Annotated in this window: 46 protein-coding genes, 1 tRNA gene and 1 other RNA gene (2 of these 48 cut by a window edge); 10 read left to right on the top strand and 38 right to left on the bottom strand. The window is 56.8% G+C overall.

From position 1 onward, the window contains the following. A protein-coding gene (locus WFM49_RS07830) for a nucleoside recognition domain-containing protein (protein ID WP_336972690.1) crosses the window boundary here: on the top strand, window positions 1-341 show its 3' end. It extends 889 nt beyond the left edge of the window; the window shows 341 of its 1,230 coding nt (coding positions 890-1,230); the start codon falls outside the window, past its left edge; its stop codon occupies window positions 339-341. Between the two features lie 162 nt (window positions 342-503). Here WFM49_RS07830 and rsmA read toward each other — a convergent pair whose 3' ends face one another. The 3 genes from rsmA to WFM49_RS07815 are packed head-to-tail and all read right to left on the bottom strand — an operon-like array spanning window position 504 to window position 5,135. Next, on the bottom strand, window positions 504-1,295 hold the full coding sequence (gene rsmA, locus WFM49_RS07825; RefSeq protein ID WP_336972688.1) for a 16S rRNA (adenine(1518)-N(6)/adenine(1519)-N(6))-dimethyltransferase RsmA: 792 nt from the start codon (window positions 1,293-1,295) through the stop codon (window positions 504-506). Window positions 1,296-1,303: 8 nt separating this feature from the next. Beyond that, window positions 1,304-2,755, bottom strand: a complete 1,452-nt coding sequence (locus WFM49_RS07820; RefSeq protein ID WP_336972923.1) for a peptidylprolyl isomerase — start codon at window positions 2,753-2,755, stop codon at window positions 1,304-1,306. Further along, window positions 2,748-5,135, bottom strand: coding sequence for an LPS-assembly protein LptD (locus WFM49_RS07815; protein ID WP_250756770.1), 2,388 nt, complete (start codon window positions 5,133-5,135; stop codon window positions 2,748-2,750). The genes WFM49_RS07820 and WFM49_RS07815 overlap by 8 nt, the downstream gene beginning before the upstream one ends. Before the next feature lie 123 nt (window positions 5,136-5,258). Here WFM49_RS07815 and WFM49_RS07810 point away from each other — a divergent pair, with 123 nt between their 5' ends. The 3 genes from WFM49_RS07810 (at window position 5,259) to WFM49_RS07800 (ending at window position 7,886) form a co-directional block, all read left to right on the top strand. Then, window positions 5,259-6,305, top strand: a complete 1,047-nt coding sequence (locus WFM49_RS07810) for an aminoglycoside phosphotransferase family protein (protein ID WP_250756769.1) — start codon at window positions 5,259-5,261, stop codon at window positions 6,303-6,305. After that, on the top strand, window positions 6,305-7,015 hold the full coding sequence (gene murU / locus WFM49_RS07805) for an N-acetylmuramate alpha-1-phosphate uridylyltransferase MurU (RefSeq protein WP_324577913.1): 711 nt from the start codon (window positions 6,305-6,307) through the stop codon (window positions 7,013-7,015). The genes WFM49_RS07810 and murU overlap by 1 nt, the downstream gene beginning before the upstream one ends. A 163-nt stretch (window positions 7,016-7,178) precedes the next feature. Beyond that, a complete protein-coding gene (locus WFM49_RS07800; protein WP_250756767.1) occupies window positions 7,179-7,886 on the top strand; it encodes a hypothetical protein in 708 nt (235 codons plus the stop codon). Window positions 7,887-7,997: 111 nt separating this feature from the next. Here the strand turns inward: WFM49_RS07800 and glnQ are convergent, their stop codons facing one another. The 9 genes from glnQ to mnmC form a co-directional block, all read right to left on the bottom strand. Beyond that, the gene (gene glnQ / locus WFM49_RS07795; RefSeq protein ID WP_009454997.1) at window positions 7,998-8,726 is read right to left on the bottom strand and encodes a glutamine ABC transporter ATP-binding protein GlnQ; all 729 of its coding nucleotides are present in this window, start codon (window positions 8,724-8,726) and stop codon (window positions 7,998-8,000) included. Continuing rightward, window positions 8,723-9,562: an ABC transporter permease subunit gene (locus WFM49_RS07790; RefSeq protein WP_226348914.1), complete on the bottom strand. Its 840-nt coding sequence runs from the start codon at window positions 9,560-9,562 to the stop codon at window positions 8,723-8,725. Before WFM49_RS07790 ends, glnQ begins: the two co-directional genes overlap by 4 nt. A gap of 113 nt (window positions 9,563-9,675) precedes the next feature. Then, window positions 9,676-10,407, bottom strand: a complete 732-nt coding sequence (glnH, locus tag WFM49_RS07785; RefSeq protein ID WP_373568170.1) for a glutamine ABC transporter substrate-binding protein GlnH — start codon at window positions 10,405-10,407, stop codon at window positions 9,676-9,678. A gap of 228 nt (window positions 10,408-10,635) precedes the next feature. Next, entirely contained in the window at window positions 10,636-11,427 is a 792-nt protein-coding gene (locus WFM49_RS07780) for a MetQ/NlpA family ABC transporter substrate-binding protein (protein ID WP_009455007.1), read from the bottom strand. Window positions 11,428-11,477: 50 nt separating this feature from the next. Then, window positions 11,478-12,137: a methionine ABC transporter permease gene (locus WFM49_RS07775; RefSeq protein ID WP_022983463.1), complete on the bottom strand. Its 660-nt coding sequence runs from the start codon at window positions 12,135-12,137 to the stop codon at window positions 11,478-11,480. Further along, a complete protein-coding gene (locus tag WFM49_RS07770; protein WP_254499693.1) occupies window positions 12,134-13,144 on the bottom strand; it encodes a methionine ABC transporter ATP-binding protein in 1,011 nt (336 codons plus the stop codon). Before WFM49_RS07770 ends, WFM49_RS07775 begins: the two co-directional genes overlap by 4 nt. Before the next feature lie 246 nt (window positions 13,145-13,390). Continuing rightward, window positions 13,391-13,466 (bottom strand) — tRNA-Lys (locus WFM49_RS07765). 265 nt (window positions 13,467-13,731) lie between these two features. Further along, entirely contained in the window at window positions 13,732-15,900 is a 2,169-nt protein-coding gene (locus tag WFM49_RS07760) for a glycoside hydrolase family 31 protein (RefSeq protein WP_336972678.1), read from the bottom strand. A 151-nt stretch (window positions 15,901-16,051) separates the two neighbouring features. Then, a complete protein-coding gene (mnmC, locus tag WFM49_RS07755; RefSeq protein WP_336972676.1) occupies window positions 16,052-17,917 on the bottom strand; it encodes an FAD-dependent 5-carboxymethylaminomethyl-2-thiouridine(34) oxidoreductase MnmC in 1,866 nt (621 codons plus the stop codon). A gap of 132 nt (window positions 17,918-18,049) precedes the next feature. Here mnmC and WFM49_RS07750 point away from each other — a divergent pair, with 132 nt between their 5' ends. Beyond that, window positions 18,050-18,913 (top strand): inositol monophosphatase family protein, encoded by an 864-nt coding sequence (locus WFM49_RS07750; protein WP_009455018.1) that lies wholly within the window; start codon window positions 18,050-18,052, stop codon window positions 18,911-18,913. Window positions 18,914-19,073: 160 nt separating this feature from the next. Here WFM49_RS07750 and WFM49_RS07745 read toward each other — a convergent pair whose 3' ends face one another. Beyond that, entirely contained in the window at window positions 19,074-20,771 is a 1,698-nt protein-coding gene (locus WFM49_RS07745) for a long-chain-fatty-acid--CoA ligase (protein ID WP_009455026.1), read from the bottom strand. A gap of 80 nt (window positions 20,772-20,851) precedes the next feature. On the opposite strand from WFM49_RS07745, the gene WFM49_RS07740 reads away from it, so the two are divergent. From WFM49_RS07740 to mgtE, 3 genes are all read left to right on the top strand, one after another. Then, window positions 20,852-22,051 (top strand): M20 aminoacylase family protein, encoded by a 1,200-nt coding sequence (locus tag WFM49_RS07740; protein ID WP_088451031.1) that lies wholly within the window; start codon window positions 20,852-20,854, stop codon window positions 22,049-22,051. Window positions 22,052-22,236: 185 nt separating this feature from the next. After that, window positions 22,237-22,581: an acyl-CoA thioesterase gene (locus WFM49_RS07735; protein WP_003803527.1), complete on the top strand. Its 345-nt coding sequence runs from the start codon at window positions 22,237-22,239 to the stop codon at window positions 22,579-22,581. A 21-nt stretch (window positions 22,582-22,602) separates the two neighbouring features. Next, entirely contained in the window at window positions 22,603-24,084 is a 1,482-nt protein-coding gene (mgtE, locus tag WFM49_RS07730) for a magnesium transporter (RefSeq protein WP_009455029.1), read from the top strand. Window positions 24,085-24,365: 281 nt separating this feature from the next. Here mgtE and WFM49_RS07725 read toward each other — a convergent pair whose 3' ends face one another. The 3 genes from WFM49_RS07725 to WFM49_RS07715 form a co-directional block, all read right to left on the bottom strand. Further along, complete coding sequence (locus WFM49_RS07725) at window positions 24,366-25,259, bottom strand: DUF1932 domain-containing protein (protein ID WP_022983459.1); 894 nt, start codon at window positions 25,257-25,259, stop codon at window positions 24,366-24,368. Between the two features lie 212 nt (window positions 25,260-25,471). After that, window positions 25,472-28,198, bottom strand: a complete 2,727-nt coding sequence (gene secA, locus WFM49_RS07720) for a preprotein translocase subunit SecA (protein WP_009455031.1) — start codon at window positions 28,196-28,198, stop codon at window positions 25,472-25,474. A 119-nt stretch (window positions 28,199-28,317) separates the two neighbouring features. Beyond that, window positions 28,318-29,250: a M23 family metallopeptidase gene (locus WFM49_RS07715; RefSeq protein ID WP_009455033.1), complete on the bottom strand. Its 933-nt coding sequence runs from the start codon at window positions 29,248-29,250 to the stop codon at window positions 28,318-28,320. Between the two features lie 18 nt (window positions 29,251-29,268). On the opposite strand from WFM49_RS07715, the gene WFM49_RS07710 reads away from it, so the two are divergent. Continuing rightward, window positions 29,269-29,751: a DciA family protein gene (locus WFM49_RS07710; RefSeq protein WP_115634326.1), complete on the top strand. Its 483-nt coding sequence runs from the start codon at window positions 29,269-29,271 to the stop codon at window positions 29,749-29,751. Window positions 29,752-29,784: 33 nt separating this feature from the next. Here the strand turns inward: WFM49_RS07710 and lpxC are convergent, their stop codons facing one another. From lpxC to rnpB, 16 genes are all read right to left on the bottom strand, one after another. Beyond that, complete coding sequence (lpxC, locus tag WFM49_RS07705; RefSeq protein WP_022983456.1) at window positions 29,785-30,708, bottom strand: UDP-3-O-acyl-N-acetylglucosamine deacetylase; 924 nt, start codon at window positions 30,706-30,708, stop codon at window positions 29,785-29,787. A 210-nt stretch (window positions 30,709-30,918) separates the two neighbouring features. Continuing rightward, window positions 30,919-32,085 carry a cell division protein FtsZ gene (gene ftsZ, locus WFM49_RS07700; RefSeq protein WP_022983455.1) on the bottom strand — a complete coding sequence of 389 codons (1,167 nt, stop codon included), beginning with the start codon at window positions 32,083-32,085 and terminating at the stop codon, window positions 30,919-30,921. 171 nt (window positions 32,086-32,256) lie between these two features. Further along, a complete protein-coding gene (ftsA, locus tag WFM49_RS07695; protein WP_009455039.1) occupies window positions 32,257-33,483 on the bottom strand; it encodes a cell division protein FtsA in 1,227 nt (408 codons plus the stop codon). A gap of 7 nt (window positions 33,484-33,490) precedes the next feature. Beyond that, window positions 33,491-34,282 carry a cell division protein FtsQ/DivIB gene (locus WFM49_RS07690; protein WP_009455041.1) on the bottom strand — a complete coding sequence of 264 codons (792 nt, stop codon included), beginning with the start codon at window positions 34,280-34,282 and terminating at the stop codon, window positions 33,491-33,493. A gap of 17 nt (window positions 34,283-34,299) precedes the next feature. Then, window positions 34,300-35,250 (bottom strand): D-alanine--D-alanine ligase, encoded by a 951-nt coding sequence (locus WFM49_RS07685; RefSeq protein WP_035271076.1) that lies wholly within the window; start codon window positions 35,248-35,250, stop codon window positions 34,300-34,302. Next, the gene (gene murC / locus WFM49_RS07680; protein WP_022983453.1) at window positions 35,247-36,653 is read right to left on the bottom strand and encodes a UDP-N-acetylmuramate--L-alanine ligase; all 1,407 of its coding nucleotides are present in this window, start codon (window positions 36,651-36,653) and stop codon (window positions 35,247-35,249) included. Before murC ends, WFM49_RS07685 begins: the two co-directional genes overlap by 4 nt. Beyond that, a complete protein-coding gene (murG, locus tag WFM49_RS07675) occupies window positions 36,650-37,723 on the bottom strand; it encodes an undecaprenyldiphospho-muramoylpentapeptide beta-N-acetylglucosaminyltransferase (RefSeq protein ID WP_009455043.1) in 1,074 nt (357 codons plus the stop codon). Before murG ends, murC begins: the two co-directional genes overlap by 4 nt. Then, the gene (gene ftsW / locus WFM49_RS07670) at window positions 37,720-38,913 is read right to left on the bottom strand and encodes a putative lipid II flippase FtsW (RefSeq protein ID WP_026485176.1); all 1,194 of its coding nucleotides are present in this window, start codon (window positions 38,911-38,913) and stop codon (window positions 37,720-37,722) included. The genes murG and ftsW overlap by 4 nt, the downstream gene beginning before the upstream one ends. After that, window positions 38,910-40,439: a UDP-N-acetylmuramoyl-L-alanine--D-glutamate ligase gene (gene murD / locus WFM49_RS07665; protein ID WP_336972664.1), complete on the bottom strand. Its 1,530-nt coding sequence runs from the start codon at window positions 40,437-40,439 to the stop codon at window positions 38,910-38,912. The genes ftsW and murD overlap by 4 nt, the downstream gene beginning before the upstream one ends. Continuing rightward, a complete protein-coding gene (mraY, locus tag WFM49_RS07660; protein WP_009455045.1) occupies window positions 40,436-41,608 on the bottom strand; it encodes a phospho-N-acetylmuramoyl-pentapeptide-transferase in 1,173 nt (390 codons plus the stop codon). The genes murD and mraY overlap by 4 nt, the downstream gene beginning before the upstream one ends. Next, a complete protein-coding gene (gene murF, locus WFM49_RS07655; protein ID WP_336972662.1) occupies window positions 41,598-44,375 on the bottom strand; it encodes a bifunctional UDP-N-acetylmuramoyl-L-alanyl-D-glutamate--2,6-diaminopimelate ligase MurE/UDP-N-acetylmuramoyl-tripeptide--D-alanyl-D-alanine ligase MurF in 2,778 nt (925 codons plus the stop codon). The genes mraY and murF overlap by 11 nt, the downstream gene beginning before the upstream one ends. Next, window positions 44,372-46,111, bottom strand: coding sequence for a peptidoglycan D,D-transpeptidase FtsI family protein (locus WFM49_RS07650; RefSeq protein ID WP_035271088.1), 1,740 nt, complete (start codon window positions 46,109-46,111; stop codon window positions 44,372-44,374). Before WFM49_RS07650 ends, murF begins: the two co-directional genes overlap by 4 nt. Then, the gene (ftsL, locus tag WFM49_RS07645; RefSeq protein WP_009455049.1) at window positions 46,108-46,410 is read right to left on the bottom strand and encodes a cell division protein FtsL; all 303 of its coding nucleotides are present in this window, start codon (window positions 46,408-46,410) and stop codon (window positions 46,108-46,110) included. The genes WFM49_RS07650 and ftsL overlap by 4 nt, the downstream gene beginning before the upstream one ends. Then, on the bottom strand, window positions 46,407-47,477 hold the full coding sequence (gene rsmH, locus WFM49_RS07640) for a 16S rRNA (cytosine(1402)-N(4))-methyltransferase RsmH (RefSeq protein ID WP_336972659.1): 1,071 nt from the start codon (window positions 47,475-47,477) through the stop codon (window positions 46,407-46,409). The genes ftsL and rsmH overlap by 4 nt, the downstream gene beginning before the upstream one ends. Before the next feature lie 7 nt (window positions 47,478-47,484). Further along, complete coding sequence (mraZ, locus tag WFM49_RS07635) at window positions 47,485-47,913, bottom strand: division/cell wall cluster transcriptional repressor MraZ (RefSeq protein WP_009455053.1); 429 nt, start codon at window positions 47,911-47,913, stop codon at window positions 47,485-47,487. 289 nt (window positions 47,914-48,202) lie between these two features. Next, window positions 48,203-48,609, bottom strand: an RNA gene (gene rnpB / locus WFM49_RS07630) — RNase P RNA component class A. 65 nt (window positions 48,610-48,674) lie between these two features. Between rnpB and abc-f the strand changes: the two genes are divergently transcribed. Further along, window positions 48,675-50,486, top strand: a complete 1,812-nt coding sequence (gene abc-f / locus WFM49_RS07625; protein WP_336972656.1) for a ribosomal protection-like ABC-F family protein — start codon at window positions 48,675-48,677, stop codon at window positions 50,484-50,486. Between the two features lie 15 nt (window positions 50,487-50,501). Here abc-f and yfaE read toward each other — a convergent pair whose 3' ends face one another. The 6 genes from yfaE to WFM49_RS07595 form a co-directional block, all read right to left on the bottom strand. Continuing rightward, the gene (gene yfaE, locus WFM49_RS07620; protein ID WP_009455057.1) at window positions 50,502-50,810 is read right to left on the bottom strand and encodes a class I ribonucleotide reductase maintenance protein YfaE; all 309 of its coding nucleotides are present in this window, start codon (window positions 50,808-50,810) and stop codon (window positions 50,502-50,504) included. Then, complete coding sequence (gene nrdB, locus WFM49_RS07615; RefSeq protein WP_009455059.1) at window positions 50,807-51,943, bottom strand: class Ia ribonucleoside-diphosphate reductase subunit beta; 1,137 nt, start codon at window positions 51,941-51,943, stop codon at window positions 50,807-50,809. The genes yfaE and nrdB overlap by 4 nt, the downstream gene beginning before the upstream one ends. Before the next feature lie 18 nt (window positions 51,944-51,961). Further along, the gene (gene nrdA, locus WFM49_RS07610; RefSeq protein WP_031232983.1) at window positions 51,962-54,241 is read right to left on the bottom strand and encodes a class 1a ribonucleoside-diphosphate reductase subunit alpha; all 2,280 of its coding nucleotides are present in this window, start codon (window positions 54,239-54,241) and stop codon (window positions 51,962-51,964) included. Between the two features lie 198 nt (window positions 54,242-54,439). Further along, on the bottom strand, window positions 54,440-56,266 hold the full coding sequence (gene recQ, locus WFM49_RS07605; protein WP_254499703.1) for a DNA helicase RecQ: 1,827 nt from the start codon (window positions 56,264-56,266) through the stop codon (window positions 54,440-54,442). 9 nt (window positions 56,267-56,275) lie between these two features. Then, a complete protein-coding gene (locus WFM49_RS07600; protein ID WP_009455065.1) occupies window positions 56,276-57,412 on the bottom strand; it encodes a hypothetical protein in 1,137 nt (378 codons plus the stop codon). A 21-nt stretch (window positions 57,413-57,433) separates the two neighbouring features. Continuing rightward, window positions 57,434-57,671 carry the final stretch of a ClcB-like voltage-gated chloride channel protein gene (locus WFM49_RS07595; RefSeq protein WP_022983447.1) on the bottom strand. Its footprint extends 1,535 nt past the window's final position, so only the last 238 of its 1,773 coding nucleotides appear in the window; the start codon falls outside the window, past its right edge; its stop codon occupies window positions 57,434-57,436.

The raw sequence follows: 57,671 nt of genomic DNA, 5'->3' as shown, positions 1-57,671 counted from the left end.
CTCTGGATATCGTGCTGGACGTGATCCGCTGGCTGGTGAACCTGACCGGACTGGATACGCGTTTTATTGATGCCTTGCCTACAGCTCTGGTCAAACCCTTTTCAGCCGGTGCCGCTCGTGCCCTGTTGATTGAAACCATGCAGCATCACGGCGTGGACAGCTTCCCGGCCCTGCTGGGTGCGACCGTGCAGGGCAGCACAGAGACAACTTTCTATGTGCTGGCGGTCTACTTTGGTGCGGTCGGCATCCAACGTGCCCGCCACGCGGTTTCCTGCGCCTTGATTGCTGATCTGGCAGGCGTGCTGGCCTCGATTGCGGTTTGTTATTGGTTCTTTGGCTAGAAGTCAGGGCTCTGCATGAGGGCAGGAAACTCTGCCACTGCAGACTCAACCAGAAATGGCCGATCATTCCGTATGGCCTCAACGGTGTCCCTCATAAAAAAACACCCCAAAACGGAATCTATATCCTGTTTTGGGGTGTCGTTCATTATGGAGTTTTGTCTATCAGGCGGCTTGGATAACGCCCTTATCCATCAGGTGATCGGCCAGGGCAATGTACTGTGCCAGGGACAAATCAGCCGGACGGCTGGTAGGTGCAATTTCCAGCGCCTCCCAGTCGATATGAGCCGTCCAGTCACCCAGGCCACCGCGCAACATCTTGCGTTTTTGCGAGAAGGCCCGCGCCACAACCTGACTGAATACACGCGCATCACGCGCCTGGGGACGATCTGCCGCCAAAGGCACCATACGCACGACTGCCGACACAACACGCGGTGGTGGGTTGAATGCCTCGGGCGGCACTTCAAACAACTTCACCATGCGATAGCGCGACTGCAACATCACCGACAGGCGGCTGTAGTCTGAAGAGCCGGGTTTGGCGACCATGCGATCAATCACTTCGCGTTGCAGCATGAAGTGCTGATCCACCACGGCATCGGCATAGTCCAGCAAATGAAAGAGCAAGGGGCTGGAGATGTTGTACGGCAGATTACCCACAATACGCAGATTCGGGCCTAAAGCACCGAAGTCCACACTCAAGGCATCAGCCTCAATGATTTCCAGCTTGCTGGGCGAATAGTGATTACGCAGACGGGCAGCCAGATCACGGTCAATCTCGACCACACGCAAACGCTCCAGCGCCTGCGTCAGCGGTCGGGTCAGGGCCGAGAGGCCCGGACCAATTTCCACCATATTATCGACAGGCCGAGGGCCAATCGCACGGATGATCTGGTCGATGATGGCCTCATCTTCCAGAAAGTTCTGTCCAAAGCGCTTGCGCGCCTGATGCTGGGCCATACTTATCCTTAGCGACGGCGGGTGCTGGACTCGGGGTCCAAACGGTTATCAATGTAAGCGCGGCCGCGCAGGCTGTTCAGCCAATCTTCAAAGGCAGGCTCGGCACGCTGCTGGAACAGAGCCTGACGGGCCTGCATGCGCTTGTACTCACCTTCCATATTGCGGGTACGGCGCTCGATCACCTGGATCAGGTGCCAGCCAAACTGGGACTCCACCACGGCGGTATCGTTGCCGGGTTGCAGCTTGTCCATGGCTTGCTCAAACGGAGGCACAGTCTCGCCAGGCGAGAGCCAACCCAAATCACCACCTTGTGGTGCGCTGCTGTCTTCCGAGTAACGCTTGGCCAGATCCTGGAAGGACTCGCCATTGCGCAAACGCACTTGCAGTTGCTCAATGCGCTGACGAGCCTGCTCGGAAGTCATAACCTTGGACAGCTTGACCAGAATATGGCGAGCATGAGTCTGGGTCACCATCATGGGACCGGACTGCGCCGATGCCGCACTGGGCACAGGCGAAGTATTGCCAGGCGCAGCACCGCCTCGCTCCAGCACCTTCAGAATATGGAAACCTTGACCACTGCGAATCAGGTCGGAAACCTGGCCGGGGGCCAGGTTATGGACAGCTTGTGCAAATAAGTCAGGCCAGTCGGACAAGGAACGAGTTCCCAACGCACCACCGCTCAGGGCCTCTTGACCATCCGAGTTGGAGGCAGCCAAACCGGCAAAGTCTGCGCCGGAACGAACCTGGGCCAGCAGGCCCTCTGCTTTGGTCCGCAAACGCGCTTCTTCGCCGGAGTTCGCGCCTTCAGGCACTCGCACCAGGATCTGCGCCAGACTGACAGGTGCATTTTGCGCCTGTGCCGCCGATTGCCCCAAATTGCCCAAACCTGCGCCACCTTGAGAGCGCAGGTAAATATCAATGTCGGCGTCCGTAATATTGATGCTGCTGTCGACCGCACGCATGCGCAACTGATCCAGCAGGATTTCCTGCTTCAGATTGGCACGGTACTGCTCCCAGCTAATGCCATTCTTTTCAATCTCGGCTCGCAACTGGGCTTCGGTCATATTGTTGCGCGAAGCAATCATGCGCACACCTTCATCCACTTGCTGTGGACCGACTGAAATCCCCATGGCGCGAGCTTCCTGCTGCTCCAGGCGCTCATTGATCAGCCGTTGCAAAACCTGTTTGCGCAAGATGTCATGATCAGGAGCAGGAATTTTCTGCTGCTTTAACTGTTCCAGCACCTGTGCGGCTTCCAGATCAACCTGACGCAGGGTAATCACCTCGTCATTGACCACGGCAGCAATGCCATCCACAAACTGGGAGGAAGCAGCGGGTGCCGCCTTGGCTGCAGCGGGCTTGGACTGCGCCTGAGCCATTTGAGCCGTGCCCAGCCCCATGACGGCCATCAAAGCCAATGACAGGGTACGGTTTTTCAAGCTGAAACGCATATTATTCATACCTCTCATGAATCATTTTTTCCTGTACGGGATTGGTGACGGGTTCATAGCCAATCACACGGTCACGCAGCATTTTGATAGGGTCGTTGCCAATTCCGCCCAAACCGGATAGCTCCAGCTGGAAGAACAGGGCCTTATTGGTTTCCCTGGCCGAAACCGCATAGCGTTGCATCACCACACGAGCCGCCCAACAACAGTCGCCTTTATACTCCAGCCCCAGCACCGTTTGCGTGCCACGGCTTTCCTGGATGGAATAATCGTAACGTCCCACAGCGTACACCTTGTTGCTCAACGGCCATTGGCCCGTCATGGAGACGTATTCCTTGCCACGATGATCTTCATCAGTCGGCGTGAAGTTGGGGTCAACGACTTGACGGGGGTCACGCTCATAACGATAGTTCACACCCAGTGTTGCCAGGCGTTTAGGACGCCAACGAATACCGGAGGCCAGACGGTTGCGGCGTTTTTCGTCTGGATTGAACTGCGCATCGAAGTTGACCGAGAACGTATTGGTCAAAGCCGCACTGGCACCGACCAGATAGTCTGAGCGGGTGCTGGTACGCGCTTTTTCAGCGCCCAGTGTTACGGTTTGCTTATCAAAATACAAGCGCTGAGCAGCCTGCAGAACCAGACGCTCATAGCCCGTGTCAGCATCCAGCCAGCGGGACGTCAGGCCGACGGTGACCTGGTTTGCATTGGAGATACGGTCCCAACCACCGGAGAAAATGTTTTCACTGAAAGCCTGGGCAAAGTTGAAACTGGCCAGACTGGTGTCGTACAAGGGCAGCGAGGATTGGTCGCGATAAGGCACGTACAGATAGTAAACACGCGGCTCCAGGGTTTGAATGGAGTCGTTGCCAAACAAGGTGGTGTCACGCTCGAAGGTCATGCCGGTATCCAGGGACAGGATAGGCAAAACACGACTTTGCGTACGGGCCCGGTCCGCGAAACGCGCCATATTAGGATCACCCACATACCAGTCTGTCTGGTACTGGCTCATGTGCAGGCCCGCTTTGGGCGTGATGTACCAGCCTGGGCGAACGATAGGATAAGCCACCGTTGTGTAGGACGAGAAACGCGTACCATCTGGAGCCAGACGGGTACTGCGCATGCTGTCAAATTCGCTTAGATTGCCACTGTAAAACGGCAAACGGAAACGGGTTGCGTAGTTATCGCTGACTACATCAAAGCCACCCCAGTTATAACGGGATGCACCCAAATACCACTCAGGCAATTTGTCGTACTGTGGCTGACGATATCCAGTAGAAGAATCCTGCAGGGTCTGATACCGCGTCGCACTGACGTGAGAGCGGAAATACTTGGAACCACCCCAACCCAGAGTCACCGTGCTGGCCAGATCCTGAATGGTGGAATCGTTCAATCCAAAACTGCTGAAGTCACGGAAATAATCATCATCCGAGACACGGCGGATATCCGCATTCAAATAGAAACTGGCAGGCAGGCTCTGGCGATATTGCCCCATGAACAACCAGCGTTTATAACCCAGCTCCTTGTCATCAGGCAGATAGTTACCGGTCAACTCCCCGGAGAAGCTGTCACCCAGATAACGGAATTCCCCCCCCAACATGGCGCCGCGTTTAGCCATGAAGCGGGGCGTCAGGGTGGCATCGTAATTAGGGGCCAGATTCAGGTAATACGGCACGCTCAGGTCTATGCCACCCCGCGTCGTCATGCCGTAAGTAGGCAAAAGGAAACCGGACTTGCGCTCTTTACGGAGCGGAAAGGTCAGGTAGGGAGAATACAACAGGGGCATACCCTTGAAGTACAAGACGCCATTACGCGCCACCCCTTCGTTTTCCTTGGAATACAGATCAACCTTGGGCGACTGGATATACCAGGCAGGCTCAGGACATGGACAACCCGAGTAATTCACATCGGATAGCCGCATATGGTTGGAACTGAGAATATCAGCCTGCGTCGCGGTACCGCTACCGCCGGTGGCCCCCAGCCAGAACTCCGGGGACGACATGCGCCCTGTATCCGCGTCCAGGTTGTAATCAAACTCCGGGCTGCGCACCAGGGCCCCATCACGCATGATCAGGCCGTTGCCACGTACTTCCACCTGGCCGGTTTTTTCCTGATAGTCGATCCGGTCGCCTTTGACGACAGAATCAATGCGCCGGACCTGGGCACCGCCTTCCAGACGCAAGGTACCATCTTCCAGTGTTTTCATCTGGTCGCCTATCAGATAGACGGCCATATCCTCTTCCTGGAGCTTGCGCACTTGCAAACCGGGGGACGTCTTTAAAGACGGACGCACGGACGACTGAGCCTGGGCGACCCCCATGCCTGTCATCATCAACACGATATACCACGCCGCAACTCGCACTAAGACTGCGCCTCCAGTTGTGTCCTGCATTTATGTCCTGCATTTGTTCCACCAGAGACGAAAAACCCTGGCGACCCGGTATTATAGTTAAGCCTGCCGTTTAGCGGCACTGCTAAACACTAATCCGTTACGATCTTCTGCTTCCCTTTATTTATGTCTGCTTCTATTTCTGCCGCTACCGACCCTCGTTTGCAGCAAGCAATTACCTGGCTGAACACCCTGAAGTCCCGGTTTGGACTGGATCTGGACAGCCTGCAAGCGGCCTCCAGCGACGCCAGCTTTCGTCGTTACTTTCGCCTGCAAGCCCTGGACCGAACCGTCGTTTTGATGGATGCGCCTCCGGCCACGGAAGACTGCAAGCCCTTTGTGCACGTTACCGAACTGCTGGCACCGACGGGCATCCACGTGCCCGAAATCCTGGCAGCAGACACTGAACAAGGCTTTTTGCTGCTCAGCGATCTGGGTCAGGACAATTTCCAGACCGCACTGAAAACCCCCATGCCGCAAAGCGAGCTGGACAAACTGTACCGCAGTACGCTGTTGACCTTGGTGAAATTGCAACAAGCCGACACCACGGGTTTGCCTCCCTACAACGAACAGCGTTTGCTGGAAGAACTACAGGTGTTCCCCGAGTGGTACATCCAAAAACATCGCCAGTTTGAACTAAGCGAAAAAGATCAGGAGATGTTGCGCAAAACCTTTGCCGAGCTGGTTCAGGCCAATGTGCAAAGCGCTACTGTACTCGTGCACCGGGATTTCCACAGCCCTAATTTGATGATGCCCCTGCCCGGCCAAAGCGAGCCCGGTGTTATCGACTACCAGGACGCCCTGGCTGGCCCCATCACCTATGACATTGCCTCCCTGGTGATGGACGCGCGTGTTACCTGGACGGAAGAGCAACAACTGGACTGGGCAATTCGCTACTGGCAAGCCGCCATGGAAGCCGGCCTGGATGTGCCTGCCGACTTTGCCGTGTTCCACCAGCAATACGAATGGATGGGCCTGCAACGCAATCTGCGCATTCTGGGTGTGTTTGCCCGCCTCTCTCTGCGTGACGGCAAACATCATTATCTGGACCATATGCCCCGCCTGCTGGGCTATGTACATCAGGTGGCCAGCCGCTACGAGTGCTTTAACGGTTTGCTGCGCCTGCTGAACCGCCTGGAAGGTCGCCAAACTGTTTTGGGCATGACGGTCTGATGCGCGCCATGATTCTGGCGGCCGGTCGAGGCGAGCGCATGCGCCCCTTGACCGACACCTGCCCCAAACCCCTGATTCCGGCAGGTGGTCGGCCTCTCATCGTCTGGCACTTGCGCGCGCTGGCTAAAGCCGGCTTTCGAGAAGTCATCATCAACCACGCCTGGCTGGGTGAGCAGATTGAATCCACTCTGGGTGATGGCAGCCAATGGGGCCTGCGCCTGGGCTACTCGCCTGAATCATCTGCCCTGGAAACGGCCGGTGGCATTGCCAAGGCACTGGATTTTTTCCAGGACCAGCCTTTCCTGTTAATGAATGGCGATATCTGGTCCGATTGGGATCCTGCCCAAGCCTTTGCCATGGCCGAACGTTTGCAAGCTGGCCCGGAGCAGGCCTGGTTGATCCTGACCCCCAACCCGCCCCACCACCCCGAAGGCGACTTTGGCATGCAAGAAGGACAATTGCACCTATGCGCCAAAACCCTTGCGGGTGCCCGCAGCGCCACCTTGAGCGGCATAGGGGTCTACAAACCCGAACTCTTTGCCCATCTGCCCAAAGATCAGCCTGCCAAAGCCGCCCCCCTGCTGCATGCCGCCATCGAGCGCCGGCAGGTGCTGGGCAGTCTGCATGAAGGTTTCTGGATGGATGTCGGTACCCCCGAACGATTAGCCCAGTTAAACCAACACTTGGAATCGTTAGCACCCTCACAGTAAACTGATATTTTCCAGGCTAGCTGGCAGACGTTTCCAAGCACAACAAAGGGCAACAAAGCCAGCCATCCCGCCTCCATAGCCCCAATGACGTCTATGCTAATGGGTTTTGTAATCGGGACTTGATTTGCTTTGAGTCCCTTGTCTGACAGGAACGTCTGTTCTCATGCTTGGTTCCTCCAAACGCACCGTATTCAAACCCACCGCCTACGGCTCCAGCCGTCGAAAACGCCGTATTCCACGCTGGTTTGTCCTGCTTTTGACAGGTATTACCCTAGGTGCTGGTGGCCTGCTGTTCTTGCAAAAAAGTTATGGCCCTACGCGCCTGACCGTGGAGCAGTCGGAACAACTGCACTATGACCTCAACAGCGCCAACGCTGACAAGCAACGCCTGCAGGCTCAGTTGAACCAGACCAGTCGCGAACTTGAAGATGTCAGCCAGAAGGAAGACAAGCTGGGCAAACAGACCAGCGATCTGCAAGCCATGGTCACCAAGCTGGAAAAGGATATCGCGCTATTTGCCGATGCCATGCCTCCTGACCCACGCGGCACCTCCCCGGGCATTCGCGCTGCCGAGTTCTCGGTTACGGACGGCCAACTGAACCACTTTGTGCTGCTGATGCAGGACAAGGGCAAAGACGCCGAATTCACCGGCACCATGGAGTTGGTTGCTGCTGGCCGCTACAGCAATGGTCGCAGCGGCAATGTGGACCTGCCCAGCCAGCCTGTCAGCGTCGGCCGTTATGCCTACATCAATGGCTCTGTAGAATTGCCAGCCGGCTTTACGCCCCGTCAGGTCACGATCCGCATCAAGCCGGATGGTGCGAACCGCGTCGTTGCCACGCGCACCATCTACGTGACGCCTTCCCGATAAGCACGAGCCTGTCACGCACAGGCTGGTAGTCACAAGAAAGCCCTTCAGGCCCTTGGCTTCATCGCCAAAATCCTGAAGGGCTTTTTTATAGCCGACGATCCAGCCAGACTCTTAAGCCACGTGCTGCAAAAAGTCTTTCAAACGTTGGCTAGGTGGATTACTCAGCAACTCCGCAGGTGGGCCATCGTGTGCCACCCTGCCCTGATCAATAAAGATCAGGCGGCTCCCCACGCGACGCGCAAAATCCATCTCATGTGTCACCACCACCATGGTCATGCCCTCTTCCGCCAGCAACTGCATGACCTTGAGCACTTCCTGACGCAGTTCCGGGTCCAGTGCGGAGGTAGGCTCATCAAACAGCATCAGCTTGGGTTTGATCGCCAAGGCACGAGCAATGGCGACCCGCTGCTGCTGGCCACCGGACAGCTCGTTAGGATAATGATTCATACGCTCGGCCAGGCCGACCTTGGCCAGCAACTCCGTCGCTTCCTCGCGTGCCTGAGAGCGGCTGGTGCCACGCGTATGGATGGGCCCGAACATGACGTTTTCCAACGCGCTCATCTGCGGAAACAGATTGAACTGCTGGAACACCATCCCTGCTTCCCGGCGCAAGTCGCGCACCTGAGCGGGCGTACCATTGACGCTCAAACCATTGACCACGATATCGCCAGCCTGAATGTCTTCCAGCTTGTTGATGCAGCGCAGGAAGGTGGATTTTCCCGACCCGGACGGGCCAACCACCACAACCACTTCGCCTTTATCAATATTCAGACTGATATCGTCGAGCACGATATTGTCGCCAAAGCGCTTGGTTACCTTCTTGAACTCGACAATACTCATACAATCCTCATGCGATGTTCAATAAACTTCAGAGTCAGGGCAATCAGGCTGGTCAGGATCAGGTAGATCACCGCCACCGCTCCCCAAATCTCCACCGAACGGAAGTTGTTCGCAATAATTTCCTGGCCCTGACGAGTCAGCTCAGCAACCCCAATCACAATAAATAGCGAAGAATCCTTCAAGCTGATGATGCACTGGTTACCCATGGCGGGAATCATGCGGCGAAACGCCACCGGTCCAATAATGTGGCGCAAGATCTTGTGAAATGGCAGGCCCATGGCCTCTCCGGCCTCTTTCAGGCCCTTGGGCACAGATTGCAAGGCACCACGCACAATCTCGGAAATATAGGCCCCGGAGTTGATCATCAAGGTAAAGATCGCCGCGGTCAGCCCGTCAATTCGGATACTGGCCAGCATGGGCAGTGCGAAGTAGATGAACATCACCTGCACCACGATAGGCGTGCCGCGTATGAACAGCACGTAAAGCTGGCACAGGAAAGAGAGCACATACAACAGATAGCGTCTGAAAAAGCCCAATAGCGACAGAGCGATCAGCGCCTGTATGGAGCTCCAGATCCAGGCTGGCACAAAGCTCAGCCAATTGCTCATCAGCCAGGACAGGCCCTTGAGCGCAAAGCCCAGTGCAAACACGCCCAACACGAACAAGGCGGCTCGGCGCCAGGTGACCGGTACCCGAATATAGGTGGTAATCACCCCGGTCAGAAAACCCAATATAGCGCCACCCACCAACCCCAAAAGGGTAATGAGCAGCGTCATTTTTGTACCTTCCAGCAGGCTGGGTAAAGCCCCCCAGATAGCGTCCCATTCAAAAGTCACAGTGCTACCTTTGTCTTTGAATAAACGCCCACAACAGAGCGTCAAAAAATAAAAGCGGTGATCCCGTTACGACACGCGATCACCGCTTGGCATGCGCTTGGCTTTACGCCTGTTTATTCAGGCTGTTTACCAAACCATTTCTGGTAGATTTTGTCGTAGGTGCCATCAGCACGAATATCTTTCAAAGCCTGATTCACGACCGGAACCAGTTCGCTGTCCTTGGGAAAGGCAATACCGTAGAAGTCACCACTTTTCACGGCACCAGTGACCTTCACACGATCCTTACCGCCAGTCTGGGCGTAGTACTGCACGTTAGGCGTATCGTGCACCACCGCGTCCACACGGCCAGTTGCCAGCTCCAGGAAGGCATTGTCGATATTGGGGAACAGCTTGAGCTTGGCAGTAGGAACCGAGCGCTGCATGAAGTCCACCGTGGCGGTGCCGATCTTCACCGCCACAGTCTTGCCTTCCAGATCGGAGGCAGTCTTGATGGCCGAGTTATCGGTGTTGACCAGAATGGCCAGACCGCTTTCGTAGTAAGGATCGGAGAAATCGATCACTTGCTTGCGGTCATCACGAATGGTGATCCCGGCCAGCGCAGCATCCAGATTGCGAGTTTGCAGGCCCGGAATAATGCCGTTGAAGTCCATGGGCTGGAAGCGGTAATTCAGATTGGCCTTCTTGGCGACCGCATCCCACAGGTCGATGTCAAAACCGGTGTATTTACCGTTTTGCTTGAACTCAAAAGGCACAAACGCCGTATCGGTTGCGACCACCAGCTCTTTGCCTTGTTGTGCCAGAGCCTGCCCAGCGGGCAAAGCCAAAGCCAAGGCCAAACCGGCCATCAGGGTTTTCATTTTCTTATTGAACATCCGTTACTCCTCTGTAGGGACTGACCAAAAACCAGCCAGTTCGATGTTTTACCCAAGTCAGCGCAGGCTCATGACCTGCCCCAGCGTTGATCTATCCTACCCGAAGCAGCACAACTGTTTGTATTTAATAGTTTTAAAAAAAGAAAAACCTCGGGAAATCCCGAGGTTTTTTCATACAGCGAGTCGTATCAACACTCAAATTCAGAACGCAGGAACAATAGAACCTTTGTACTTGTCAGCGATGAATTTCTTCACGTCTTCGCTATGCAGAGCCTGGATCAGCTTGGCCACGCGTGGGTCATCCTTGGACTTGGCAGCTACAGCGATCAAGTTGGCGTAAGGGGAGTCTGCACCTTCGATAGCCAAAGCATCCTTGGTGGGGTTCAGACCGGCTTCCAGCGCGTAGTTGGTGTTGATCAGGGCGATATCCACATCAGCCAGAACGCGAGGCAAGGTAGCGGCTTCCAGCTCCTTGAACTTCAGCTTCTTGGGGTTCTGGTCCACATCACGCGAGGTTGCCAGAATGTTGGAGGGATCTTTCAGAGTCAGAACACCGGCTTTTTGCAGCAGCAGCAAGGCACGGGCACCGTTGGAAGGATCGTTAGGGATCGCCACCAGCGCGCCTTCTTTCAGCTCATCCAGGCTCTTGATCTTGGTGGAGTAAGCACCGAAGGGCTCAACGTGAACCACAGCCACCGACACCAGATCGGTTTTGTGTTCTTTGTTGAACGTATCCAGGTAAGGTTTGTGCTGGAAGAAGTTGGCATCGATATGGCCGTCAGCCACTTGCTGGTTGGGCTGCACATAATCGGTGAACACCTTGATATCCAGGTTCACACCTTCCTTGGCCAAAGCAGGCTTCACAAACTCCAGCAGCTCGGCATGCGGCACGGGGGTAGCAGCAACCGACAGGGTCTCGGCAGCTTGGGCCACACTGGCCAGCAGAGCCGACACGGACAAGGCCAGAACGGGAACAAATTTCTTCAAAGACATGAGCGACTCCAGTTTCAGAAAGGCAAGACTATGACGATAGCTGCCAGGACTTATTTTCGGCTCAAGCGAGCCACCATGGCGTCTCCAAACACCTGCAGGAGTTGCACCAGCACCACCAGGATAGTCACGGTCACCACCATGACATCCGTTTGATATCGTTGATAACCAAAGCGCAAGGCCAGGTCACCCAGGCCACCGCCGCCGATCACACCGGACATGGCCGAATACCCCACCAGGGCAATGGCGGTCACAATCAGGGCCGCCACTATGCCAGTCGTCGCCTCAGGCAGCAAAGCCAGCAAGACGGTCTGACGGGAGTTCGCTCCCATGGCACGGCAGGCCTCATTCACACCGGGGTCCAGTTCACGCAGGACGTTTTCCACCAAACGGGCAAAAAACGGCGCGGCGCTCAGGACCAAGGGTGGAATAGCACCCTGCACGCCCAACGACGTACCGGCCAGAATGCGCGTCAAAGGAATAATGACGATCAGGAGAATCAGGAACGGCACGGACCGCAAGATATTCACGATCAGGGACAAGCTCTGGTAGATCCAGGCATTGTCCAGCATCTGCTTGCGGCTGGTCAGAAACAGCAGCACGCCTAATGGCAAACCAATAATTGCGGTAAAGCCCAGCGAAATACCCGTCATCAACAAGGTATCAATCGTGGCTTCACCAATCAGCGCCCAATCCAGGTTGCTAAAGTTCATGGTCGCAATACCTCAAATTGGACATTCAATTCAGTCAGCAAGGCATCCAGCCCTGCTTTAGCCTGCGCATCGCCTTCCACGGCCACGACCAGTTGTCCGTAAGGCTCGGTCTTGATGCGGCCAATGGCCCCCTGCAAGATGCTGACATTCAGCCCCAGCTGGCTGGTAATGCGGCTGATCAAAGGCTCCGTTGTCGCCACACCGCGCACGCTCAAGCGCAGGACACTACCGGGCACACCTTCTGCCAAGGCATGCCAGTCGTCAGCGTTCACGCCGCTTTCACTGAGCAAGGACTGCGTAGTGGGATGATGCGGGTGCAGAAACACATCCAGCACTTCACCACACTCCACGATCTTGCCGGCATCAATCACGGCAACCCGATCACAGACAGAGCGAATCACGTCCATGCCGTGCGTAATCAGGACAATCGTCAGCCCCAATTCCTGATTGATCTCACGCAGCAAACGCAAGATCGACTGGGTGGTTTCTGGATCCAGCGCCGAGGTCGCTTCGTCGCACAGCAAAAGCTGCGGCCGATTGGCCAGGGCACGGGCAATACCGACGCGCTGCTGTTGTCCACCCGATAACTGACGGGGATACTTATTGGCATGGTCCTTCAAGCCCACCAGCTCCAGCACTTCCAGAGCGCGAGCGTGACGTTGGGCGCGATCCACCCCTGCCAGGCGCAGAGGAAAACAGACATTATCCAGAACCGTGCGGGAATGGAGCAGATTGAAATGCTGGAACACCATACCCACGCCCTGTCGGAACGCGCGCAACTGCGCACCCGAAAAGCGTGTGATGTCCTGATCCTGTACCCAGACCTGACCTGAACTGGGTTGCTCAAGCAGATTGAGCATGCGGATCAGCGTACTTTTCCCAGCACCCGAGCGACCAATAATACCGAAGACCTCTCCTTGGTGAATCTGCAAGGAAACGTCGTTCAAAGCATGAACGGTCTTGCCTGCCAGGGAATAGGTTTTTGAGATGTGTTCAAGACGAATCAAGATGAACTCAGCCTAGTTAGTCAGTCGAGTTATAAAAGCCTGAGCTGTAAGCGAAATTTACCATAAAGCAAATTTGACTATGACCAGATAGATATAACCCAAGGAAATATTGAAACCATACTGAGGGCTGCACTGTATAGCAAGATTTCCGACCGGCCAATGCGCGGATGTGACCTTGGCTGTGCAAGGCAAGCGCCCAAAGAAAAAGGCCGCTAAGAGCGGCCTTGTTTCTACGTTTCAGTTTAGTGGTGGGTCGTGCGCGACTCGAACGCGCGACCAACGGATTAAAAGTCCGCTGCTCTACCGACTGAGCTAACGACCCCCTACTGAAAGATGAAATTATGGCCTGATTCGAAGGAGCCGTCAAGCACTAAATGCAAAATAATTGGGAAAAAGGCGTTTTTCTTTAAAAAACCTGAAAACAGCGTCTTGCTAAGGCCCCGCCCCTGACCTTTTCCCTGTTTCAGAAACAAAATCGGAACATCTATCCAGGAGCATTTACTGCTGAAAATAGAAAATGCCTCCCGAGACTGAGGTCAGACCCCAATGCCGGGAGGCATTCAAAGACGATCAGGCTCGTCTGGCGCTTAACGGGCACGAGAAATACGAACCTCGGCACCACGGCGTTTAACCTCCAGCCCTTCGGACGGCAGGATCTTCAATCCTTCCAGACCCTTGATGTAGCTCGAACCCTGCATCTGCATGACGCGAATCTTGTTGCGCATCACAACCGGGCTGTGCTCGGGCATGCCAAACATCCAGACCTCATCCAGCAAACGAGCCGAGTTGAACTCGGATGTATGCTTGACCACCGGTCCCAGGCACAGCATATGGCCTTCGCGGCCAAAGACCGGCAAGCGGTCCAGACCCACAGTCATTTTCAGGATGGTGCCGCCTTCATAGCGCCAGCCCGTGCTCAGATCCCACCAGGCATCGCCTTCAGGCAGGTAGACCTCGATATCCTGGCCGGGCTGCAAGACAGGAGCCACCAGCAAGGCAGGACCCAACAAATACTGGGTATCCCACAAGCGAGCCTGGGCATCTGCCGGGAAACTTTGAGCCATGGAGCGCTGTACCGGCAAGCCTGTACGCACGGCGTCTTCAATAATGCCCAATACATAAGGCACCAGACGGAAACGCCACTCCAGCCAATGAGCAACCTGAGCCTGGGTTTCTTCGTCAAACGCATCAGGACGCAAGGCAGGAATACCTTGCAGACTGAAGTTTGCCGAGAAAACCGACATGGCCAACCAACGCAGATACAGTTCTGGCGTCATTTCGCTAGTCGATGCTGATGCATTGCCCCAGCCATGAATCTGAATAGGCACGCCGCTATTACCCGTAGCCAGGGCCGACTTCAGGGATTGCGTCAGACCTGCCCAGGTGTTTTCCACCTGCGGGCCCAACTGCCAGGCAAAGCGCTGGGAAGATGGGCTCAAGTCACGGCTGGCAACCACGCCTTCTTGCGGTGTCTTGTGACCGGCAACAGCATCAAACAGGGCCTGACGTGCCAGCACAGGGTAAATCGCACGCAACAGGGCGCCCGACTCGCCACCACGGCTGGTGATGGCATCCGGAATATCAAAGCGGGCATTGCACAGCACGGCACCCAGACCATCGTCGACCATCTGACGCTGGCGCTCGGTCCACATGCGGAACACGTCTTTGTGGGTCAGGTCCAGCAAACCGTAGTCGCGTCCACCGCTTAGCTCATCGCCAGGGAAGACATAGGCGCAGCCGTCGTCATCATTGATAAGCAACCAACCGCGATCTTCCCACTCTTCGAACAAGCTGGTGCCCGCCAGTACGCAAGGACGAGTCCAGGCGGCCAGCTGCAACTGATCATTCTGCAAGGCAGAGAAAGCGTCGCGAGGGTCAGCCATGCGGGCGGCATCCCACTCCAGCGTAGGCTTGTCCTGCTGAAAATCGTAAGGCTCCGGTGGCGGCAAGACGGCCACATCCAGCGCAATACCCCGCTCGCGGCACTGATTGGCCAGCTCACGCAAGGACGTTACATCCTGCGCCTGAGCGCCATCCAGCCACAAGCCCATAGGCGTGACACCGGGCTGACCGGCACGACCCGTCAAGGCCGAGTACTGATTGATGATTTCGCTGGGATCACCCAGGAACAGGAAGAAATCCAGTTCGGCAGCGTGTACACGAGCGCGGTACGCATCCAGGTCTTGCTGACCCAGATCATGTTCAACCCGCTCGAAGGTATTGATGTATAAACCCCAGCCTTGGGTGCTCCAGAGCAAAGGCAGGCTGCGGTCGTCCGGACGATCGGTATCAACCGTTTCCTCGCGGCGGTCCAGTTCGCCCAGGGTTTCGCCCAAACCATACAGGGCGTCTTCCTCGGCCAGGGCCAGAACCAGCTGCCAGCAACTATTGGGCTCCTGCTCGAGCATCAATGGCTGACCGCCACTGCTCAAGAGCAGTTGCTCGCCACGCCGGACCTCAAAGCGCCACGGATTGGCCTGAATGTGCAGGGCAAGCTCGCCCTGCTCAATCCGCCAGCCCGAATCGGCTGCTTCCAGTTGAAATTCGCTGACCGCCTCATGGCGGGCCAGCAGCATATCGCCCAAAGCTTTGGCACGGGTACTGAGCTTTTCATTATCGAGCCGGGTAGCCGGCATACAGCGGAAACGAAAAACACCCGGCGCATGAGCTTCGATGCGCAGCGCAAAATCGGTTTCGACAAAAGCGAAATCGGCCTGGGCCGGTTTCGTCGTCAACAAACTCAGATGATTAAACAATTGTGTCACGTCGTCAGAGTGGAGCGAACGGCACGATGCTGATCGCAGGGTCACGCTCAAGATTACTTAACAAGGCCACTATTTTGACGTATTTGCGCTACAAAGGAAAATGTTGCTTCACATTTCGCCGAAATAATTCGAAAAAAGGGCCTTAGCGAGGTATTAAGGCTTGCTCCAAACGCCGCTCCAAAGGAATGGGTTCCTCCAGACAATAAGCGGCAAACAAACTGGCTGCCAGCAGGCTCCAACTCAAACCACGTGAGCCGTAAGCCGCAGCCATAAACAAACCGGGCAGGCCCGGCACAAAACCCATCACGGGCAAATGATCACTTAAAGCACAGCGCCAACCGGCCCATCCTTGTGCAGGTGTTGCCACCGTCATAGCGGGATTGGCCAGCATGACAGAAACTTTTTCTATATTTTGCTGATGGCCCTGGCGGCTGACCTGGGCAGATTCACCAAAACGTTCGTAGGTGCTGCCGATAACTTGCCCCTGCGGGTCTACAGGCAGGATATAGCCCTGACCACTTAAAGTCACTTCACCACGAGTCAAAGCCTGGTCGGCAGGCAAGTATGTCACCTGCCCGGCCAGACGTTGCATGGCCGCCAACCGTGGTAGAGGATGCTGGGCTAAGAACTCGTCGGGCAGCAAACTCAGGCTTTGGGCTGCCGCGGCTATCACTACACGATTGCTGCTTTCCAGGCGCTCCCCCTGCTGATTGCAGATATCCCACACCCCCGGCTCCTGGCCGGCTCGCAAGGACACCTGCTCTGGCAGACATTGAATCAAGGGGTGATCCAGCAGATGAGCCACCAGTGCACCGGGATTCACTACCATGCCTTGCGGAAAATACAGGCCACCGCCTTGCAGCGGCACCCCAGCCAAGGCCGAGCCCTGCTCACGATCCAGCCATTGCACCCAATCCTGGTCCAAGGCCAAACGCTCCAGCGCCTGCTGAATTTCGGCATCACTATTGCCCGCCTGCCCAAACACCAAGGTTCCGACTCGACGCGGGCGAGCCGCTTCCGGCAAGTCTTTCCAGCCCTGCCAGGCATGCAGAACAGCATTACGGCTCAAGCGGGCCAAGGGGGCATCATCCAGGGCGAACACGGGGGAGATGGCAGCCAGACGGTGACCTTGATGCGTCGCATCCAGGCCCTGGCTCAGTGCCGGATCACAAACCAGAACGGGCACACCTTTGCGGGCCAACTCCCAGGCACAGGTCGCCCCCGCCAAACCGGCACCAATCACTACCGCCCGCCCTTGCTGTAGTGGCAAATTGCTGCGTCGTCCCAGGTGGGGACGCAAGCGAGCGCGAATGGTGCACCACTTCCCCCCGGCACCGGGGACTTTTTCCACTTCAAAACCTACCGAGGCCAGATCACGTCGCACCTGCCCGGCACAGCACCAGGAAGCCGCTGTCGCCCCCGGCGCAGCCAGACGCACCAGTTGCCCCAGGACCGACCGCGACCACATGGAAGGATTGCCACGGGGCGCAAAGCCATCCAGGTAAAACGCGTCCGCATGGCAGTGCAACTCGCGCATCATGGTTTCGGCTTGCCCAAAGGCCAAGGTCAGTGTGACTTGTCCCCTATCCAGCTCCAGCCTGTGTATGCCCGGCACCAGTATGGGCCAGGCTGCCAGCAGTTCCTGGGCTTGGGTCTGCAACTCCTCGGGCAAGCGGGCGTACAGAATCGCCAAATCTGAATGGCGGAAAGGATGAGCCTCAACCGACACGAAATGCAGCCGCTGGCTGCGCTCCGGGTCCTGACGCCAGGCCTGCCAGGTAGCCAGAAAGCTGGCCCCCAGTCCAAAGCCGGTTTCACAAATCGTAAATTGGGATCGCCCCCGCCAACGCTCGGGCAGACCATTACCGTGCAGAAACACCCGTCGTGCCTGCCCCAAAGGGCCATCTGCCGGGTGATAGCTATCCTGATACACCGCGCTGACAGGCACGCCACGCTCATTGAATTCCAGAACAGCCGGGACCAGGGGCTCAAACGCAGAGGCAGCCATTAATTTTCTTGCCCATAACAACACTCACACACGCTCTAACCCCTTAAACTGGCCTTAATCAAACTGACACCAACAAACACGTACAATGAAAAGTCTCAGCTTCAGACTTTTCTTTTTTAAAACCGGATTGCCATGCCATTGTCACGTTTACCGCTCAGCGCCTGCCTGGACGCTGCTGTTACCGCAGCCCATGCCGCCGCCGCTATTTTACAAGCCTATGCGTCGGACCGTAGCTCTCTGGTGATCAGTAACAAAATGCACAACGATCTGGTGTCGCAAGCCGATCATGAAGCCGAGCAGGCCTGCATCAGTGTGCTGATGGAGCGCACCCCGGACATTGATATCGTGGCCGAGGAAAGCGGCGGCGTGAATACAGGCCGTCCCACCTGGTATATCGACCCGCTGGATGGCACGACCAACTTCCTGCACGGCATTCCTCACTATGCCGTCTCAGTTGCCCTGATTGCCCCGGCCGGCACGCAAATGGATAACGGCGTTCTGACCCAGGACACGCCGGTCATTGCCGTGGTCTACGACCCCAATCGCGAAGAGCTGTTTACCGCCATGTACGGTGTGGGCGCCTGGTTGAATGGCAGCCGTATTCAGACATCCTCATCGAAAAAACTGGCGGACTCGGTCCTGGCCACAGGCTTTCCTTTCCGCGACTTCTCTTTTTCCGACCAATACATGCCCAGCCTGAACGCCTCCATTACAGGCAGCCGTGGTGTGCGCCGCATGGGTGCCGCCGCACTGGACCTGGCCTGGGTGGCTTGTGGGCGTTACGACGGTTACTGGGAAATGGGCCTGGCCCCTTGGGACGTTGCCGCTGGCACCTTGCTGGTGCGTGAAGCCAAGGGTGTGTGTCAGGACCTGTATCAGGAAGAGCCCTGGCCCGTCAGCGGTCACGTCTACGCAGGCAATGCCCACATTGCCGATGAGTTGCTGGGCATGGTGCGTCCGTCGCTGACACAGCGTCCGACCAAACCCAAGCCTTAACGCCTTATTCGGGGCCAGTTGCCAAACCTCCTGCTCTGATCTTCATCGCCCGATAAAAAAGCGAGCCATTTAAAAACGGCTCGCTTTTTTCATACAGATCAGGTTGCAGGCCAGGTTTAGCAATTTGCTAAATAGTCGCCCCGTCCTCCAAACCTCCAAATCAAGCCTGCGCTTCAGGCTTGGCTTGCTCATCCCGCAGGACGCGGCGCAAGATCTTGCCCACATTGCTCTTGGGCAGTTCATCACGGAACTCAATAATGCGGGGACGCTTGTACGCCGTCAGACGCTCTTTGCACCATTGCTTGATATCGGCTTCAGTCAAGGACGGATTACGTTTGACCACGAACAGCTTGATGCTTTCACCACTGTGCTCGCTGGGCACCCCCACCGCCGCCACTTCCAGCACATCAGGATGCGCCGCCACCACGTCTTCAATTTCATTCGGATAGACGTTGAAGCCCGACACCAGAATCATGTCTTTCTTGCGATCCACTAGACGAATACGTCCCTGCTGATCCATGACACCGATATCACCTGTCTTCAAGAAACCATTAGGCGTAAAGACATTGGCGGTTTCCTCCGGCTGGTTCCAGTAAGCCGACATAACCTGCGGCCCTTTGACGGCCAGCTCGCCTTGTTCGCCCATGGCAACCGGTTGCCCCTGTTCGTCCAGCAAGAGCACATCGGTTGAAGGCAAGGGAAATCCAATCGTGCCACTGTAATCGCGTGAATCCGTCGAGTTCACCGCCACCACCGGGGAGGTTTCCGACAGACCATAGCCTTCAATCAAAGGGCAGCCCGTCACAGCCAGCCAACGCTCGGCCACGGCTTTTTGCAAGGCGGCACCACCGGCCAGACACAGTTTGAGCTGCGCAAACGGCAAGGTACGGAATTTTTCGTGATTCGCCAGCGCATTGAACAAGGTATTCACCGCTGGAACGACTTCAGGCGGATTGCGTTTCCAGGCCTTGTAAACCGAATTGAGATCGCGCGGATTCATCACCAGCACCATATGCATACCTGCATACATGGCAAACAGACCGCAAACCGTCAGCGCAAAGATGTGATACAGCGGCAAGGCCACCATCATGGTGTAAGCCGGACCTTTAAAGTCGCCCAAAGCGGGAAAGCCCACGGCCTCCACCTGCAAGACGTTTGCCATCAAATTGCGCTGGCTCAACATGGCGCCTTTAGGGCGGCCCGTTGTACCGCCCGTGTATTGCAACAGCGCCAAATCATCCGGTTTGGCGGGCTGACGGCTCAGGCTCAATTTGCTGCCCTGCTCCAGCACGGCCTTCAGACTGTGCGAACCCGGCAAAGAATAAGACGGCACCATGCGTTTCAAATAACGCACGGCGAAATTCACCACGCTGCCCTTGAGCCCCATCAGATCACCCACGGTACTCAACACCACGTGGGCAGGCTTCACATTGTCAGGAACTTGCTGCAGCACATGCGCAAAGGTTTCCAGAATCACAATGACCTGAGCCTGGCTATCGGCCAGTTGGAACTCCAGTTCGCGTTCGGTGTATTGCGGGTTGGTATTGACGCCCACCATGCCCGCCCGCATGGTGCCCAGCAAGCAAATCAGGAAGGGCAAACCATTGGGCAGCATCAACATCACACGGCTGCCACGCTCCAGCCCCTGTGCCTGTAACCAAGCCGCGAAGGCATCCGCGCTGCGGTCCAGATGTTCATAGGAAATGTCATGCCCCATAAAGGTCAGCGCAGTCCTGTCCTTATGCTTTTTCATGGCGGCATCCAGACAATCGATCAAGGTCTGCTCGGCGCCTAACTGAATCTCATGGGGCACGGAGGCCGGATAATGCTCGAGCCAAGGTTTTTGCTGAGTATCCAAGGGCTTGTCACCTAATACGTGTTTATTTATGGTTAACTCTACTCTACTTTATTGTTCAAACCCAAGGACAAGCCCGCATCATGAAGCTGTTTGAACCCATTTCCGCCTGGTCGCATGAAATTGCGGCTATCCGGCGCGATCTCCACACCTACCCCGAACTGGCTTTCGAGGAAACCCGGACGGCCGATCAAGTCGCGTCCTGGCTGGAGAAATGGGATATTCCGGTACATCGTGGCCTGGGCGTGACAGGCGTTGTCGGTATCCTGAAGGGTACGGGCGGCGAAGGTCCATCCGTGGGGCTGCGCGCCGATATGGACGCCCTGCCCATGCAGGAGCTGAACGAGTTCGAACACAAAAGCCGTCACGACGGCAAGATGCATGCCTGTGGACACGATGGACATACCGCCATGCTGCTGGGTGCAGCGCGCTACCTGTCCGAGCACCGTGATTTTGCGGGCACCATCTATCTGATTTTTCAGCCTGCCGAAGAAGGTTTTGGCGGCGCACGCGAAATGATCAAGGATGGCTTGTTCACGCTGTTCCCCATGCAAGCTGTTTTTGGCCTGCATAACTGGCCCGGCATGCCTGCTGGCACCTTCGGGGTTTTGCCAGGCGGCATGATGGCCTCCAGCAATACCTTTGAAATTCGCATTGAAGGCAAAGGCGCCCATGGAGGCATGCCCCATCTGGGCGTGGACCCCATCATGGCGGCCGTGCAACTGGCGCAAAGTCTGCAAACCATTGTCAGCCGCAATGTGGACCCCCTCGAACCCGTGGTGCTGAGCATTACCCAGATTCATGCCGGCTCTGCCGATAACGTTATTCCCAACGAAGCAGTCATGCGCGGCACGGTACGCACCTTCTCCACCGAAGCCCTGGACCTGGTCGAGACCCGCATGCGCGAACTGTGCGAGCAAAGCTGTGCCGCCCAGGGTTGCAAGGCCGAGTTCGACTTTGACCGCCGCTACCCTCCCACCATCAATAATCCCGAGCAAGCGGCCTTTTGCGCACAAGTCATCAAGGAGCTGGTTGGCCCCGACAAGCTGCGTCAGGACATCCGCCCTTCCATGGGCGCCGAAGATTTCTCCTTCATGTTGCAAGAAGTCCCCGGCTGCTATGTCTGGCTAGGCAATGGCGATGGCGACCACCGCAGCCAGGGCCACGGCATGGGTCCGTGCATGCTGCACAACGGCAGCTACGACTTCAACGACGCCCTGATTCCTATTGGTGCCAGCTATTGGGCCAAATTGGCTCTGGACTGGCTGGCACAACACCGTTGATGCTTTAACAAATGTTTCATAGCGGAGCCAAAGCTGGCCGTTACAATGGCAGGTTCTATTGTTGACGGCGTGCGCTCCGCGCGACGGGCATCTGTCCCACCACCCTTTCTTCCAATACGGGAGTATTTGTGACTACTTCAAGCAACATCTCTTCGCTCCCGGACGGAGCCCCCACCCTGCGCGTCATGCCCATGCCCACAGACGCCAATATTCACGGTGACGTGTTTGGTGGCTGGATCATGTCCCAGGTGGACATTGCCGGAGCGATTCCTGCAACACGACGCGCCCAAGGCCGGGTTGCCACCATTTCCGTGAATGCCTTCACCTTCAAGCAGCCCGTGTTTGTGGGTGATTTGCTCAGTTTCTACACAGAAATCATCAAAACAGGCCGCACCTCCATTACGGTTTCGGTGGAAGTGTATGCAGAACGCAAACGCCTGCAACTTGAAACGGTCAAGGTAACGGAAGCCACGCTTACCTATGTGGCTACCGATGACGAGCGCCGCAGCCGCCCGCTGCCCCCTCTCTAAGTATTCGTGACAGGCAGGCCTATGCAGGAAAACCTGGTACCCCCTACTTCGCCCAGTGACACTCCCAAGCCACGCCGCCTGGAGCCCGAGGATGCGCAGCAGGCACTTTATCGCCTGAAAAACATCCTCAAGCGCCAGGAAGTGGTGGAATCGCTGGCCCAGCGCCAGTTCGAGGACGACGACCGCTCCAACCTGCTTGAGGGCTTGATCCATCGCCAGCATGAAAGCGAGATCAAGGCCATCCTGAACGATCTGCACCCGGCCGACATTGCCTTCATTCTGGAGTCCTTGCCCGAGCTGGAGCGCCAGGCCATCTGGCAATTGGTGGATGCCGAGCACGACGCCGACGTGCTGCTGGAAGTAGCGGACTGGGCACGTGAATCGCTGATTCGTTCCATGGACGCCGCGGACCTGATCGCGGCCGCCGGCAATATGGATGCCGACGAAATTGCCGATCTGGTCCCTGACCTGCCGCCCGATGTGGTGGCAGCCGTGCAGCGCGGCCTGACGGACGAGGAGCGTGCACAGTTGATCGAAGCCATGGGCTACCCCGAAGACACCGTGGGCGCCATCATGGACTTTGACATGGTGCGCGTGCGCGAGGATGTCACCCTGGAAGTGGTCCTGCGTTACCTGCGTCGTTTGCAGGAACTGCCAGACCACACTGACCAGATTTTCGTGGTGGACCGGGCCGATAAACTGCAAGGCACACTGTCCCTGACCCGCATGTTAGTCAGCGAGCCTGAAACCCTGGTGTCCTCTGTCATGTCAACCGATTATCTGACTCTGAATCCACTGGATTCGGACTCGGATGCGGCCGGGGCCTTTGAGCGTTATGACCTGGTGTCTGCTCCTGTGGTGGACGATATTGGCCGCCTGATTGGCCGAGTCACCATTGACGAAGTAGTGGACGTGCTGCAAGAGGACTCGGAAGAACAGGCCCTGTCTCGTGCCGGTCTGCAAGAGGACGATATTTTCTCGCCCATCCGTACGGCTATCCGCAACCGGGCTCCCTGGCTGCTGATCAACCTCTGTACGGCGGCAACGGCTTCCTTCATTGCCTCGCGCTTTGAGGATACCGTCAGCCACATCGTGATCCTGGCTTTCCTGATGTCGATTGTGGCCGGTATTGGTGGCAACTCCGGCAACCAGACCATGACCATGATCATTCGTGCCATTGCCACCGGCCGAGTCACAGGTTCCAACGTCCTGCCATTGATCAAGCGCGAACTGCTGGTGACCTTTCTGGTTGGTGTCTGTGGCAGCGCGGTAACGGCATTCTTTGCCTGGTTTATCTCCGACTCGATCGCCATTGCTGCCGTGATGATGGCCGCCATGATCGGCAATATGTTGATTGGCGCGGCGCTGGGCGTGATGATCCCGATTCTGCGTGATCGCTTTGGCAATGACCCTGCTGTGGGCTCCTCGGTATTGCTGACCTTTGCGACGGACTCACTGGGTTTCTTGCTGTTTCTGGGGCTGGCAACAGTTTTCTTGCTGTAAATCACCTGCAGGCATGATTAAAAAAACCGGCTTCTGGCCGGTTTTTTATTTCTGCATCAAAGGGAATCAATCGACTCTTTTAATCTTTTGGCCCCAGAGGGCCTGAAAATCCGGCCACTGGAACATCTAAATATCGGACTGCTGAACGTTGAATTTCAGTATGTGTGCTTCATCTTATTAAGCACAAGCTCTTTACCCTTTCCCGAAGGGAAAAACTTGATAGCCCCCCAAAAAAGTTACCTCAGACTCAAACGCGAGCAACAAACTGTCCTTCCGAACAACTAAGAGCGTGAGGACGACTGTCGGGCCTCTTCCAAGAACACCTCCAGACTTTCCTGTGTCCCCACGGCCTGAGCTCTTTGCAAAGACTCGGTCTGCGCCGTGTGCTCAAAAAAATCCAGTACGCCATTGGTCACTCGCGGCGCAATGCCTGCCAACTCCAGCTGACGACGCACTTGCAGAACCTCGTCACGGCGGCGCACGCCGTGCACCAGATGGCTGCGCAGGCAGGACTCCATGAAGTCCTGCAAGCCCCGCTGATTCAAATCCTCCAGGACTTCATACAGCTCGGCCCGCAAACCCATGCGCTCGGCCAGCATCAAATTTTCAATTCCCAAGGCCTCCAGCCCCTTGGTCATCAAACTGCGCAGCAGCTTCAAGCGCATTGCATCCCCCGCCTGTCCCGGCAAGATACGCACAGAAGCGCCCTGAGCCTGCCAAAACGCCGCAGCCCTGCCTGCCCCTTGCCCTGCCGCCAACAAAGCCGTCTGAGCGCCTGTAGAGGGCACAGAGCCCATAATCGCCAGGTCAGCCAGCTCGATTCCATGCTGTCGCGCCAAAGCGTCCATGCTCTCCATGTCCTGGGGCTCGGCCGTACACAAATCCATGTACAGCGTTCCCACAGACAAATGCGGCATGACGGCCTTGGCCACTATGTCTGCCTGTGTTCCCGTCACTGCCGACAACACGCCGTCAAGACTCCGCCAATCCGTATCCGCCTGCAAACACAGTTTCGCTCCCAATTGCTGCGCCAGTTCGCCGGCTGCGGCACTTTCCCGGCGCACCAGGATAAACGGCACCTGCACACCAGCCGACTTCAAGGCAGCACCATAAAAATGCGCGACTTCGCCCGCCCCGATCAGGGCAACACGATGCAATAAGGGAGATGTTGTCATAGAAAAACACACAGAAGAAACGATCAGCTGCAGCCGGTAGCACCAAGCTGCGTCCTGTAGCTTACAGGGAAAAACGGCCCTGCATGAGCGGGATATAACCATTCACAGATCAGTTCGCAGCAACAAAACTGGCATCCAAGAAAAAACCCCATGCGCCAGGGGCTCATGGGGTTTGATCTCGCAGCCTGCAGGCTGGGCAGCTTGAGTCAGAATCAGTTCAAGCGCCCATGGCACTGCTTGTATTTCTTGCCGCTGCCGCATGGGCAAGGATCGTTACGGCCTACGCGTGGCACTTCGCCCTTGGCCGCTTCGTCCAGACCGGGATCTTCACCGCTCAAGGCAGCATCGTAATCCGAATGATGGAAACGGACATTGGAATTGGCAGGAACCTCAACCGCGGCTTCCTCGACCTGCTCCGGAGTCTGAATACGCACGGTCATCAGCACTTTGACCACTTCATCACGCACACGGTCCAGCATGTCGGAGAACAGCTCGAAAGCTTCACGCTTGTATTCCTGTTTGGGGTCTTTCTGGGCATAACCGCGCAGATGAATCCCCTGACGCAGGTGATCCAGGGCCTGCAAATGGCCACGCCATTGCGTATCAATGGACTGCAAGAGCACGGAGCGCTCGAAGTTGCCCCAGTTAGGCTGCCCCACCAGATCAATCTTGGCTTGCAGCAGACGCTGGGATTCTTCGATAACGCGATCATGCAAGTCATCGTCGGTCAGATTGGATTCTTTCTCCAGCATTTCAGCCAAAGGCAGCTCAATCTGGAAGGTGCTTTGCAAAGCGGTGGTCAAGCCGGGAATATCCCATTGCTCTTCCATGGTGTCTTGCGGCACGTATTCACGGAACAGACGGCTGACGGCGGCTTCGCGCAGGCTGCTGATGGTGTCGGAAATATCAGCCGACTCCAGCACTTCATTACGCTGGGCGTAGATCACCTTGCGCTGATCGTTGGCCACGTCGTCATACTGCAGCAACTGTTTACGAATATCGAAGTTGCGGGCCTCGACCTTGCGCTGAGCGGATTCGATGGAACGAGTCACCATGCGGGCTTCGATAGGCTCGCCTTCCGGCAAACGCAGACGCTCCATGATGGCGCGCACACGATCACCGGCGAAGATGCGCATCAGCGAATCTTCCAGCGACAGGTAGAAACGCGAGGAACCTGGGTCACCCTGACGACCGGCACGACCACGCAGCTGGTTGTCGATACGGCGGGATTCGTGACGCTCGGTACCAATAATGCGCAAACCACCAGCCTGTTTGACCTGCTGGTTCAGCGGTTCCCAAGCAGCACGAATAGCCTGGATCTTGGCTTCTTTCTGCTCGGCACTCAGGGACTCGTCTTCACGCACCTGAGAAATTGCACGTTCGATGCTGCCACCCAAGACAATGTCCGTACCACGACCGGCCATATTGGTGGCGATGGTCACGTGACCGGGCATACCAGCTTCAGCCACGATGTCGGCTTCACGGGCGTGTTGCTTGGCGTTCAGCACCTCGTGCTTGACGCCAGCGGCATTCAAGCGTGTGGAAATCAGCTCGGAGTTTTCAATGCTGGTGGTACCTACCAGTACAGGCTGACCACGCTCGTGGCAGTCCTGAATGTCTTTCAGAATGGCATTGAACTTCTCGTCATCGGTTTTGAAGACCTGGTCGTTCTGATCCTTGCGGGCCAGCGGACGATTCGGTGGAATGATGACGGTTTCAAGACTATAGATTTCCTGGAACTCATAGGCTTCGGTATCGGCCGTACCCGTCATGCCCGACAGCTTGTCGTACATACGGAAGTAGTTCTGGAAAGTAATCGAAGCCAGCGTCTGGTTTTCGTTCTGGATGCGAACGCCTTCCTTGGCTTCCACAGCCTGGTGCAAGCCATCCGACCAGCGGCGACCAGCCATCAAACGGCCGGTAAATTCGTCCACAATCACCACTTCGCCGTCCTGGACCACGTATTGCTGGTCGCGGAAGAACAGGTTGTGGGCGCGCAGAGCGACCATCAGGTGGTGCATCAGGGAAATGTGGCGCGGTTCGTACAGCGACTCGCCTTCGGGAAGCAAACCGATTTCGGTCAGGATCTGCTCGGCACGTTCGTGACCGGCTTCGGAAATATGAACCTGCTGGCCCTTTTCATCGACCCAGAAGTCGCCTTCGGGCTCGGGCTCGTGTGGACGAGGCTCTTGCGTCATGCGGGTCAGCATGGGCGGAACCACGTTCATGCGCACGTACAGCTCGGTATTGTCTTCGGCCTGGCCGGAGATGATCAGCGGTGTACGGGCTTCGTCGATCAGGATGGAGTCAACTTCGTCGACAATCGCGTAGGACAAACCGCGCTGGCGGCGATCCTCGGCGCGGTATTCCATATTGTCGCGCAGGTAGTCAAAACCAAATTCGTTGTTGGTACCGTAGGTAATGTCAGCCTGGTAGGCGGCAATCTTCTCGGCATTGTCTTGCTGGGGAACTACGACGCCCACGCTCAGACCCAGGAAGTTGTACAGACGCCCCATCCAGTTCGCATCGCGTCGAGCCAGGTAATCATTGACGGTCACCACGTGCACGCCTTTGCCGGACAGTGCATTCAGGTACACGGCCAAAGTCGCGGTCAGGGTTTTACCCTCACCCGTACGCATTTCGGAAATCTTGCCGTTGTGCAAGGCAATGGCACCGAGCATCTGCACGTCAAAGTGGCGCATGCCAAATACACGGACACCCGCCTCGCGTACTACAGCAAAAGCCTCGGGCAGGAGCGAGTTAAGCGAGGCGCCATCCTGAACACGTTGGCGCAGCTCCTGCGTCTTGGCTGCCAAGGCCTCGTCGCTCAGGCCCTGAATAGTAGGCTCAAGAGCATTAATCTGGGCGACCTGCTTACGGTACTGTTTGAGCAGTCGGTCGTTACGACTGCCAATAAGCTTTTTCAGCAATGAAACCATTCTTGTGTCGTCAATGTAGGCGAGGCCGCAAGGGCTTGAATCTGTGCCTCGAGCCTATCTCTGGTTAAAAGGGATGCGCAAGCAAACAATCAGTTTAACGCACATGCTGCAAGACGGAACTACTTGTCCGAATCCAATTGCGCGATCTGCTGTTCTACATACTCACGCGCCGGCAGAAAAAGCTTGGGATCCAGAGCATGTCCGGCCATGCGCACTTCAAAGTGCAGGTGCGAACCTGTGGACTGCCCGGTAGATCCGACACGGGCGATCAACTGCCCTTTTTCTACTACGTCGCCTAATTTAACAACGATTGATGACGCATGGGCGTATCGCGTGCTCATGCCATTGCCATGATTGATTTCCACCAGCTTGCCGTAGCCGGTCATATAGCGGGCTTCCGATACCACCCCACCGGATGCGGCATAGATAGGCGTCCCCTTGGGTGCTGGAAAGTCCAGGCCTTCGTGCAAGGCATGACGGCCCGAAATCGGGTGACGACGCCAGCCAAAGGAAGAAGCTACCTCGTCATAATCCACCGGACGGTAATTGGGCAGACGGGCTTCGTTGCCGGTACGCTCGGTCAGCACGGAATCCAGCATCTGAAACCAGTCCTGTTGCTCGGACATCTGTTTGGCCAGATTATCCAGCTGCTCGCCCAGACGGTCGGCGTTCCAGACCAGATCGGCTCCATCCATGCTGTCCATGACGGCCAGATCCTGCACGGGCATGGCACCGGCCAGCTCCGGATCGGTGTACTCAATGCCGGCCGCCTTGGCCACGCGCTTGCTGACACCGTCCATCTCGATCAGTTTGGCCTGCAAACCGCCGACTTTTTCGGCCAGGCGGGTCACGTTGTCCTGCATGGCAGCGGCCTGGCTCTGGGCCATATCCGCGTCCAGCGACACGCCACCGCGTTCACCCCAGTGCGACTGCACCAGAGCTCCCGCCGCTGCGGAAACGCCCAGCGATACCAGAGCCACCAGGGCGATCACCGTACGGCGCACCCCTTTGGCTTTGGCATCTAAGGACGTATAGTCTTTATGTTGATCCACTATCGTATAACCTCGAACATGACCTGGAAGCCTCCTTTTTCCTCATCCGCGCCAAAACGCAGTAGCGGGCAAAGCCACGCTTTGGGTTGGCTGGCCAGCGACCAGCAAGGTTCCCAGGTACTGGAAATGGCCCGGCAGCTGATGGCGGCGCAGACCCATGTAAGCAAAGCCTTGCCACCTGCTTTGGGCAAGGCTTGTAAAGTAGCCCGTATAGACAGACAGCAATTGACGCTGGCAGTTCCCAGCGCCGCACATGCGGCCAAGCTGCGTCAGCTGTTGCCCACTGTCACACGGCAGATGAATGCCGCTGGCTGGAACATTAGCGAGGCGCTGGTGCACGTGCAAGCCCATTTGTTTGCAGCTGTGACAGAAAAGCCCGCGCGCCAGGTACAAGTCCTGGACGAACGGGCCTTGGAATCATTTGAAAAGCTGCATGACTCATTGCCGCAAGGTCCCTTGGCGCAAGCCATCGAACGCTTGTTGCGTCATCATCGCGGCTAAGCAAAGCACCAGGAGCGGGACCCTAAACAAGTATCAAGCGAATTTCCACTCGCTGGAAAAAGCGTGGGGTGCACTGGCAGCCGACTCGAAAGTCACCAGTTCCCAGCTATCCTGGGCGGCCAGCAAGGCACGCGCCAGCTGGTTATTCAAACCATGGCCGGATTTGCACGCCACATAGCGTGCAATCAGGGGGTGGCCAATCAGGTACAAGTCACCAATAGCATCCAGAATCTTGTGCTTGACGAACTCGTCCTCGTAACGCAGACCGTCGCTGTTCAGGACACGGTACTCGTCCATGACGATGGCATTATCCAAACTGCCGCCACGGGCCAGACCGGCCGCACGCAAAGCTTCCACTTCGCTGGCGAACCCGAAGGTGCGCGCACGTGAAATAGTCTTCACGTACGAGTCATGCGCAAAATCCACCTCGGCAAAATTGGCCGTTGCATCAATGGCCGGGTGGTGAAAATCGATAGAAAACTGAAGGGCAAAGCCTTCGTAGGGCTCCAGACGGGCCCACTTGATGTCCTTCCCCTCGCCTTCAGAGACTTCGATGGGTTTGAGGACACGCAAAAACTTCTTGGCGGCTTCTTGCTCCTGCAAGCCCGCCGAACGCAACAAATACACAAATGTGCCGGCGCTGCCATCCATGATGGGCACTTCTTCAGCCGTCAGGTCCACGTGCAGATTATCAATGCCCAGGCCAGCGATGGCCGACATCAAATGCTCGACGGTTGAAACCCGAACATTATCCTTGATTAGCACCGAAGCCATACGCGTACCACCGACCTTGTCTGCCTGTGCGGGCAAATCCACGATTTCGGGCAGATCGATACGGTGAAACACAATACCCGTGTCAGGCGCAGCAGGGCGCAGTGTCAGTTCGACACGACGGCCAGAGTGCAAGCCGACTCCTTTGGTACTGATGACATTCTTGATGGTGCGCTGACGAAGCATGGCTGTTCTTGTATTTGTAAAGTGTTGTTCGCAAAGACTATTGTAACCGTAATACGGGTTATCCACTATACGCTTTCTAAAAACATAAGCAATTGTCAAGCGTCAAACACCCCGACACAACAAAGCACTTACGCCCCCTGAGCGCGAACGCCCAGGGGGAGTCGTGGGAGAAATCAAATTGGCGACTCGGGTAATCGCCGAACCTGATTTTTAATCAGCCTGCTTGCGCAAGAACGCCGGAATGTCGAAGTGATCCATGCCAGCAGTCTCCAGCGCACGCACCTGGGCCGAAGCCTGGCTGCGTGGATTGCGGATGACGGCAGGCACGTCGGCGTTGGCGTAATCCGCACCGATGACAGGCATGTTGTCCGTACCTGTACGTAACACTTCTTCGTTGTTTTGTACCAACTGTGGGCGCGCTTGCTTGCGACCCAGGCCAGTAGCAACAACAGTCACACGCAGGCTGTCGCCCATGGACTCATCGTAAGCCGTACCGAAGATAACGGTTGCGTCTTCTGCTGCGTAGCCACGGATGGTGTCCATGATTTCGCGCGTTTCGCGCATCTTCAGGGACGACGAAGAGGTGATGTTCACCAGCATGCCGCGGGCACCGTGCAGGTCCACACCTTCCAGCAATGGGCAAGCGATGGCGCGCTCAGCCGCTTCACGAGCGCGGTTCGAGCCGGAAGCCACAGCGGTACCCATCATGGCCTGGCCTTGCTCGCCCATGATGGTTTTCACGTCTTCGAAGTCGACGTTCACGTTACCTTCAACATTGATGATCTCGGCAATACCGGCGCAGGCATTGTGCAAGACATCGTCAGCTGCCTTGAAGCAATCGGACTGTGTTGCGTCCTCATCCATCAAGTCGTACAGGTTTTCATTCAATACAACGATCAGGGAGTGAACGTGCTTGCTCAGTTCCTCGATCCCTTCCTCGGCCATGCGCAGACGGCGATTGCCTTCAAAGGAGAAAGGTTTGGTGACGACACCCACGGTCAAAATGCCCAATTCCTTGGCCACTTCGGCCACAACGGGGCTGGCACCCGTACCGGTGCCACCGCCCATACCGGCTGTAATAAACACCATATGGGCGCCGTTCAATGCTGCGCGAATTTCTTCGCGAGCGGTTTCCGCTGCTGCACGACCTTGATCAGGCTTGGCACCGGCGCCCAAGCCGCTGCGGCCCAGACGAATCTGAATAGGTGCCTCGCTACTGGCCAGCGCCTGCGAGTCGGTATTGGCGCAAATGAAATCAACGCCCTGAACACCAGAGTTGATCATATGCGTCACAGCGTTACCGCCTGCGCCGCCCACGCCCACGACCTTGATGACCGTGCCGCTACCGCTGGTATCTAACATTTCAAAGTTCATCATGATTGACTCCCACTCAAACACTTAATTAGTCAAGTTTCTACGTACTTCCCCGATACAACTGAAATTTGGAATCAGCTCAAAACATCTGCCAACCAAAGGGTTCGCACCCGGTTTGAACTGCCTCCTGGACAGCCCTTTCAGGCTGCCCGACCTGAGCGTCTTGCAACGCCCTTAATTCATGAACCATTCCTTCATGCGTGCCATCAGCCCTTTCACACTGCCTTTTTGCTGGGCCACTTTGCGGCCACGAGCGCTTTGCAGGCGAGCTTCGGTCAACAGACCCATCACCGTCGAAAAACGGGGGTTGCGCATCACATCAGCCAGGCTACCTTCGTAGCTGGGCACCGCGATACGCACAGGTTTCAGGAACACGTCCTCGGCCAGCTCCACGATGCCCGGCAACATGGCCGTACCACCAGTCAGCACCACGCCCGAGGACAGCAAGTCTTCGTAGCCCGATTCGCGCAGGCTTTGCTGCACAAAGGTGAACAACTCCTCCACACGCGGCTCGATCACGGCACCCAGGGCCTGGCGCTTGACCTGGCGGTTGGGACGATCACCCAGACCGGGCACTTCAATCATTTCTTCCGGATGGGCCAGCGATTGCTTGGCCACACCAAAACGCAGCTTGATCTCTTCCGCATCCGGCGTAGGGGTGCGCAACATGGCGGCAATGTCGCTGGTGATCTGGTCGCCCGCGATCGGGATCACGTCGGTATGACGAATCGCACCGCCGGTGTAGATGGCGATATCGGTTGTACCGCCACCAATGTCTACCAGCACCACGCCCAGCTCTTTCTCGTCCGCCGTCAGGCAAGACAGGCTGGAGGCCAAAGGCTGCAAAATCAGGTCCTGTACTTCCAGACCACAACGACGCACACACTTGACGATGTTCTGCGCTGCGCTGACGGCACCGGTCACAATGTGTACCCGCACTTCCAGACGCAGACCGCTCATGCCTATGGGTTCGCGAATATCTTCTTGCGAATCCACGATGAACTCCTGCGTGAGCACGTGCAGCACTTGCTGGTCGGTGGGGATATTCACGGCCTTGGCCGTTTCAATCACGCGTGCCACATCGGTCGCCGTGACTTCCTTGTCTTTGACCGCCACCATGCCGCTGGAGTTAAAGCTGGTGATGTGGCTGCCTGCAATTCCGGTGTAGACCTCACGGATCTTGCAATCGGCCATCAACTCCGCCTCTTCCAAAGCGCGCTGGATAGAATTGACTGTCGTCTCGATATTGACGACCACCCCTTTGCGCATGCCCTGGGATTCATGCTGGCCCAGACCAAGCACTTCAAACCGGCCTTCCGGCAGCACTTCGGCCACCACCGCAACCACTTTGCTGGTGCCGATGTCCAATGCAACGATCAGGTCTTTGATGTCACGAGTCATATGTTCTTTACTTCACAGGGGTAGATGAAACCGGAGCCAGCGTTATCGCAAAGCCATTCGGGTAACGTAAGTCGGCACTTTGCAAAGCACGGTCGCCAAGCCGTTGCATCAAGGCAGGCCAAGCCTGCACAAATCGTTCAACACGTACCGCAAAGGGCAATGCACCTTTACGACCGTGCGGGTCGGCAATATCAGCAGCCGGGTCACGCCCCAGGCTTAGCTGCATGCCGTTGGACAACACTACATCCCAGGCGTAGCGCGGGCTCAGCGTCACTTCACTGACCTGTACATCCAGCGGCCCAAACCAGCGTGCCAACTCGGCATACCGTTGCACCACCAGACGCTCCGAATTCGGAGGACCGCTTAGCTGGGGTAAATCCACATCATCAGGCACCACGGCTTTATTGGCCGAAAATGATTCACCCCAGGTGTTGATCATTTCGTCTTCGTTCCAATAGGCCAGCGGCTGCTGCTCTTCAATCCGTACCGACAAGCTATTGGGCCAAACGCGGCGGATCTGCGCGCGACGTACCCAAGGAGCCGTTTCAATCAGAGCGCGGGACTTGTCCAGATCTACTGTGAAGAAGTTGCCTTGCAGGCGACCGGCAATCGTGGCTTTCACCCCTTCAGGAGTCACATAGGCCAGACGTTCGCCTTGCGAGGACTCGATCTGAATGCGTTCGATATTGAAGTACGGACGACGCACAGCCCAAACCACAACACTGATCACCAATGCCGATACCGCTAGCAAAGCCAGCGTATTGGCGATCAGGTTGGTCAGACGTGCATCGGAAAACATGAGTCAGGCTCCCCGTTCTATAGGCTGCGAGCAATGGCCTGCACCTTGCAGCGCGCCGTTGCCAAAATGTTCACGCACAACTGGGCGTAGCTGGTGCCCTCTGCTTTGGCTGCCATGGGCACCAAAGAGTGGCTGGTCATGCCCGGAGAGGTATTCATCTCCAGCAGCCAGGGGCGGTTTTGCTCGTCCAGCATGAAATCGGCACGGCCCCAGCCTTCGCAGCCCAGTGCATTGAACGCACGAACAGACAGATCCTGGATATGTGCCGTCAATTCAGGCGACAGATCTGCAGGACAGAAGTACTGGGTTTCGTCCGAGTAATACTTGTGTTCAAAGTCGTAATTGCCTTGTGGGGCCACAATATCGATCACGGGCAAGGCACGTGCCTGGGCACCCACGCCGATGATGGGTACAGTCAATTCGCGACCACGAATGAATTGCTCAGCCAGCACGACGGTGTCGTAATGCATGGCGGTTTCAAAGGCGGCAACAGCCTCCTCGGCGCGGTCCACACGCACCACCCCCACGGTGGAACCTTCATGGGGCGGCTTCATGATCAGGGGCACACCCAGACGTTCAACCGCAGCGGCAACCTGGCTGACATGATCCAGCTGCGCAAAACCGGGAGTGGGCAAACCCAGGTGCTGCCAGATGTGCTTGGTCATGATCTTGTCCATGGCCAGGCCGGAGGCCATCACACCGCTGCCGGTGTAAGGAATGCCCATCCACTCCAAAGCACCCTGCAAGGTGCCGTCTTCGCCGTAACGACCATGCAAAGCAATAAACACGCGGTCAAAACCGGCCTGAGCCAGTTCGGTCAGTCCTTTCTCGCCCATATCGAACAAATGCGCATCCACGCCCATGCTGCACAGCGCTTCATGCACGCCTGCGCCAGACATCAAGGACACTTCACGTTCGGCGGACTTGCCGCCGTACAACACGCCGACCCGACCAAAATCCGCTGTCATGCCATTTCTCCCAATTGAGCAGGAATCCGGCTGATGGACCCTGCACCCATTACCAACACCACATCGCCGTCACGGACAAAGTCCAGAACGGCTTGTGCCATATCGCTGATTTCGGCCACGAAAATGGGTTCGACCTTGCCGAGCACACGCACTGCGCGACTCAAGGCTCGGCCATCGGCGGCCACAAGGGGAGCCTCACCGGCGGGATAGACCTCTCCAAGGAGGACCGCATCGGCCTGGCTAAGTACCTGCACGAAATCTTCAAAGCAATCACGGGTGCGTGTGTAGCGGTGCGGCTGGAATGCCAGCACGATACGGCGATCAGGCCAAGCACCACGTGCGGCCGCCAAGGTAGCAGCCATTTCGACAGGATGGTGACCATAATCGTCAACAACAGTAAACGTGCCACCACCCTGCGCCTGGGAAACCGGGAAGTCACCCACCATGGAGAAGCGACGCCCCACGCCGGTGAACTCTTTCAGACCACGGGCAATGACCTCGTCACTGACACCCAGCTCAGTGGCAACCGCAATGGCAGCCAAGGCATTGAGTACATTGTGCTTTCCGGGCAGATTCAGGCACACGGACAGCAGGGGAAGATCGCCTGTGGCCCCTTTGCGCTGCACATCAAAACACATGGTGGTGCCACGGCTTTCGATGTTGATCGCGCGGACCTGGGCATCGGTATCAATGCCGTAAGTCGTGACAGGACGCGATACAAAAGGAATGATTTCGCGCACATTCGCATCGTCGTTGCACACGATGGCGCTGCCGTAGAACGGCAGGCGGTGCGTGAAGTCGATGAAGGCGCTTTTCAGTCGGGCAACGTCATGGCCATAGGTGTCCATATGGTCGACGTCGATATTGGTGATGATGGCCATCACCGGCAACAGGTTCAGGAAAGAAGCATCGGACTCATCCGCTTCCACCACGATGTAATCGCCCTGCCCCAAGCGAGCATTGGCACCGGCCGAATTCAGGCGACCACCGATCACAAAGGTGGGGTCCAGATCAGCCGCGCCCAGCAGGCTGGCTACCAGGCTGGTGGTGGTGGTCTTGCCATGCGTACCAGCCACGGCAATGCCGCGCTTCAAGCGCATCAGCTCGGCCAGCATCAGGGCACGTGGCACCACCGGAATGCGGGCGGCACGCGCGGCCAGCACTTCGGGGTTGTCACCCGCAATGGCGGTGGAGGTGACGATCGCGCCCATGCCAGCGACGTTTTCGGCTTTATGGCCGATCACGATACGAGCACCCAGCTGTTCCAGGCGACGAGTTACCGCCGTTTCCTGAATATCCGAGCCACTGATGGCAAAGCCCAGGTTCAGCATGACTTCGGCAATGCCGCTCATGCCCGAGCCGCCAATCCCTACAAAATGAATATGTTGAATGCGGTGTTTCATCCCACCCTCCTTGCCGCCTGCTGACATGCTTCGGCAATCTGCTGCGTGGCATTCAACTGTGCATGTTCTTGCGCGTGGCTGGCCACACGACTTAGCTCTTCACGGTTCAGTCCTTGCAACCATTGCGCAAGCCACTGAGCCGTCAACTCCGATTGTTTCTTGAGCCACGCACCCGAGCATTCGCTCAGGTAGCGGGCGTTGGCTGTCTGGTGATCGTCAATCGCATGTGGCAGCGGCACGAACAGAGCTGCTACGCCGATTGCAGCCACTTCAGCTACCGTCATGGCACCGGCGCGGCAAATCAGCACATCGGCCTCTTTCATGGCCTGCGCCATATCGCCAATAAAGGCCTTGCAGTCGGCCTGCACCTGATTGTCCGCGTAGCTTTTCTGCAAGCTTTCCAGATGCTGCTGGCCGGACTGATGGGTTACATGCGGACGCTGCTCGGCAGGGATCAGCGCCATGGCCTCAGGCACCACTTTGTTCAGCGCTGCAGCCCCCAGGCTGCCGCCCACCACCAGAATACGTAGCGGTCCGCTGCGTTTGGCATAACGCTCGGCAGCCGAACCTTGGCCTACGAAAGCATCGCGCACCGGGTTGCCCACAGTTACTGCACCAGGCAAGGCACCGGGGAAGCCGGTCAACACACTGGTCGCCATTTTGGCCAGGTAGCGATTCGCCGTACCGGCCACCGCATTTTGCTCGTGCACTACCAGCGGGCAGCGCGACACAAAAGACATCAGGCCACCGGGGAAAGCCACGTAGCCGCCCATACCCAGTACCACATCCGGCTTGGCTTCCTGCAGGCAGCGATGCGCCTGCCAGCAGGCACGGATCAAAGTAAAGGGTAAGGAGAGCAATGCCTTCACGCCTTTGCCTCGTAGTCCGGAAAATCGCAGAGGCAGCATTTTAATCCCATGCTGTGGGACCAAGCTACCTTCCATGCGCTCGGGATGACCCAGCCACAACACTTGCCAGCCGCGTTGCTGCATGGCTTCAGCCACGGCCAGCCCGGGCATGATGTGCCCGCCTGTACCGCCTGCCATGATCAGGATGGTTGGAGTGCTCATGTGCGCTTACCTCGCATCATTTGCCGATTCTCAAAATCCACCCGCAGCAACAAGGCAAAAGCCACCAGATTCATCACAATGCCCGAACCGCCATAACTGACCAAAGGCAAGGTCAGCCCTTTGGTTGGCAACAAACCCAGCACCACACCAATATTGATAAAAGCCTGCACGCCAAACCACAGCGCCACACCTTGAGCGACGACACCGCTGAACAAGCGATCCATGGCGCAGGCCTGACGACCAATATTGAAGCTGCGCCATACGACAAAGCCAAAGGTCAGGACTAGAGCGGCCACGCCAACAAAGCCCAGCTCTTCGCCAATTACCGCGACAATGAAGTCGGTATGGGCTTCAGGCAGGTAATGCAGTTTTTCCACGCTGGAACCCAGACCCACGCCAAACCATTCGCCTCGGCCCAAAGCAATCAGCGAGTGCGACAACTGATAGGCACTGCCATAAGCATTGTCAGGATTCCAGGGGTCCAGATACACGAACAAACGTTCACGACGCCACGGTGAGAGCCAGATCAGCAAAAGGAAGCTGCTGACCATAATGCCCAGCAAGGCAGAGAACAACTTGCCGTTAATTCCGCCAATGAACAAAATGCCCACCGCAATGGCCACGATGACCATGAAGGCGCCCAAGTCAGGCTCCATCAACAGCAACACACCAACCAGACCCAGGGCCACCGCCATAGGCAGGAAACCTCGAATAAAGGTATGCAGGTGCTGCTGCTTGCGCACGGTGTAATCAGCGGCATACAGAACCATGGCTACTTTCATCAGCTCCGAAGGCTGGAAGTTGATGATGCCCAAAGGCAACCAGCGGCGTGCACCGTTTACTTCACGGCCAATGCCGGGAACCAGCACCACCAGCAGCAAGAAAATAGCCAGAGCAAACAGAGGCACGGCCAACTTCTGCCACACACGCAGCGGCACGGTAGCGGTAAACATGGCCAGCACCACACCCACCACAATGAACAAGGCGTGGCGAATTACAAAGTAGTAACGACCGTAGCTTTCATAGCGCGGTCCGTCTGCCAAAGCGATCGAGGCCGAATACACCATCAGCAAACCAAACAGGGTCAGCATCAGTGTGGCGGCCAGCAAGGGGCGATCAAACGCAGGCAATGCCGTGCGTCCGGGGCGTACGGCATTGACACCCGAGGTCAGCTCAGCAAACAGACTCATGCCGGCTCTCCTCTATCCAGTGCCATCTCGGTCACGGCGGCGACAAAACACATGCCGCGATGGTGATAGCTTTTGAACATATCCATGCTGGCGCAGGCCGGAGACAGCAAGACCACATCGCCCGAACGCGCCTGCTCGGCAGCAGCGTGCACAGCAGCTTCCAGACCCTCGCAGAAACGATGACGGACATCATGAGCGTCCAGAACAGAGGCAATCAGCTTGGCGTCCTGCCCAATCAAGAATACTTCGGCCACATTCGAGGCAGCCGCAACGGCCAGCGGCTCAAAATCCTGGCCTTTGCCCAAACCACCGGCAATCAGCCAGACACGCTGATCAAAACCGCGCAAGGCGGCAACAGTCGCGCCGACATTAGTACCTTTGCTGTCATCCAGATATTGAACACCGTCCAGCACACGCACCAGTTCGACTCGGTGCGGCTCACCTTGATAGGTGCGCAGACCATTGAGCAATTCAGCCCAACCCAGACCCAGACAACGAGCCAGCACCAAGGCTGCTTGGGCATTCAAGGCGTTGTGACGACCCTTGATCTGCAAAGCCTCAACCGGCATCAGGCGTTTCAAGCCACCTTTACCGCGCACGACAGGCTCAGCCGGTGCATTACGTTTTTTCAGGCCTGTGGCCGGCAGATCAAAATCGGTAGGCTCATTGGCCACCAACCACTGCATGCCGCCATCCGTCAGCAAGCCCATATCGCCCAGCAAAGCGGGCTGGTCCAAACCGAAGCTGCGCACCGACTCCTGGCTGGCATCGGGAATCATGGCCATAACGGCTGGATCATCACGATTGACCAAGGCCACATCACACATGCTGTACATGCGCTGCTTGGACTCAACGTAAGCGTCCATGCCGCCATGCCAGTCCAGATGATCCTGCGAAATATTCAGTACAACGCCAGCATCCGCCTGCAAGCTAAAAGTGCTATCCAGCTGGAAGCTGGACAACTCCAGCACCCAGACCTGAGGCAAGGCATTGTTTTCCAGAGCGTCGCACAGGGCGGTCAGCGCAGCAGGGCTGATATTGCCCACGGCCAGTGCAGAAACACCTGCCTGCTCCAGCAAGTGGCGCGTCATGGCCGTGACGGTAGTCTTGCCATTGGTGCCGGTAATGGCCACCACACGGCTTTCATGGCCTTGATCAGCCAAGTCTTTCAAGGCACGGGCAAATAGCTCGATCTCGCCAATGACTTCGATTCCACGATCTCGTGCCTGGCTTAAAAAGCCGGCCAGAGCAGGCTCCAGAGGCGACAAGCCGGGGCTGATCACCAGGGTATGCACGTCGTTCAGGCTATCGGCCTGCAGGGCATTTTGCCCCAGACGCGTATCCAGAGCCGAACTGCTCAGGGCCTGAAGCTTGTCCAGCCCCTGCACGTTCTCGCGTGTATCCGCCAAACGAATGCTGGCCCCCTGGACCAAAGACCAGCGAGCCGCAGCAAAGCCTGTCTCGCCTAACCCAAGGATAAGCATGAGACCGTCTTTACGGATCGAAGGAAAACTCAACGCATTCATCGCAATTTCAATGTAGACAGACCGACCATGACCAGCATCATGGTGATGATCCAGAAGCGAACCACCACCTGTGTTTCTTTCCAGCCGCCAACTTCAAAGTGATGGTGCAGCGGCGCCATACGGAACATTCGTCTGCCCTGCCCGTAGCGTTTCTTGGTGTACTTGAACCAGGTCACCTGCAGCATCACCGACAAGGTTTCCACCACAAACACGCCACCCATAATGAACAGCACGATTTCCTGGCGAACGATCACCGCGATCGTGCCCAGCGCACCGCCCAGGGCCAGCGCACCCACATCACCCATGAACACTTGGGCGGGATAGGCGTTGAACCACAAAAAGGCCAGACCCGCACCGGCAATGGCTGCACAGATCACCATCAACTCGCCCGCGCCGGGAATATAGGGGAACAAGAGATATTTGGAGTAGTCGACCCGGCCAACCACGTAGGCAAAAATACCCAAGGCAGCGCCCACCAGCACGGTAGGCATGATGGCCAGACCGTCCAGGCCGTCCGTCAGGTTGACGGCGTTGCTGGAGCCAACAATCACTGCCCAGGTCAGCACCACAAAGCCCAGCACACCCAGCGGGTAGCTGACGGACTTGAAGAACGGCACGATCAGGTCAGCCTGCGCAGGCAGGGGCATGGTGAAGCCGCTCAGGACCCACTCTTTGAACAAGGGCCACAGCTCGGTATTGGCAGGCACCGAAACGGCAAAGCTCAGGTACACGGCCGCAACCATACCGATCAAGGCTTGCCAGAAAAATTTCTGACGCGAGGACATGCCTTCGGGGTCACGATTGACGACTTTCTTGTAGTCGTCTGCCCAACCAATCCAGCCAAAACCAAAAGTCACCAGCAGAACGACCCACACAAAACGGTTGGTCCAGTCTGCCCACAACAAGGTACTGATACCGATAGAAATCAGGATCAGGACACCGCCCATGGTGGGGGTGCCATTCTTTTGCAAATGCGATTCAGGGCCGTAAGCGCGCACAGCCTGACCGATCTTCAGTTCGGTCAGCTTGCGAATCACCCAGGGACCTGCCAACAAGCCAATTGCCAGCGCAGTGGCGCTGGCCAAAATAGCACGCAGGGTGATGTACTCAAACACCCCAAAGGCGCGAATATGATCGTCCGATAGCCAGCGTGCCAGTTCAAGAAGCATGAGTGGCCCCTTCATTATGGGAGAAGTGGTTTTCCAGGGCGGCAACCACACGCTCCATACGGGCGCTGCGCGAACCCTTGATCAACACATGGGATGGCTCCAGGGCCAGCAGATAAGCCACCATGTCTTCCAAAGTCTCGAATTGATGCGCACGTGCACCAAAAGCCTGGGCAGCATGGCTGGCATCGCCACCCAAGGTCAGCAATTCATCCATGCCACGCTCTTTGGCGTAGGCACCCACTTCAGCGTGCAATTCGGAGCTGTTATCACCGATCTCGGCCATATTGCCCAGCACCAGCACCTTGCGGCCTTTCAGCTGTGCGAGCACATCAATGGCAGCACGTACCGAATCCGGATTGGCGTTGTAGGTGTCGTCAATCAACTGGTAACCGGAAGACAGTTGCTTGGGCTGCATACGGCCCGTGACAGGACGGAAGCTTTCCAAACCCTGCACAATCGCGCTCAACGGCGCACCGGCGGCATGTGCGCAAGCGGCAGCGGCCAAGGCATTGCGCAGGTTGTGAATACCGGGGCTGTTCAAGGTCAGGGCAGCAGACTGGCCTGCCACATGCAACACAAAACGGGTTTGAGCTGGCTCGACAAACATATCGGCCGCAAAGACCGTTTCCTGACCGCTCAGGCCAAAGCGCAATACGGGACGCTGACCAGCCTGCTCAGCCCACATGGCGCTGAAGGCATCATCATCAGGAATCACCAGCGCGCCATCTTGTGGCAGCGCGTCAATCACGGCACCGTTTTCACGAGCCACTGCTTCCACACTGTGCATGAACTCCTGGTGTTCACGCTGTGCGTTATTGATCAGGGCGATCGTGGGGCGAGCCATGGACGCCAGCACGGCGATTTCGCCGGGATGGTTCATGCCCATTTCCAGAACGGCGGCTTTGTGCTCGGAGCTCAAACGCAGGATGGACAGGGGTACACCCAGATCGTTGTTCAAATTACCGCGAGTTGCCAGGCTTTCTGCTTCGCCCAACCAGGCGCGCAAGATCGCGGCAATCATTTCCTTGGTCGTGGTCTTGCCATTGCTGCCGGTCACGCCGATGACAGGGATGTCAAAGCGCGAGCGCCACTCGGTCGCCAAGGTCATCAGCGCACGACGCGTATCGCCCAGCACAATTTGTGGCAGTTCGACTTCGGCATCACGCTGAGCCACGAGGGCCGCCACAGCGCCCTGCTCTTTCGCTTTTTCCAGATAGCGATGACCATCGAACTGCTCGCCGCTCAGGGCCAGGAACACATCACCTTTGCTCAGACTGCGGGAATCGGTGCTCAAACGCACGCCACGCAACCACAGCAAGGCGGCTTTGGCCCAGTCGGAATCATCAAACACAGAACGCTCGCCCTGGACTTCCTGATAGGTTTCGTGGCCCTTACCGGCCAGCAAAACAATATCTTCAGGGCTGGCAGCCCAGATCGAAGACAGGATGGCGCGAGCCCGATCCATTTGCACGGCCGGCGCTTCAGGCATACCAGCCACGATCTGACGAATGATTTCGGCAGGATCTTCAAAACGTGGGTTGTCGGTCGTAACCAGAACGCTGTCGGCCAGACGGGCCGCCACTTCACCCATAATGGGGCGCTTGGCCGTGTCGCGGTTACCGCCGCAACCAAATACGCAAATCAGCTTGCCGCCACGTACGCTGGCCACTTCACGCAAGGCTTGCAGGGCGCGTTCCAGTGCATCGGCAGTATGAGCGTAATCCACCACGACCAAAGGCAAGGGCTGACGACCTGCGGTGCTCTTGGGCGTCACAATTTGCAAACGGCCAGGCACGGACTCCAGCTTGTCCATGATGCGGGCGATCTTGGACACAGGCCAGCCCACTTCCTGCAGTACACCCGCCACCAACAGAAGGTTAGCCACGTTATGCTCGCCCAGCAAGTGGGTCAAAATTTGTGCGGTGCCGTGAGCGGTCACCAGATTGAATACCTGGCCGTCGGCACCGGTATGCACGTCCTGAGCCAGCAGATCCACCTCGGGCTGGCTCATGGAGTAGGAAATCACACGGGCAGCCAGACCGGCCTGCATCAATTCACGACCTGTTTCATCGTCTGCATTCACGACGGCGCTACGCAGACCGGGCCAACTGAACAGGCGCAGCTTGGCCTGTTTGTACTCTTCCATGCTGTGGTGATAGTCCAGATGGTCATGCGTCAGGTTGGTGAACCCGGCAATATCAATACGGACACCATCCAGACGGCCTTGTTCCAGACCAATGGACGAGGCTTCCAGGGCCACGGCATTGCCGCCTTGAGCGCGAATAGCAGCCAGGCTACGGTGTACGGTCAGCACGTCCGGCGTGGTCAGAACGCCACCCAGATTGGAGCCATCAGGCAAGGTCACGCCCAGCGTACCGATCGTGCCGCAAGGCACTTGGGAATGATTCAAGGCCGACGCCACCCACTGCACGGTGGACGTCTTGCCATTGGTGCCGGTCACCGCCACGACAGTCATGGCCTCGGAAGGACGGCCCCACCATTCGTGGGCCACTTCACCCAGCAAGCCCCCCAGATTGGGAACCTGCAAAACAGGCACACCGGGATCAACTGCTTGATCGCCCTGCTCGCGCACAATGGCCACTGCACCTTGCTGCACAGCCTGAACTTCGTACTCACGACCATCACCCTGATGGCCGCGGCAGGCGAAAAACGCATCACCCGCCTTGATCTGGCGGGAATCCAAACACAGATTAGCCGTGGGCGCTACATGCTGCGCCAGCCACTCCAATATTGCTGCGGCGTTCATCGTACATTCTCCGCACCGGGGCCAACGGCCACCAGCGAATCTATGGGCGCATCAGGCTGGACACCTAGGCGTCGCAAGCTCCGGGCCACAATTTCTGAAAAAATCGGCGCGGCAATACGCCCGCCGTAATAATTGGAACTATGTGGTTCGTCAATCGTGACGGCCACCACAATGCGAGGGTCGGAGACAGGCGCGAAGCCGACAAAAGAGCCGCGATACAAGGACTTGCTGTAACGACCATCCACAATCTTGCGGGCCGTGCCGCTCTTGCCAGCGACGCGATAGCCTTGCACCTGAGCCAGACGGGCACCGGCTGGGCCCGCCGCAGCTTCCAGCATGGCGCGAACTTCCGCGGCCACTTTAGGGGTGTAAACCTGAACGCTGGCGGGCTTGCCTTCGCGCTTGAGCAAAGTCATGGAAACCATGTCGCCATTACGCGCAAACGCCGTGTAGGCGTGGGCAATTTGCAGCAGGGAAACCGACAGGCCATAGCCATACGACATGGTGGCGCGCTCGATGGGACGCCAGCGCTCCCAGGGGCGCAGTCTTCCGCTGGCAATACCGGGAAAATCGGCCTGCGGAGAACGGCCAAAACCCAGCTCGGTAAACTTGTTCCACATTTCCTGCGAAGTCAGGCGCTCGGAAATCATGGTCATGCCAATATTGCTGGACCGACGCAAAATACCGGCAGCATCCAGCATGCCATTGTTGCGACTAACGTCACTGATCACACTACCTTGGTAGCGGTACTGACCATTGCCCGTGTTGAACTGGGTGGCGGTGGTGATGCGGTTGATATCCAGTGCCAGAGCCACGGTAAACGGCTTCATGATGGAACCGGGCTCAAAGGTGTCGGTCAAGGCACGGTTACGCAGGGCCGGACCCTTGCGATCGTCCCGGTCGTTGGGGTTGTAGGTAGGCAAGTTAACCAGGGCCAGAATCTCCCCGGTTTTCACGTCCATGACCACGGCCGCAGCGGCATTGGCCTTGACGTCTTCCATACCTTTTTTCAAGGCGGTGTAAGCGTCGAACTGCAAGCCGGCATCAATGGACAAGTGCAAGTCCTGACCGTGGGTAGGCGGGATGATGGCGCGCACGTCCTCCACCACACGTCCCAGACGGTCACGAATTACGCGGCGCGAACCGGGCGTGCCGGACAAGGCGGAGTTGAAGGCAAGCTCAATGCCCTCGATGCCCTGGTCTTCAATATTCGTAAAGCCCACAATGTGCGCCATGACATCCCCTTCGGGGTAGAAACGACGCATTTCTTCTTGTTGGTGGATACCAGGGATCTTCAGTTCAGCAATTTGAGCGGCCACATCCACATCCACCTGACGCTTGATGTAGACGAAGTTACGATCTTCAACGGACAGACGACGCTCGATATCGGACTGCCCCATACCAAGGAGCTTGGCCAACTGACCGATCTGCTCGGGTTTGGCATTCCGAGCATCATCAGGAATAGCCCAGATGGCTTTGACAGGCACACTGGAGGCCAGCACCACAGAACCCGTACGATCAAAAACCTTGCCACGCATGGGCGGCAGCACCTGGGTGCGCTCGTAACGGCGCTCGCCTTGCTGCTGCAAAAATTCGGTAGACAGGCCCTGCAAATACAAAGCCTTGACGATCAGGGCGCCAAACCCCAGAAACAAGAGGACCAGCACCAAACGCGAGCGCCAGAATGGAATCTGGACGCTCAGGACGGGATTTTCGTGATAGCCGAATCGTTTCATGGCCGCCCTCCGGACTGCACCTGGGTCGAGCTCAGCTCACCCCCTTGCAAATAGAGAGTGCGCTCGGGAGAGCTCAGCACCAGGCCCAATTCGTTGCGACCAATATCGTCCACGCGGGCGTTACGGGCCAGCTCGGCCCGTTCCAGTTGCAGACGACGCCAGTCCGTATCCAGTTCACCGGCTTTGGTGACCAGACGATCGGTTTGCACAAACAGCTCGCGCGCCTGATAGCGCGCCGTCACCAAAGAGATGGCCGAAAGCATCAACACCAAAGAGAGGGTGATGACCAGGCGCATCATCGGCGGCCTCGCTTGCCGGCGGGCTGTCGGCTATAGGCGGCCTGTTGCAGCAGACGCTCGCTGGCGTTGCGCATCCAGTCCTGGGGGATGGGGGTGTCGGTGCGTTGCACCACACGTAATACCGCCGAGCGGGCTCGGGGGTTGTCGCTGGACTCCTCGTCGGTGGGCAAGATTCTGCCCAAAGACTGCACCAGAGGCTGGGGCAAGTCTTTTTCCAGGATAGGTAGACGTGACTGTTCCTGCGCGGGACGCGCAGCTGCGTTCATGAACTGTTTGACCATGCGGTCCTCCAGTGAATGAAATGCAATCACCGCAAGCCTGCCCCGAGTCGCCAATCGACTCAGAATTGACGGAAGCGCGTGCGCGAGCTCTTCGAGCTCACGATTGAGGTAAATCCGTATAGCCTGGAAGGTCCTGGTTGCCGGATGTTGACCCTTTTCGCGCGTGCGGACGACACCGGCGACGAGCTCGGCGAGATCACGCGTTGTATGTAGCGGGCGGGATTGGCGGCGATCAACAATCGCCTTTGCAATCTGGAAAGCAAACCGTTCTTCGCCATATTCTGCAATGACCTCCTTTAAAACTTCTACGCTGACCTCGGCCAGCCACTGTTCAGCGGTCAAACCACCGCTGGTATCCATGCGCATGTCCAACGGACCTTCGCGCATAAAAGAGAAACCTCGTTCTGCGTCGTCGATTTGTGGCGAGGAAATGCCCAAATCCATCATGACGCCTTGCAATGGCCCCACATCCAGCTCGTCCAGAGCCTGGGCCAAATCACCAAAACCACTATGTACAACCGTCACACGACTATCTTGTGCTGCCAGCTCCTGGGCCACGGCGATCGCTTGCGGATCCTTGTCGATCACGATCAGGCGCCCCTGGGGACTCAAGTGCGACAACAACAGACGGCTGTGACCACCACGACCAAAAGTGCAATCGACGTACACACCATCGGCCAAACCCTGGATTTCAGGGTTTTGCGCCCAGCGCCGGGCCTCAAAGGACGGATCCACGAGGGCCGCCACCGTAGGCTCCAGCAGCACGGATCGATGTACCAGCGTCATGACTTACTCAGAAAGAAAAAGTGTCGAATACGTCTGTGGAGTTTTCAGCCAGATCCTGGGCCTGTCGGCGTTCCAGTTCCTGCGCATTCCACAACTCAAAATGGGTGGCCATACCCAGCAGCATGGCGTCGCGCTCCAACCCCACTGCGGTGCGCAGTTCGGGAGCGATCAATATCCGACCAGCGGAGTCCAGATCAACGTCCTGAGCACTACCCAGCAGCAGGCGTTGCAAGAAACGGGCACTCATGGGGAAGCGGGCAATTTGTTCGCGCTTTTCTTCCCACACACTGCGCGGATACACCAGCAAACAGCCGTCGGGATGGCGAGTGAGGGTCAAGCGGCCTTGTTCCTGCTGCAAAAGCGCGTCACGGTGCCGAGTCGGAATGGACATCCGACCCTTAGCATCCAGTGTGAGTGCGCTGCTGCCTTGGAACACTATTTTCCCCCACTTTTTTACACTATTTCCTACTTTTCCCCACTCTACGGGGGAAAGCCTTTGCGGTCAAGGCAGTGGTTGCAATTTTTTCAATCACAACAAGCACTTAGCGCACTATCCTAGAAGTGACTAAAAAAAAATACTGTGTGAAATCAAGAAATTGCAGGGCGCATTAAAAGTGAATTGTTATAAAAATGCACGCAAGCGACTCTTGCCAAGGATTCAACATCCTTAACAATTGCTTTCAAATGTACGAAATCGGTGCAATTGGTGGCGAACGCCGTGAGAAGTGTGAGACAGGCCTATAGGCCGGATTCTGTATGCCAGCGGGAACCCGCTGGCCGGCAATCATTCCTCTGGACCGACCATTACTGGCCGGTTCTAGCTACCTACCCGCATACTGAGACGAGCCGCCTCTCGGGCTAAAAGCCTGCGTATGCCTATTTGGTATTGCTCCGGGTAGAGGTTACCGCGTTTCACCCCACAGCACTTTGCACCGAAGTACAAGAAAACACGGAAGTCGCCGTATCTGTGCCTGCTTGCGCAAGCCCTTGCTGTGGTCTCGTCTCTGTGGCCCTGGTCCTCGGCTCGTCTGGCGTGATGCCACACTTGCCGGACGGCTGTTAGCCGCTACCCTGCTCTATGGAGTCCGGACCTTCCTCGATACTTGCGTACCGCGACTGCCCAGCCTGCCTCACAGATGCATTGTAACCTGCGACAATAGAGAAATTCGCAGGACGCGCTGATTTATCTGGAGTCTTATGTCCACCAATCTGATTTCCCTGACCGATGCCCAATTGGCATTCGGCCACCATGCTTTGCTGGACCATGCCGATCTGGTCATTCAAAGCAATGAACGTATCGGTCTGATCGGGCGCAATGGTGCTGGCAAATCGTCGCTTTTAAAAATTCTGGATCAACGTCAAGCTCCTGACGATGGTCAGGTCAAACGACTGGGCGGGCTGAAAGTAGCCACCGTCGAACAAGAACCGGAGCTGGAGCCGAATCTGAGCATTTACGATTTGCTGTGTGGCGATTTCACCGAAGCCGAAGACTGGCAACGCCCTGCCCGCGTCAACGCCCTGATCGACAAGCTGGGCTTGAATCCGGATGCACTGGCTGGCAGTCTGTCGGGCGGACAGCGTAAACGCGTCGCCCTGGCCAATGCCCTGGTGAACGAACCCGACCTGCTCTTGCTGGACGAACCCACCAACCACCTGGACTTTGACGGCATTCTTTGGCTGGAACAATTGCTGCTGGATTTCCGTGGCAGCGCGGTCATCATTACCCACGACCGCCGTTTCCTGGATGTGGTGGCAACGCGAATTGTCGAGCTGGACCGCGGCAAGTTGTTCAGTTTCCCCGGCAACTTCAGCCAATGGCAGGAACGCAAGGCTGAGTACCTGGAAGCGGAAAAGCAGCAGAATGCCAAATTCGACAAATTTCTGGCCCAGGAAGAGGTCTGGATTCGCAAAGGCGTGCAAGCCCGCCGCACCCGAGATGAAGGTCGTGTTCGCCGCCTGGAACAATTGCGCCGTGACCGTGCCGAGCGACGCGAGCGCTCGGGCGACGTCAAATTCGCCATTTCCGAAGGCCAGCGCTCCGGTAAGCTGGTCGCTGAACTGCAAGATGTCACGCACGGCTACGACGACCGCATTCTGATCAAGGATTTCTCCACCGTGCTGATGCGTGGTGACCGTATTGGCCTGATCGGCCACAACGGCGCTGGCAAAACTACCCTGCTACGCATCATGCTGGGCTTGCAAGAGCCTAACTCTGGCACCGTGCGCCACGGCACCAAACTGAACATAGGCTACTTTGACCAGATGCGCAGTCGCCTGGACGAAAACGCCACTCTGGCGGACACCATCAGCCCCGGCAGTGAGTGGGTAGAAATTGGCAATCAGCGCAAGCACATCATGAGCTACCTGGAAGACTTCCTGTTCCCGGCAGCCCGCGCTCACTCCCCGGTACGCAGTCTGTCTGGCGGTGAACGCGCCCGACTGGCGCTGGCCCGCATGTTTGCCCAACCTACTAATGTATTAGTACTGGACGAACCGACCAACGACCTGGATATCGAAACTCTGGAGCTGCTGGAAGACCTGATTCAGGATTACACGGGCACCGTGCTGCTGGTCAGCCACGACCGTACCTTCCTGGACAACGTGGTCACCCAGGTGATTGCGGCCGAAGGCGACGGCCATTGGGGCGAGTATGTGGGTGGCTACGACGAGTGGCTGGCACAACGCCCGCAAGCCAAAGCCGAGACACCGGCAGCCAGCACTCCAACTCCCGCCGCTGAAAAGCCTGCTGCTGAGCGCAACAACAGGGCCAACAAGCCTGGCCGTCTGGCCCCGTGGGAAGAAAAGGAGCTGGAAGCTTTGCCCGAGAAGATTGCGGCTATAGAAAGCCAGCAAGCCGAACTGGCGGAACAGCTGAGCGCACCGGATCTGTATAAAGATGGCTCTGCTCGAGCCGACGAGATCAACCAACAACTGGATCAGCTCAACACTGACCTGGAGCAGTTATTTGAGCGTTGGGAAAAGCTGGAAGAAAAGCGCCTGGCCAGCTAAAGGGAGACAGAGGAATCAGGGATTCAGCCCGGTAAAGCCGAACTGATCCTCCGGTTCCTCCTCAATCCGGGCAATGCGCTGGCAATCGACCATGATCGGTTCGAGTACCGTGCAACAACACGGCAGAACCTCGCCTGGGCCGACATACGCTAAAGGCTGCTCTTTATAAGCAACCTTTCCATACACAAGAGGAATACGGCAGGAGCCGCAATAGCCGCTCCTGCATTGATACTCAACCTGATGGCCGGTTCGTTCCAAACCTTCCAACAAAGTTTCGCCGTCCCGCAACTGAAAGTCATGATCAGTTGTCCGGACTTGACTCATAACTCGATACCGTCGAAGTCGCCAGCCGACACGGCCGAGTCGATCTGACCGACCAGGTAAGAGCTCAGTTCCACCTCTTGAGGTGCCACCTGCACGGTGTCCGAAGACAGCCAGGTGTTGATCCAGGGAATGGGGTTGTGTTTGACGGACTCAAACGCAGGCTTCAGGCCCACGGCACCCATACGGATATTGGTGATGTATTCCACGTACTGTCCCAGAATGTCCTTGTTCAGACCAATCATGGAACCGTCGCGGAACAGGTAATCCGCCCACTGTTTCTCCTGCTCGGCTGCGTCTTTGAACATATCAAAGCAGACCGGCTCCAGTTCGCGGGCAATCTGAGCGAACTCGGGATCATCGCTACCGGAACGCAGAATATTGATGATGTGTTGCGTACCAGTCAGGTGCAGCGCTTCATCACGCGCAATCAAGCGAATGATCTTGGCATTACCTTCCATCAACTTGCGCTCGGCAAAAGCGAAGGAGCAGGCAAAGCTGACGTAAAAGCGGATGGCCTCAAGAATATTGACGCTCATCATGCACAGGTACAGCTTCTTCTTCAGCTCGTAGACGCTTAGCGTGCGGGTTTCACCGTTGATCTCATGATCGCCCGCGCCCAGTTGGGCATACAGCATGGTGTCGCTGATCAGATCGTCGTAGTACGAAGAAATATCGGCCGCACGCAGCTGAATGTTTTCGTTACGCACGATGTCGTCAAAAATAACGGACGGATCATTGGCAATATTGCGAATGATGTGCGTGTACGAACGCGAGTGAATCGTCTCGGAGAAAGCCCAGGTTTCAATCCAGGTTTCCAGCTCCGGAATCGATACCAGAGGCAGGAAGGCCACGTTGGGGCTGCGACCCTGAATGGAATCCAGCAAGGTCTGATATTTCAGGTTGCTGATGAAAATATGCTTTTCGTGGTCAGGCAGGTTCTGGTAATCGATTCGATCCTGGGTGATGTCCACTTCTTCTGGACGCCAGAAGAAAGACAACTGCTTTTCAATCAGCTTTTCAAAAATCGGATATTTTTGCTGATCGTAGCGAGCCACGTTAACCGGCTGCCCAAAGAACATGGGTTCTTTGAGCTGGTCGTTATCCGTTTTGGAAAAAGTACTATAGGTAGTCATGATGCTATTTACCCTTGCTTAGATCTTGCACGCGCCGCCTGCGCAACCGTCATCCTCTACTTCGCCATGCGAATCATCGGCACCGTCGCGGGTGTTGTGGTAGTACAAGGTCTTCACACCGTATTTGTAGGCCAGCAGCAAGTCCTTGAGCAGTTGCTTCATCGGTACGCGACCACCCTCGAACCGCTGTGGGTCATAGTTGGTGTTCGCAGAGATCGACTGGTCAACGAACTTCTGCATCACGCCAACCAACTTCAGGTAGTCGTCGTTACCAGGCATTTGCCACAGCAACTCGTACTGATCCTTATATTTTTCAAATTCAGGCACCACCTGACGCAAGATACCGTCCTTGGACTGCTTGACGGATACCAGACCACGCGGAGGCTCAATACCGTTGGTGGCATTGGCAATCTGGCTGGAAGTTTCCGAAGGCATCAAGGCGGTCAGGGTGGAGTTGCGCAGACCGTGCTTGACGATATCAGCACGCAAGGCTTCCCAATCCAGGTGCAGCGGCTCGTTGCAGATACCGTCCACATCTTTCTTGTAGGTGTCGGTAGGCAGCAGACCCTTGGCATAGGTTGTTTCGTCAAAGGCATCGCAAGGACCGTATTCACGCGACAACTGTACCGAAGCCTTCAGCAGGTAGTACTGGATGGCTTCAAAGGTACGGTGGGTCAGGCCCAACGCTGCCGGGTCGGAGTAACGGGTGCCGTTCTTGGCCAGGTAGTAAGCGTAGTTGATGACGCCAACGCCCAGGGAGCGACGCTTGTTGGTTGCGTTCAGCGCAGCCTTGACCGGGTAGTCCTGATAGTCCAGCAAAGCATCCAGAGCGCGAACAATCAGTTCAGCCAGACCGTCCAGCTCGTCCAGGGACTCCAGAGCACCCAGGTTGAAAGCCGACAGCGTGCACAGCGCGATTTCGCCTTCGGGATCGTTCAGATCGTTCAAAGGCTTGGTGGGCAGAGCAATTTCCATGCACAGGTTGGACTGGCGCACGGGAGCGCGGTCGGCCTGGAATGGGCTGTGCGTGTTGCAGTGGTCCACGTTCTGAATGTAGATACGGCCAGTGCTGGCACGCTCTTGCATCAGAAGGGAGAACAGCTCCACGGCAGGCAGGCTGCGCTTGCGGATGGCAGGATCTTGCTCGTACATCTCGTACAGACGCTCGAACTCGTCCTGGTCGGCAAAGAAAGCTTCGTACAGGCCGGGCACGTCGTGCGGCGAGAACAGCGTGATATGGCTGCCCTTGATCAAGCGTTGGTACAGCAAGCGGTTGATCTGAACACCGTAGTCCAGGTGACGGATACGGTTTTCTTCCACACCACGATTGTTCTTCAGAACCAGCAGTGTTTCCACTTCCAGGTGCCACATGGGGTAGAACAAGGTTGCCGCACCACCACGCACGCCGCCTTGCGAGCAGGACTTCACAGCCGCCTGGAACATCTTGAAGAAAGGCAGGCAGCCGGTGTGCTGAGCCTCTCCGCCGCGAATTTCGCTGCCGACGGCGCGAATGCGGCCACCATTGATACCGATACCGGCGCGCTGCGATACGTAACGAACAATGGCGCTGGTCGTAGCATTGATGCTGTCCAGGCTGTCGTCACATTCGATCAGCACGCAAGAGCTGAACTGACGGGTGGGTGTGCGCACGCCAGCCATGATGGGCGTGGGCAAGGAAATCTTGAATTGCGATACCGCGTCGTAGAAACGTTTGATAAAGCTCAGACGTGTGTCGGCTGGGTAACGGGCGAACAGACACATGGCCACCAGTATGTACAGGAACTGGGGGCTTTCGTAGATGCGCTTGGTCACGCGGTTTTGAATCAGATACTTGCCTTCCAGCTGCTTGACGGCACCGTAGGAGAAGTTCATGTCACGCCAGTGATCCAGATGAGCATCCAGCTCATCGAACTCGGCGCGCGTGTAGTCTTGCAGCAGATGCGGATCGTAGCGACCTTCCTTGGTTTGCAAGGTCACGTGATCGAACAGGCTTGGAGGTTCAAACTGACCAAAAGCGATTTTGCGCAGATGGAAAATCGCCAGACGGGCAGCCAGATATTGGTAGTCAGGCGTATCTTCGGAGATCAGATCCGCAGCCGACTTGATGATGGTTTCATGGATGTCGCTAGTGCGAATGCCGTTATAGAACTGAATGTGAGAGCGCAGCTCTACTTGGGAGACGGACACATTACTCAGACCTTCAGCGGCCCAATCAACCACTCGGTGAATCTTGTCGAGGTTAATAGGTTCTGTACGGCCATCTCGTTTGGTGACCATTAGCTGTTCGGTTGATTGCATGTCAGTCTCTGAAATCGGGGGTGATTGACGGAAGACGCGGCTTTTGCAGCCGCCAGCGTCAGTTGATGCACACCATATATAGTGTGATATTGGCGTCATTCTACTACATATAGCGGATTGAGCGAATAGCGGTTTTGCGACTGCAGAGCAGATTCAGCGCATAAAAATGCAACTAATCTTTGCTCTGCTAACAATTTCCTATTGCGTCTGGAGCTCTTGAACGCAGCGCAGCAAAGCCTCGCCATAGGCCTCTCTTTTGCGTACGCCTATGCCTGTAATCGGCTCCAGATCAGCCTCTGAACTAGGGCAGCGAATGGCCACTTCGCGCAAAGTAGCATCATGGAAAATGACATAGGCTGGCACACCATGTTCGCGTGCGGTGGCCGCACGCCAGGCGCGCAAAGCCTCGAATCGTCTTTGTTGATCGGGTTCAAGAGCAGGTCCGGCAGGCGCCTGACCTTTTACTCGGTGTGCAGCCGGTCCGCGTGTTACGGTTTCGCGCCGCAACATCAGGGTGCGCTCCCCTTTCAGCACTTCGCGGCTGGCCTCGGTCAGCAACAAGGTGCCGTAGCCCTCCGGGTCCACCGTGACCAAGCTATGCGCCAGCAACTGGCGCAGCACTCCGCGCCAGGCTTGATCGGTCAAATCCTTGCCCACACCAAAGACGGTCAGCTTGTCGTGCTCGTGCTCTTTGACACGATCCGTCAGCTTGCCCAGCAGGATGTCGATCAGGTGCCCGGCCCCGAAGCGCTGACCGCGCTCACGCCATAATCTATAGATGGTGGAGAGCATTTTCTGCGCCGCCACTGTGCCATCCCAGGCTTCTGGCGCTTCCAGACAGGTGTCGCAGTTACCGCAAGGTTCTATTTGCTGGTCAAAATACGCCAGCAAGCGCTGGCGACGGCAGGAAATGGTTTCGCAAAGGCCCAACATGGCATCCAGCGCCTGTCCCTGCTGGCGTCGGTGTGCCGCATCGCCTTGCGACTGGTTAATCATGCGGTGCAATTGCACCACGTCCTGCAGGCCATAGGCCAGCCAGGCCGTGGCCACTTCGCCATCGCGCCCTGCCCGCCCGGTTTCCTGGTAATACCCTTCTACCGATTTGGGCAGGTCAATGTGGGCTACAAAACGCACATCCGGTTTATTGACGCCCATGCCAAAAGCAATGGTCGCCACCATGACCACCCCTTCTTCTCGAAGGAAGCGAGCCTGGTTGATGGCGCGCTGCTGCGCGTCCAGTCCTGCATGATAGGGCAAGGCATGAATACCGTTCTTGCACAGGAACTCGGCCGTGTCTTCCACGCGCGAGCGCGACAGACAATACACAATCCCCGCATCTCCGGAGTGCTCTTCCTGAATGAAACTCAAGAGCTGCTTGCGCACCTCGTTCTTTTCAATGATGCGGTAGCAAATATTGGGACGATCAAAACTGGCAACAAAATGCCGGGCATCCTCCAGCTTCAGGCGCTGGGCAATTTCTACCCGCGTCAACTGAGTGGCGGTAGCGGTCAAGGCAACCCGTGGCACACCTGGCCAACGCTGGGCCAGCAAATCCAGACCCAGATATTCAGGGCGAAAATCGTGACCCCATTGCGATACGCAGTGGGCTTCGTCAATGGCAAACAGGGAAATCTGGCCGCGTGCCAGCAAATCCAGGCAGCGGTCTGTCAGCAAGCGTTCGGGAGCCACATAGAGCAGATCCAACTGCCCCGTCAGAAATTCGCGCTCGACCTCGCGGGCAGTTTGCCAATCCTGGGTGGAATTCAGATACGCCGCGTTAACGCCCAACTCGTTGAGGGCGTCCACCTGATCCTGCATCAAGGCAATCAGGGGAGACACTACCACGCCGGTGCCGGGTCTCACCAAAGCAGGAATCTGGTAACAGAGCGACTTGCCGCCGCCGGTGGGCATCAAGACCAGGGCGTCGCCGCCTTGGATCAGGGTCTCGATAATCTCGTGCTGAGAACCACGAAAACTGTCATAACCAAAAACTTCCTGAAGAACCTCAAGTGCTGACTGGGCCATGCCGCCTGCTTAAAAAATCGGAATAGAAAAACGCAGCGCGATGTTCGACTGACGACTTTCCAGATGACGGCGAGCTTGCAAACCCACCCTAAGGTGGGGACTGTACCAGAACTGCTGCGTGACCCCAAGGTAGCGGTTCTCCCCCCCGGCAACTACCTGCTGCACCTCGTACTGAGTCTTCACTTCACCCCAGCGGCGCAGGGGCACGGACAGACCGACAATCTGCCGACTGCTGGCCGCATCCACCTTCATGCCCTGGTAACGGCTCAAATCCAGAAAATTGTCCTGGTAGCGTTCACCCTGCCACTGCAGGTGCAAATCCTCCAGCACATCCAGGCCATAGGCTGCCTGATAACGCCAACCTTGCCCCACCGCATGGGAAGCTTTGGCCACGCTGGCCTGCCACACGCCAAAGTCCGGCGATCGATAGGTTGCACCCAGACCGGTCAGCCCAAAATCACGAGCGCTTTCCATCTGAGTATCAATACTGGTACGACTGGTGACATCGGTGCTGAGCATCAAGCTGCCGGCCGAAGAGCCATACACCAGATCCCCGTTATCCTGCTTGCCCGTCATATCCAGCGCGCCAACAGCCAGGGCATAACGCCATGGCCCGGCCGGGCCCTGCTCGAACTGCTGAGTGATATTGATACCGCCCAGTTCCACGGGCCGCGCCCAGTCCGGTGCGGTAACCGTGTCATTGCCCAAGGTCAGCTGCAGCCCGTCTTCATTCACATAGCGCCAGTTGCGCTCGCCAAACTGCCAGACCTGGTCGGGCGCACTGCTCAACCAGCGAGCACTCCAAATTGGAGAGGACTGCTGACTATATTGGATGGAGCGCGCCAGACTGGCGGTGCTGGCACCGCTCAGACTGAAATCGGAAAATGTGTAATCCATGGAGGCCGCTGGACTGAGCAAGTCCTGATCTCCTTGGCGATGCCACTGCGTAGCATCAAAAAATGGCTCCACAGGCGGGAGCTCCTGGGCCGGAATGGCCTGTGCCTCATCCACGCCATACACGCGGGTAGCAGACAAATTCTCCAGCCCAACACGATTTTGAGCGGTGGCCAATGGAACAGCGAACAGCATGGCAAGACCGACCAACAGCCCGCCTGCCAAGCCTCGCTGGCAAGCTTTTGTACGCATGATTTATGTCACAAAAAGAGTTTAGCGCCGGGCATCCAGCATCACTTCGCCGCTCGCATCCAGGGAGCGTTTGATGGCGGAGTATTTTTCCAGCACAGCAGACTTATAGACTACACCAATCAGACGGCCCGAGCCGTCACCATTCAATACAGGCAGACGCTCCCCGGCAAAGCTCACAAAGTGTTCCTGAGCCTCGTCCAGACTCATATTCGGGTAGAGCGTCTTGACGAAATCCATGCGCAGAATATCGCCCACCACA

Source organism: Alcaligenes sp. PF14 (assembly GCF_037150615.1).
Lineage (GTDB): Bacteria > Pseudomonadota > Gammaproteobacteria > Burkholderiales > Burkholderiaceae_B > Alcaligenes > Alcaligenes phenolicus.
Note: the sequence above shows the minus strand (reverse complement) of the source record. Positions and strands in the feature narration are given on the sequence as shown.

What these genes read in the sequence shown, in the direction of transcription:
- murU (WP_324577913.1), top strand. Translation starts at nt 6,305, where the DNA reads ATGCGCGCCATGATTCTGGCGGCCGGTCGAGGCGAGCGCATGCGCCCC.
- lpxC (WP_022983456.1), bottom strand. Translation starts at nt 30,708, where the DNA reads ATGCTTCGTCAGCGCACCATCAAGAATGTCATCAGTACCAAAGGAGTC.
- ftsL (WP_009455049.1), bottom strand. Translation starts at nt 46,410, where the DNA reads ATGATGCGCCTGGTCATCACCCTCTCTTTGGTGTTGATGCTTTCGGCC.
- nrdB (WP_009455059.1), bottom strand. Translation starts at nt 51,943, where the DNA reads ATGACTACCTATAGTACTTTTTCCAAAACGGATAACGACCAGCTCAAA.
- WFM49_RS07775 (WP_022983463.1), bottom strand. Translation starts at nt 12,137, where the DNA reads ATGAACTTTAGCAACCTGGATTGGGCGCTGATTGGTGAAGCCACGATT.
- WFM49_RS07600 (WP_009455065.1), bottom strand. Translation starts at nt 57,412, where the DNA reads ATGCGTACAAAAGCTTGCCAGCGAGGCTTGGCAGGCGGGCTGTTGGTC.
- recQ (WP_254499703.1), bottom strand. Translation starts at nt 56,266, where the DNA reads ATGGCCCAGTCAGCACTTGAGGTTCTTCAGGAAGTTTTTGGTTATGAC.
- mgtE (WP_009455029.1), top strand. Translation starts at nt 22,603, where the DNA reads ATGCAGGAAAACCTGGTACCCCCTACTTCGCCCAGTGACACTCCCAAG.
- murF (WP_336972662.1), bottom strand. Translation starts at nt 44,375, where the DNA reads ATGAACGCCGCAGCAATATTGGAGTGGCTGGCGCAGCATGTAGCGCCC.
- WFM49_RS07650 (WP_035271088.1), bottom strand. Translation starts at nt 46,111, where the DNA reads ATGAAACGATTCGGCTATCACGAAAATCCCGTCCTGAGCGTCCAGATT.
- ftsZ (WP_022983455.1), bottom strand. Translation starts at nt 32,085, where the DNA reads ATGATGAACTTTGAAATGTTAGATACCAGCGGTAGCGGCACGGTCATC.
- secA (WP_009455031.1), bottom strand. Translation starts at nt 28,198, where the DNA reads ATGGTTTCATTGCTGAAAAAGCTTATTGGCAGTCGTAACGACCGACTG.
- WFM49_RS07800 (WP_250756767.1), top strand. Translation starts at nt 7,179, where the DNA reads ATGCTTGGTTCCTCCAAACGCACCGTATTCAAACCCACCGCCTACGGC.
- rsmA (WP_336972688.1), bottom strand. Translation starts at nt 1,295, where the DNA reads ATGGCCCAGCATCAGGCGCGCAAGCGCTTTGGACAGAACTTTCTGGAA.
- mraY (WP_009455045.1), bottom strand. Translation starts at nt 41,608, where the DNA reads ATGCTTCTTGAACTGGCACGCTGGCTATCGGACGATCATATTCGCGCC.
- WFM49_RS07810 (WP_250756769.1), top strand. Translation starts at nt 5,259, where the DNA reads ATGTCTGCTTCTATTTCTGCCGCTACCGACCCTCGTTTGCAGCAAGCA.
- WFM49_RS07685 (WP_035271076.1), bottom strand. Translation starts at nt 35,250, where the DNA reads ATGACAGCGGATTTTGGTCGGGTCGGCGTGTTGTACGGCGGCAAGTCC.
- WFM49_RS07740 (WP_088451031.1), top strand. Translation starts at nt 20,852, where the DNA reads ATGAAGCTGTTTGAACCCATTTCCGCCTGGTCGCATGAAATTGCGGCT.
- rsmH (WP_336972659.1), bottom strand. Translation starts at nt 47,477, where the DNA reads ATGACGCTGGTACATCGATCCGTGCTGCTGGAGCCTACGGTGGCGGCC.
- glnH (WP_373568170.1), bottom strand. Translation starts at nt 10,407, where the DNA reads ATGGCCGGTTTGGCCTTGGCTTTGGCTTTGCCCGCTGGGCAGGCTCTG.
- WFM49_RS07750 (WP_009455018.1), top strand. Translation starts at nt 18,050, where the DNA reads ATGCCATTGTCACGTTTACCGCTCAGCGCCTGCCTGGACGCTGCTGTT.
- WFM49_RS07735 (WP_003803527.1), top strand. Translation starts at nt 22,237, where the DNA reads ATGCCCATGCCCACAGACGCCAATATTCACGGTGACGTGTTTGGTGGC.
- yfaE (WP_009455057.1), bottom strand. Translation starts at nt 50,810, where the DNA reads ATGAGTCAAGTCCGGACAACTGATCATGACTTTCAGTTGCGGGACGGC.
- WFM49_RS07815 (WP_250756770.1), bottom strand. Translation starts at nt 5,135, where the DNA reads ATGCAGGACACAACTGGAGGCGCAGTCTTAGTGCGAGTTGCGGCGTGG.
- WFM49_RS07725 (WP_022983459.1), bottom strand. Translation starts at nt 25,259, where the DNA reads ATGACAACATCTCCCTTATTGCATCGTGTTGCCCTGATCGGGGCGGGC.
- glnQ (WP_009454997.1), bottom strand. Translation starts at nt 8,726, where the DNA reads ATGAGTATTGTCGAGTTCAAGAAGGTAACCAAGCGCTTTGGCGACAAT.
- nrdA (WP_031232983.1), bottom strand. Translation starts at nt 54,241, where the DNA reads ATGCAATCAACCGAACAGCTAATGGTCACCAAACGAGATGGCCGTACA.
- mnmC (WP_336972676.1), bottom strand. Translation starts at nt 17,917, where the DNA reads ATGGCTGCCTCTGCGTTTGAGCCCCTGGTCCCGGCTGTTCTGGAATTC.
- murD (WP_336972664.1), bottom strand. Translation starts at nt 40,439, where the DNA reads ATGAATGCGTTGAGTTTTCCTTCGATCCGTAAAGACGGTCTCATGCTT.
- WFM49_RS07710 (WP_115634326.1), top strand. Translation starts at nt 29,269, where the DNA reads ATGACCTGGAAGCCTCCTTTTTCCTCATCCGCGCCAAAACGCAGTAGC.
- ftsA (WP_009455039.1), bottom strand. Translation starts at nt 33,483, where the DNA reads ATGACTCGTGACATCAAAGACCTGATCGTTGCATTGGACATCGGCACC.
- murC (WP_022983453.1), bottom strand. Translation starts at nt 36,653, where the DNA reads ATGAAACACCGCATTCAACATATTCATTTTGTAGGGATTGGCGGCTCG.
- abc-f (WP_336972656.1), top strand. Translation starts at nt 48,675, where the DNA reads ATGTCCACCAATCTGATTTCCCTGACCGATGCCCAATTGGCATTCGGC.
- murG (WP_009455043.1), bottom strand. Translation starts at nt 37,723, where the DNA reads ATGAGCACTCCAACCATCCTGATCATGGCAGGCGGTACAGGCGGGCAC.
- WFM49_RS07690 (WP_009455041.1), bottom strand. Translation starts at nt 34,282, where the DNA reads ATGTTTTCCGATGCACGTCTGACCAACCTGATCGCCAATACGCTGGCT.
- ftsW (WP_026485176.1), bottom strand. Translation starts at nt 38,913, where the DNA reads ATGAGTCTGTTTGCTGAGCTGACCTCGGGTGTCAATGCCGTACGCCCC.
- WFM49_RS07780 (WP_009455007.1), bottom strand. Translation starts at nt 11,427, where the DNA reads ATGTCTTTGAAGAAATTTGTTCCCGTTCTGGCCTTGTCCGTGTCGGCT.
- WFM49_RS07820 (WP_336972923.1), bottom strand. Translation starts at nt 2,755, where the DNA reads ATGAATAATATGCGTTTCAGCTTGAAAAACCGTACCCTGTCATTGGCT.